58 protein-coding genes (2 of these 58 cut by a window edge) are annotated in these 57671 nt (G+C 40.9%); 9 read left to right on the top strand and 49 right to left on the bottom strand.

Annotation, left to right across the window (positions count from 1 at the left end):
- The 3 genes in view from folK to folP are tightly spaced (at most 4 nt apart) and all read right to left on the bottom strand, a layout consistent with a single transcriptional unit that may run on beyond the window.
- Positions 1-29, bottom strand: the beginning of a protein-coding gene (folK, locus tag CFS60_RS10485; protein ID WP_088810739.1) for a 2-amino-4-hydroxy-6-hydroxymethyldihydropteridine diphosphokinase. The gene continues 451 nt to the left of window position 1, outside the view; 29 of the gene's 480 nt are visible here — the first part of the coding sequence; its start codon is at positions 27-29; its stop codon lies off the left edge, out of view.
- Positions 30-398 carry a dihydroneopterin aldolase gene (folB, locus tag CFS60_RS10480; RefSeq protein ID WP_088810740.1) on the bottom strand — a complete coding sequence of 123 codons (369 nt, stop codon included), beginning with the start codon at positions 396-398 and terminating at the stop codon, positions 30-32.
- 4 nt (positions 399-402) lie between these two features.
- Positions 403-1188, bottom strand: a complete 786-nt coding sequence (gene folP / locus CFS60_RS10475) for a dihydropteroate synthase (RefSeq protein WP_088839224.1) — start codon at positions 1186-1188, stop codon at positions 403-405.
- Positions 1189-1625: 437 nt separating this feature from the next.
- Here folP and CFS60_RS14155 point away from each other — a divergent pair, with 437 nt between their 5' ends.
- Positions 1626-1724, top strand: coding sequence for a type I toxin-antitoxin system Fst family toxin (locus tag CFS60_RS14155; RefSeq protein ID WP_117584604.1), 99 nt, complete (start codon positions 1626-1628; stop codon positions 1722-1724).
- A gap of 572 nt (positions 1725-2296) precedes the next feature.
- Here the strand turns inward: CFS60_RS14155 and cysK are convergent.
- From cysK to CFS60_RS10440, 7 genes are all read right to left on the bottom strand, one after another.
- On the bottom strand, positions 2297-3223 hold the full coding sequence (cysK, locus tag CFS60_RS10470; RefSeq protein WP_088839220.1) for a cysteine synthase A: 927 nt from the start codon (positions 3221-3223) through the stop codon (positions 2297-2299).
- Between the two features lie 179 nt (positions 3224-3402).
- Positions 3403-4287 carry an Hsp33 family molecular chaperone HslO gene (gene hslO / locus CFS60_RS10465; protein WP_088810742.1) on the bottom strand — a complete coding sequence of 295 codons (885 nt, stop codon included), beginning with the start codon at positions 4285-4287 and terminating at the stop codon, positions 3403-3405.
- Complete coding sequence (locus tag CFS60_RS10460; RefSeq protein WP_088810743.1) at positions 4284-5060, bottom strand: type III pantothenate kinase; 777 nt, start codon at positions 5058-5060, stop codon at positions 4284-4286. The genes hslO and CFS60_RS10460 overlap by 4 nt, the downstream gene beginning before the upstream one ends.
- 64 nt (positions 5061-5124) lie before the next feature.
- Complete coding sequence (gene ftsH, locus CFS60_RS10455; RefSeq protein ID WP_088815902.1) at positions 5125-7185, bottom strand: ATP-dependent zinc metalloprotease FtsH; 2061 nt, start codon at positions 7183-7185, stop codon at positions 5125-5127.
- Positions 7186-7490: 305 nt separating this feature from the next.
- Positions 7491-9431 carry a hypoxanthine phosphoribosyltransferase gene (gene hpt / locus CFS60_RS10450; protein ID WP_088839223.1) on the bottom strand — a complete coding sequence of 647 codons (1941 nt, stop codon included), beginning with the start codon at positions 9429-9431 and terminating at the stop codon, positions 7491-7493.
- A 79-nt stretch (positions 9432-9510) separates the two neighbouring features.
- Positions 9511-9936, bottom strand: coding sequence for a S1 domain-containing RNA-binding protein (locus CFS60_RS10445; protein ID WP_088810745.1), 426 nt, complete (start codon positions 9934-9936; stop codon positions 9511-9513).
- Positions 9937-10020: 84 nt separating this feature from the next.
- On the bottom strand, positions 10021-10413 hold the full coding sequence (locus CFS60_RS10440) for a septum formation initiator family protein (protein WP_088810746.1): 393 nt from the start codon (positions 10411-10413) through the stop codon (positions 10021-10023).
- A 222-nt stretch (positions 10414-10635) separates the two neighbouring features.
- On the opposite strand from CFS60_RS10440, the gene CFS60_RS10435 reads away from it, so the two are divergent.
- Complete coding sequence (locus CFS60_RS10435) at positions 10636-11181, top strand: hypothetical protein (protein ID WP_088839219.1); 546 nt, start codon at positions 10636-10638, stop codon at positions 11179-11181.
- A 26-nt stretch (positions 11182-11207) separates the two neighbouring features.
- Entirely contained in the window at positions 11208-11780 is a 573-nt protein-coding gene (locus CFS60_RS10430) for a lipoprotein (RefSeq protein ID WP_088815903.1), read from the top strand.
- A 20-nt stretch (positions 11781-11800) separates the two neighbouring features.
- Here CFS60_RS10430 and CFS60_RS10425 read toward each other — a convergent pair whose 3' ends face one another.
- From CFS60_RS10425 to CFS60_RS10405, 5 genes are all read right to left on the bottom strand, one after another.
- A complete protein-coding gene (locus CFS60_RS10425; protein ID WP_088810749.1) occupies positions 11801-12064 on the bottom strand; it encodes an RNA-binding S4 domain-containing protein in 264 nt (87 codons plus the stop codon).
- Between the two features lie 14 nt (positions 12065-12078).
- Positions 12079-13671, bottom strand: coding sequence for a polysaccharide biosynthesis protein (locus tag CFS60_RS10420; RefSeq protein ID WP_088815904.1), 1593 nt, complete (start codon positions 13669-13671; stop codon positions 12079-12081).
- A gap of 30 nt (positions 13672-13701) precedes the next feature.
- Positions 13702-17241, bottom strand: a complete 3540-nt coding sequence (gene mfd, locus CFS60_RS10415; protein WP_088839218.1) for a transcription-repair coupling factor — start codon at positions 17239-17241, stop codon at positions 13702-13704.
- Between the two features lie 109 nt (positions 17242-17350).
- On the bottom strand, positions 17351-17905 hold the full coding sequence (gene pth, locus CFS60_RS10410) for an aminoacyl-tRNA hydrolase (RefSeq protein WP_088839217.1): 555 nt from the start codon (positions 17903-17905) through the stop codon (positions 17351-17353).
- A 379-nt stretch (positions 17906-18284) separates the two neighbouring features.
- Positions 18285-18911 carry a 50S ribosomal protein L25/general stress protein Ctc gene (locus CFS60_RS10405; protein WP_088810753.1) on the bottom strand — a complete coding sequence of 209 codons (627 nt, stop codon included), beginning with the start codon at positions 18909-18911 and terminating at the stop codon, positions 18285-18287.
- Between the two features lie 380 nt (positions 18912-19291).
- On the opposite strand from CFS60_RS10405, the gene CFS60_RS10400 reads away from it, so the two are divergent.
- Both CFS60_RS10400 and CFS60_RS10395 read left to right on the top strand, forming a co-directional pair.
- The gene (locus CFS60_RS10400; RefSeq protein WP_088810754.1) at positions 19292-20230 is read left to right on the top strand and encodes an L-lactate dehydrogenase; all 939 of its coding nucleotides are present in this window, start codon (positions 19292-19294) and stop codon (positions 20228-20230) included.
- Positions 20231-20332: 102 nt separating this feature from the next.
- Positions 20333-20665, top strand: coding sequence for a putative heavy metal-binding protein (locus CFS60_RS10395; RefSeq protein WP_088810755.1), 333 nt, complete (start codon positions 20333-20335; stop codon positions 20663-20665).
- Between the two features lie 101 nt (positions 20666-20766).
- On the opposite strand, the gene CFS60_RS10390 is transcribed toward CFS60_RS10395, so the two are convergent.
- The 22 genes from CFS60_RS10390 to CFS60_RS10280 form a co-directional block, all read right to left on the bottom strand.
- Complete coding sequence (locus CFS60_RS10390) at positions 20767-21087, bottom strand: PTS lactose/cellobiose transporter subunit IIA (protein WP_088810756.1); 321 nt, start codon at positions 21085-21087, stop codon at positions 20767-20769.
- 3 nt (positions 21088-21090) lie between these two features.
- Positions 21091-23289, bottom strand: a complete 2199-nt coding sequence (locus tag CFS60_RS10385) for a glycoside hydrolase family 3 N-terminal domain-containing protein (RefSeq protein WP_088839222.1) — start codon at positions 23287-23289, stop codon at positions 21091-21093.
- 69 nt (positions 23290-23358) lie between these two features.
- A complete protein-coding gene (locus CFS60_RS10380; protein ID WP_088810757.1) occupies positions 23359-23661 on the bottom strand; it encodes a PTS sugar transporter subunit IIB in 303 nt (100 codons plus the stop codon).
- 12 nt (positions 23662-23673) lie between these two features.
- Positions 23674-24969 carry a PTS sugar transporter subunit IIC gene (locus CFS60_RS10375; protein ID WP_088810758.1) on the bottom strand — a complete coding sequence of 432 codons (1296 nt, stop codon included), beginning with the start codon at positions 24967-24969 and terminating at the stop codon, positions 23674-23676.
- Between the two features lie 119 nt (positions 24970-25088).
- Positions 25089-27008: a transcription antiterminator gene (locus CFS60_RS10370; RefSeq protein ID WP_088839216.1), complete on the bottom strand. Its 1920-nt coding sequence runs from the start codon at positions 27006-27008 to the stop codon at positions 25089-25091.
- A gap of 67 nt (positions 27009-27075) precedes the next feature.
- Complete coding sequence (locus CFS60_RS10365) at positions 27076-28035, bottom strand: ribose-phosphate diphosphokinase (RefSeq protein ID WP_088810760.1); 960 nt, start codon at positions 28033-28035, stop codon at positions 27076-27078.
- 57 nt (positions 28036-28092) lie between these two features.
- On the bottom strand, positions 28093-29472 hold the full coding sequence (glmU, locus tag CFS60_RS10360; protein ID WP_088810761.1) for a bifunctional UDP-N-acetylglucosamine diphosphorylase/glucosamine-1-phosphate N-acetyltransferase GlmU: 1380 nt from the start codon (positions 29470-29472) through the stop codon (positions 28093-28095).
- 307 nt (positions 29473-29779) lie between these two features.
- On the bottom strand, positions 29780-30085 hold the full coding sequence (spoVG, locus tag CFS60_RS10355; RefSeq protein ID WP_088810762.1) for a septation regulator SpoVG: 306 nt from the start codon (positions 30083-30085) through the stop codon (positions 29780-29782).
- 120 nt (positions 30086-30205) lie between these two features.
- On the bottom strand, positions 30206-30499 hold the full coding sequence (spoVG, locus tag CFS60_RS10350) for a septation regulator SpoVG (RefSeq protein ID WP_088810763.1): 294 nt from the start codon (positions 30497-30499) through the stop codon (positions 30206-30208).
- Between the two features lie 620 nt (positions 30500-31119).
- Positions 31120-32316 (bottom strand): ABC transporter permease, encoded by a 1197-nt coding sequence (locus tag CFS60_RS10345; RefSeq protein ID WP_088810764.1) that lies wholly within the window; start codon positions 32314-32316, stop codon positions 31120-31122.
- A complete protein-coding gene (locus CFS60_RS10340; RefSeq protein ID WP_088810765.1) occupies positions 32313-32999 on the bottom strand; it encodes an ABC transporter ATP-binding protein in 687 nt (228 codons plus the stop codon). The genes CFS60_RS10345 and CFS60_RS10340 overlap by 4 nt, the downstream gene beginning before the upstream one ends.
- 26 nt (positions 33000-33025) lie before the next feature.
- Positions 33026-33697, bottom strand: coding sequence for an efflux RND transporter periplasmic adaptor subunit (locus CFS60_RS10335; protein ID WP_088810766.1), 672 nt, complete (start codon positions 33695-33697; stop codon positions 33026-33028).
- Between the two features lie 185 nt (positions 33698-33882).
- Positions 33883-34704: a pur operon repressor gene (gene purR / locus CFS60_RS10330; protein ID WP_088810767.1), complete on the bottom strand. Its 822-nt coding sequence runs from the start codon at positions 34702-34704 to the stop codon at positions 33883-33885.
- A gap of 108 nt (positions 34705-34812) precedes the next feature.
- Positions 34813-35550, bottom strand: a complete 738-nt coding sequence (chbG, locus tag CFS60_RS10325) for a chitin disaccharide deacetylase (RefSeq protein WP_088810768.1) — start codon at positions 35548-35550, stop codon at positions 34813-34815.
- A 17-nt stretch (positions 35551-35567) separates the two neighbouring features.
- Positions 35568-36428 (bottom strand): 4-(cytidine 5'-diphospho)-2-C-methyl-D-erythritol kinase, encoded by an 861-nt coding sequence (gene ispE, locus CFS60_RS10320; RefSeq protein ID WP_088839215.1) that lies wholly within the window; start codon positions 36426-36428, stop codon positions 35568-35570.
- Positions 36429-36875: 447 nt separating this feature from the next.
- Positions 36876-37133 (bottom strand): biofilm formation stimulator Veg, encoded by a 258-nt coding sequence (gene veg / locus CFS60_RS10310; RefSeq protein WP_088810770.1) that lies wholly within the window; start codon positions 37131-37133, stop codon positions 36876-36878.
- A gap of 117 nt (positions 37134-37250) precedes the next feature.
- Positions 37251-38138, bottom strand: a complete 888-nt coding sequence (rsmA, locus tag CFS60_RS10305; protein WP_088810771.1) for a 16S rRNA (adenine(1518)-N(6)/adenine(1519)-N(6))-dimethyltransferase RsmA — start codon at positions 38136-38138, stop codon at positions 37251-37253.
- Positions 38131-38703, bottom strand: a complete 573-nt coding sequence (rnmV, locus tag CFS60_RS10300) for a ribonuclease M5 (RefSeq protein ID WP_088839213.1) — start codon at positions 38701-38703, stop codon at positions 38131-38133. Before rnmV ends, rsmA begins: the two co-directional genes overlap by 8 nt.
- Before the next feature lie 94 nt (positions 38704-38797).
- On the bottom strand, positions 38798-40018 hold the full coding sequence (locus CFS60_RS10295) for a G5 and 3D domain-containing protein (RefSeq protein WP_088810773.1): 1221 nt from the start codon (positions 40016-40018) through the stop codon (positions 38798-38800).
- 291 nt (positions 40019-40309) lie between these two features.
- Positions 40310-41080, bottom strand: coding sequence for a TatD family hydrolase (locus CFS60_RS10290; RefSeq protein WP_088810774.1), 771 nt, complete (start codon positions 41078-41080; stop codon positions 40310-40312).
- A gap of 71 nt (positions 41081-41151) precedes the next feature.
- A complete protein-coding gene (locus CFS60_RS10285) occupies positions 41152-42765 on the bottom strand; it encodes an ABC transporter permease (protein WP_088825826.1) in 1614 nt (537 codons plus the stop codon).
- A gap of 24 nt (positions 42766-42789) precedes the next feature.
- A complete protein-coding gene (locus tag CFS60_RS10280) occupies positions 42790-43671 on the bottom strand; it encodes an ABC transporter ATP-binding protein (protein ID WP_088810776.1) in 882 nt (293 codons plus the stop codon).
- A gap of 299 nt (positions 43672-43970) precedes the next feature.
- Here CFS60_RS10280 and CFS60_RS10275 point away from each other — a divergent pair, with 299 nt between their 5' ends.
- Positions 43971-44570 carry a TetR/AcrR family transcriptional regulator gene (locus CFS60_RS10275; protein ID WP_088810777.1) on the top strand — a complete coding sequence of 200 codons (600 nt, stop codon included), beginning with the start codon at positions 43971-43973 and terminating at the stop codon, positions 44568-44570.
- A gap of 44 nt (positions 44571-44614) precedes the next feature.
- Here the strand turns inward: CFS60_RS10275 and metG are convergent, their stop codons facing one another.
- The 5 genes from metG to CFS60_RS10250 all read right to left on the bottom strand — a co-directional run bounded on the left by metG (position 44615) and on the right by CFS60_RS10250 (position 50009).
- Positions 44615-46609 (bottom strand): methionine--tRNA ligase, encoded by a 1995-nt coding sequence (metG, locus tag CFS60_RS10270; RefSeq protein WP_088810778.1) that lies wholly within the window; start codon positions 46607-46609, stop codon positions 44615-44617.
- Between the two features lie 63 nt (positions 46610-46672).
- Positions 46673-47530: a GRP family sugar transporter gene (locus CFS60_RS10265; protein ID WP_088815912.1), complete on the bottom strand. Its 858-nt coding sequence runs from the start codon at positions 47528-47530 to the stop codon at positions 46673-46675.
- A gap of 135 nt (positions 47531-47665) precedes the next feature.
- A complete protein-coding gene (locus CFS60_RS10260; RefSeq protein WP_088839212.1) occupies positions 47666-48766 on the bottom strand; it encodes a PepSY domain-containing protein in 1101 nt (366 codons plus the stop codon).
- Positions 48763-49638, bottom strand: a complete 876-nt coding sequence (locus tag CFS60_RS10255) for a M56 family metallopeptidase (RefSeq protein WP_088839211.1) — start codon at positions 49636-49638, stop codon at positions 48763-48765. Before CFS60_RS10255 ends, CFS60_RS10260 begins: the two co-directional genes overlap by 4 nt.
- A 5-nt stretch (positions 49639-49643) precedes the next feature.
- Complete coding sequence (locus tag CFS60_RS10250) at positions 49644-50009, bottom strand: BlaI/MecI/CopY family transcriptional regulator (RefSeq protein WP_088810781.1); 366 nt, start codon at positions 50007-50009, stop codon at positions 49644-49646.
- Between the two features lie 164 nt (positions 50010-50173).
- Between CFS60_RS10250 and CFS60_RS10245 the strand changes: the two genes are divergently transcribed.
- Positions 50174-50452 (top strand): AbrB/MazE/SpoVT family DNA-binding domain-containing protein, encoded by a 279-nt coding sequence (locus CFS60_RS10245; protein ID WP_088810782.1) that lies wholly within the window; start codon positions 50174-50176, stop codon positions 50450-50452.
- Between the two features lie 35 nt (positions 50453-50487).
- On the opposite strand, the gene CFS60_RS10240 is transcribed toward CFS60_RS10245, so the two are convergent.
- The 4 genes from CFS60_RS10240 to CFS60_RS10225 form a co-directional block, all read right to left on the bottom strand.
- Positions 50488-50871, bottom strand: coding sequence for a DUF956 family protein (locus CFS60_RS10240; RefSeq protein ID WP_088810783.1), 384 nt, complete (start codon positions 50869-50871; stop codon positions 50488-50490).
- A 98-nt stretch (positions 50872-50969) separates the two neighbouring features.
- A complete protein-coding gene (locus CFS60_RS10235) occupies positions 50970-51881 on the bottom strand; it encodes a PTS system mannose/fructose/sorbose family transporter subunit IID (protein ID WP_088810784.1) in 912 nt (303 codons plus the stop codon).
- 24 nt (positions 51882-51905) lie between these two features.
- Entirely contained in the window at positions 51906-52712 is an 807-nt protein-coding gene (locus CFS60_RS10230) for a PTS mannose/fructose/sorbose transporter subunit IIC (protein ID WP_088810785.1), read from the bottom strand.
- 30 nt (positions 52713-52742) lie between these two features.
- Positions 52743-53723, bottom strand: a complete 981-nt coding sequence (locus CFS60_RS10225) for a mannose/fructose/sorbose PTS transporter subunit IIA (protein ID WP_088810786.1) — start codon at positions 53721-53723, stop codon at positions 52743-52745.
- 513 nt (positions 53724-54236) lie between these two features.
- On the opposite strand from CFS60_RS10225, the gene CFS60_RS10220 reads away from it, so the two are divergent.
- On the top strand, positions 54237-55517 hold the full coding sequence (locus tag CFS60_RS10220) for a helix-turn-helix domain-containing protein (RefSeq protein WP_088810787.1): 1281 nt from the start codon (positions 54237-54239) through the stop codon (positions 55515-55517).
- A 10-nt stretch (positions 55518-55527) separates the two neighbouring features.
- Positions 55528-56334: a hypothetical protein gene (locus CFS60_RS10215; RefSeq protein WP_088810788.1), complete on the top strand. Its 807-nt coding sequence runs from the start codon at positions 55528-55530 to the stop codon at positions 56332-56334.
- Positions 56335-56432: 98 nt separating this feature from the next.
- Here CFS60_RS10215 and rsmI read toward each other — a convergent pair whose 3' ends face one another.
- The 3 genes in view from rsmI to CFS60_RS10200 are tightly spaced (each overlapping or abutting the next) and all read right to left on the bottom strand, a layout consistent with a single transcriptional unit that may run on beyond the window.
- A complete protein-coding gene (rsmI, locus tag CFS60_RS10210; protein WP_088810789.1) occupies positions 56433-57317 on the bottom strand; it encodes a 16S rRNA (cytidine(1402)-2'-O)-methyltransferase in 885 nt (294 codons plus the stop codon).
- Entirely contained in the window at positions 57295-57579 is a 285-nt protein-coding gene (locus CFS60_RS10205; RefSeq protein WP_088810790.1) for a GIY-YIG nuclease family protein, read from the bottom strand. Before CFS60_RS10205 ends, rsmI begins: the two co-directional genes overlap by 23 nt.
- Positions 57563-57671 carry the 3' portion of a tRNA1(Val) (adenine(37)-N6)-methyltransferase gene (locus CFS60_RS10200; protein ID WP_088810791.1) on the bottom strand. Its footprint extends 641 nt past the window's final position, so the window shows 109 of its 750 coding nt (coding positions 642-750); its start codon lies off the right edge, out of view — the gene reads right to left on this strand; the stop codon is at positions 57563-57565. Before CFS60_RS10200 ends, CFS60_RS10205 begins: the two co-directional genes overlap by 17 nt.

The raw sequence follows: 57671 nt of genomic DNA, 5'->3' as shown, positions 1-57671 counted from the left end.
GAACCGAGAGATAAAAATGCTTGCGCCATTTAGTCCACACTCCGCTCACGATAAATTTCAACCGCAACAGAATGATAATGGCCCGGAATTGGCGGATTCGGTTTAATGACTTTCACTGTGACGGCTTCAAGCTTTGCATAATCTCGCAAAACTTCCGTAGCAATTGTTTCCGCAAGTGCTTCAATCAATTTGAACTCGCGCGCCTCAGTAATTTCCTTCACCGTTTCGTAAACGTCCGCATAACTTACCGTATCCTCAACGCTATCCGTCCGCCCTGCTTCTTTCGTCGATAAATGAAGCACCAGAGACACTTGAAAAACTTGCCCCAACTGGTTTTCTTGCGGCAAAACACCATGATAACCATAGAAATTTAGTTCATTTAAGTAGATTTTATCCATTTTCTCACCCTTTTTCGTTTTTTAAAGCAATATGTCCCATAATAGCATCTGTCATTCTAACCATTCTTGCTATTTCAAGCACATCGTGAACACGAACAATACGACAGCCTTTCGCCAGACCGTACACGACGGTTGCTCCCGTGCCTTCAATACGATCGTTTGTTTCTAGGTTTAAAACTTGACCGATTGTTGACTTACGGCTCGTTCCAAGTAAAACTTCAAAGCCTAGCGCGACAATTTCGTCAATGCGGCGTAGGACTTCCAAATTTTGCTCAACCGATTTTGCAAATCCAAATCCCGGATCTAAAATAATATGTTCATCTTTAACGCCAGCCCGCCGACAAATTGCAACACTTTCTTCTAAGTCAGCCTTCACTTCTTCCATAAAATTTTCATAATCCCGGTCCATTCGGTTATGCATCAAACAAATCGGAATATCATATTTAGCAGCAATTGCCGCCATTTTAGAATCTTTTTTCGCGCCCCATTGATCATTTAACAGATCGGCACCAGCGAGCACTGCTGCTTCCGCCACCTCACTGCGCCATGTATCAATGGATAAATATGTATTTGGCAGCGCCTTGCGTAGAGCTTTAATAACAGGAATAACACGGTTTGTTTCCTCATGAATCGAAACCTCCGAATGTCCCGGGCGAGTGGAAACACCACCAACATCAATAATACTAGCACCATCTCGCACCATCTTTTCAGCATGTAAAACAGCTTCCTGCACGTCCATATATGCGCCACCATCTGAAAATGAATCTGGTGTAATATTTAAAATCCCCATCACTAGACTGGTTTGTGACTTTTCCCATTTTTTAACCAATAGCCTCACCTCTCTTCATTATTATAGCATCAAAATAGCTCATAGCAGCCTCTTTTGTTTTAAAGCACATAAAAAACCAACGTGGAAAAGGGAGTAAACCACGTTGGTCAAAAAGGGAGTTTTGGGATTTTCATTTAAAGGGGAGAAATGAAAATGTTTTGTTGTTGTTAGCTTATGACTATATAATAAACAGATTTCCCTAAAATCTACTGTGAGAAAAATGAAAGTTCATTAAGAAATTAATTTTTTTCTTCTCATTCTATTTTTTATTCCATAAAGATAGTAAAACTTCGCCAAATCTAGCTTTATCAGTGATTCTATAGCCACCTCTTGAATGAAAAGGTATAATAAAATGATTGTCTACCTTTGACGAATTTCGTTAGAGGGCAGGTGCACACATGGCAATTCTATATACCAGTTTAATTGCGCCGATTGTAGTTGGTTGCGTAATTACGCTTTTCAAACACATATTAGAAGGTCGGCGTAATGGAAATTAGACGACAACAAACTTCTGAACCCATAAAAAATACCCTAGCTCTGACCAGTTAGGGTATTTGGGTGTCACAATGACAATTCTTATACAACTATATTTTAACAGATTTCAAAATCTTTGCGAATATACGTTTTCTTTTAGACATAAAAAACCAGTGTGGAAAAGGGAGTAACCACACTGGCTAAAAAAGGGAGTTTTGGGATTTTCATTTAAAAGGGGAAAATGAAAATGTTTTGTTTGTTGTTAGCTTATAACTATATAATAAACAGATTTCCCTAAAATCTTCTGTGAGGAAAATGAAAGTTTGTTAAGAGTTTCATTTTCTTTTTTTCATTTTACGCAAACAAAAACCAATGCGGAAAAAAGGGAGTAAACCGCATTGGTCCAAAAGGGAGTTTTGGATTTTCATTCTAAAAAGGGAAAGAAATGAAAATGTTTTGTTTGTTGTTAGCTTATAAATGCATCATACGCGCAAAAAAAGTGTTTCTACTGTGTAGAAGATTAGAAAAAGATTAGAATTTTATTTCTATACATAAAAAGAGATGAGTGACGACACTCATCTCCTTCTATTATCTATTACTCATCAAAATTATATAACGCAGTGCTTAAATAGCGTTCACCGTTGCTCGCCACAACTGCAAGCACTTTTTTCCCTTCGCCAAGCTCCTTAGCAAGGTCTAAAGCAGCTTTAATTGTCGCTCCAGAAGAAATCCCAACTAAAATCCCTTCTTTTTTCGCAACTTCACGCGCGGTAACTAGAGCATCTTCACTAGCCACTTTAAGGACACCATCATATACTTTTGTATCCAGTGTATCTGGAACAAATCCAGCCCCAATGCCTTGGATTTTATGCGGCGAAGGAACACCACCACTTAATACAGGCGATTCTTCTGGTTCTAAAGCATAGATTTTAATATCCGGATAATTTTTTCGTAACACGTGTCCTGCACCAGTAACAGTACCACCAGTTCCTACGCCGGAAATGAACGCGTCAAGCCCATCTTTACCGAAAGCTTCGACAATCTCTGGACCAGTCGTTTTTTCATGAACCTGTGGGTTTGCAGGGTTGTGAAATTGTTGCGGGATAAAATAACCATGTTCTTTAGCAAGTTCATCTGCTTTTTGAATGGCCCCTTTCATACCGTCTGCACCTTTTGTGAGCACAAGTTCTGCACCGTATGCTTGAAGAAGTTTACGTCTTTCAAGGCTCATTGTATCTGGCATAACGAAAATTGCATGGTACCCTTTTGCAGCTGCTACCATCGCAAGACCAATTCCTGTGTTTCCACTTGTCGGCTCAATGATTGTATCACCAGGCTTCAAGACACCTTCTTTTTCAGCTGCTTCAATCATAGCATTTGCAATGCGATCTTTCACGCTCCCACCTGGATTTTGAAATTCTAACTTCACATAAACGTCCGCACTACCTTTTTCCGGTAAGCGATTTAACTTTACAATAGGGGTATTTCCAATTAATTCTGTAATTGAATTCGCAATTTTCATTTCAACACTCCTCCAAATAGCTTTTCTTTTACTTTACCTAATTCCGAGTTGTTTTGTCAATTTTAAAAATCGATTGGGAATCTTTATCGTTTGAAACAGCTTTCTAATGTATTTTTATGGTAAGAATGGTGGCGACGAGTGATTAAATAAAAAATCATCCGCATAACGCGGATGATTTTTTATTTCGCTTCTTCATATAAACTTTCCAACTCTTCTTCCGAAAAATGGTAATGGTTTCGGCAAAAATGGCATTCCGTTTCCGCCCCGTGTTCTTCATCAATCATTGCACGAATTTCGTCTTTGCCTAATGAAATAATCGCTGTTTTAAAGCGCTCTTTTGAACAGTTGCATTCAAAACGGACAGGAATCGTTTCTAAAATTTTTACTTTTTCAGCACCACCCGCAAGAAGCGCGATGATACTTTCTGGTGTTTCCCCGCTATCAATCATGCGCGAAACAGTTGGGCATTTCGCCAAATTCTTTTCGATTTCGGTAATTAGCGCGTCATCAGCACCTGGCAGAAGTTGCAGCATAAAACCGCCGGCCGCTTTGATTGTCGTATCGGGATTAACAAGGACGCCTACACCTACAGATGAGTTGATTTGTTCGGAGTTTGCCAAATAATACGTGAAGTCCTCAGCAATTTCCCCTGATACAATTGGAATTTGGCCAGTAAAATTTTCGCCAAAACCTAAGTCTTTTACAATAGAAAGCGTTCCTTCTGTCCCAACGCCGCGGCGCACATCTAGTTTCCCGGCTTCATTTAAATCCGCAAAATTGACGTGCGGATTAGTGACGTAACCGCGGACCCCACCTTGCGTATTACTATCCGCAATAATTGCGCCGATTGGGCCATTTCCTTCAATTTTTGCTGTGATTTTCTGATTTTCTTTTTGCATCGCACCTAAAAAGAGCGTCGCTGTCATCGTACGGCCAAGCGCAGCGGAAGCTACCGGCCACGTATCATGGCGCCTTTGCCCTTCGCTAACTGTTTCTGTTGTAATCGCTGCATAAATTCGCACGCGACCATCATATGCTAAAGCTTTCACTAAATAATCGTTCATTTCTTTTCTCCTTTATTTCGCTTATATAATACGTACAATCCTTTTAATGTTAAAAAGGGATCCACCACATCGACAAGTGTCGATTTCTCAGTAATCAGACGCGCCAAACCACCAGTCGCGACAACAATTGGGTTTGTTCCGGCTTCTTTTTTCATCACCGAAATAATCCCTTCACATTGGCCGATGAAGCCATAAAAAATGCCGGCCTGCATAGAGGTCACTGTCGTCTTGCCAATTACGTTTTGCGAAGCTTTTATATCCACCCGAGGTAGTTTTGCGGCGTGATTGTACAGTGCTTCCGTCGCCGTCATGATGCCTGGTGCAATTGCTCCGCCTTGATAGGTGCCTTTTTCGTCAATGTAGCAAAATGTTGTGGCTGTGCCAAAATCAACAATAATAATCGGGCTTTTGTATTCTTCAAGAGCCGCGACCGCATTCACAATTCTGTCGGCACCCAGTTCCCGCGGATTTTCCACTTTTAAATTCAAACCCGTTTTAATCCCTGGCCCGACAACGAGCGGTTCAACTTGGAAATAGCGTGTGCTCATCGTTTGAACAGCATGCATAACGGGTGGCACTACCGAACAAATCACAACGTCCGTCACTTGTTCTGGTAATATTTTTTCATGGTTTAAAAAGCTTAATACGAGCATCCCTAATTCATCTGCCGTCCTCGCCTTATCTGTCGCAATCCGAAAAGTCCGCTTCAACTCCTCACCGTCATAAACCCCAAACGTGCAATTTGTATTTCCTACGTCGATGACTAAAATCATTGCTTTCACACCTCGTTTTTGTTCTAAGAAAGGACTAAGCACGTATGCTTAGTCCTTTCTATTATTATTCGTTGTCTTTTTTATCTTGTGGTTTTTCTTCTGCACTTTCAGCTTCTTCTGATGTCGTTTCTTGCGTTTTCTCTTCAGTTGCTTCTTCGTGCTTCAATTCCGCTTTTTCTTCATCAAAAGATTTTGGTTCTTCATCATCTTTTTCGGAAGGATATTCTTCAACCGTTAATGTATCCGCATCTGGAGGCATTACACCGTCATCAAATAGCGAACGAATTTGGCGAGCATCTAGCGTTTCCACTTCAAGAAGTGTTTCCGCGATTAGAACATGTTGCTCTTTATGTTCTAAAAGAATATTTTTGGCGCGATCGTAACAGTAGCGAATAAGGCTTTGAACTTCTGTGTCAATTTCATAAGCAATCTTATCAGAGAATCCTTTATCGCTCCCGAAGTCGCGACCCATGAACACTTGACCGTTTCCTGATGTGAATTGAAGCGGTCCAATTTTATCACTCATACCCCATTCTGTTACCATGCGGCGTGCAATTTCTGTTGCGCGTTCAAAGTCATTACTTGCGCCTGTTGTAACTTCACCGAACGTAATTTCTTCAGCAACACGTCCACCAAGCAAGCCCGTAATTCGGTCAAGAAGTTCTGCTTTCGTCATTAAGAAGCGGTCTTCTTTCGGAAGCATGACAGCGTAACCGCCGGCTTGTCCACGTGGAACAATGGTTACTTTATGAACTGTTTCGGCTTCATCAAGCACCATACCGACAACTGTATGTCCACTTTCGTGGTAAGCAACTGTGCGGCGTTCTTTTTTAGAAATAACGCGATTTTTCTTAGCAGGACCAGCAATAACGCGGTCGCTCGCTTCGTCTAAATCACTCATATCAATTTGCTTTTTATCAGCACGAGCAGCAACTAATGCCGCTTCATTTAGTAAGTTTTCTAGGTCTGCCCCGGAGAAACCAGGCGTACGTTGCGCAATCGCTTTTAAATCAACACTTTTGGCTAAAGGTTTGTTTCTAGCGTGTACGCGTAATACTGCTTCACGGCCTTTTACGTCTGGGCGGTCAACCATAATTTGACGGTCGAAACGGCCTGGACGAAGAAGGGCTGGGTCAAGTACATCTGCACGGTTCGTTGCTGCGATAATGATAATACCTTCATTACCACCGAAACCATCCATTTCAACGAGCAATTGGTTAAGCGTTTGTTCACGTTCATCGTGACCACCGCCCATGCCAGCACCACGCTGACGACCTACAGCATCAATTTCATCGATAAAGATAATACATGGCGCATTTTTCTTCGCATTTTCGAACAAATCACGAACACGGCTCGCACCGACACCAACAAACATTTCTACAAAGTCAGAACCACTGATTGAGAAGAATGGCACACCCGCTTCTCCTGCTACAGCACGGGCAAGTAACGTTTTACCTGTTCCCGGTGGTCCGACTAAAAGCACACCTTTTGGAATACGTGCACCTAAATCAGCAAATTTACGCGGATCTTTCAAGAACTCAACCACTTCAACAAGTTCTTGTTTCTCCTCATCTGCTCCTGCAACATCTGTAAATCGCACTTTCTTCTTATCGTCATTGTAAAGTTTTGCTTTGCTCTTACCAAAGCTCATCACTTTACCACCGCCGCCACCTTGTGACTGGCTCATTAAGAAGAAGAACAGGATAATGATAATTAGGAACGGAATAATGGAAGAAAGGAAGGTAACCCATCCATTATTTTGTTTAGCTGGGACAACTTCCCATTTAGTTTTATTGCTATCTGCTTCTTTTTGCATATCCGTTAATAGCGTATCACTACTAAGCGCATAAGTTGTGAAGGCCGTATCACTTTTATTTTGGCCTAATACTTTCTTATCATCCTCTGATGATTTATCTGAAGATTTAAATTCACCTTCAATTGTATAAACACTGCGATCAGGTTGGATAGTAAATGATTTTACATCCCCGTCCTCCAGTTTCGTCATAAACTCTGAATAACTAATATCCTTGGCTGCCTCTTTATTATTGTTAAAGGAAGCTACAATTCCAATGATGACTAGGAATATTATGACATAAAATATTGCATTTCTAAAAAATCTGTTCATTCCGTACCTCCTCCCACGTAAGAGCCTGGATTATACTTTTAAAATTGGCTTCAAGGAAACAACAAACTTTTCCCTATTTTTCCGAAAAAACACATCCGAAATTCAATTTCTCTCACGAAGATTCATTTATTAGTAAAGTCATTCCCCAATAGGTATTATGAGCTAAAAAACTAAGATTAATAATAGCATAACGCTGGCGTGTTGCCTACTAATTTGCATATTTCGCAAAATTTCTACTTACTTTATCAACCTTTTTACTTATACTTTACATTTTAGCAAAAAAGCGTGGCAAAAGTGAAATTTTATCACTCCGAATAAATTTCCGGTTTTAAAACACCAATATACGGTAAGTTACGATATCTTTCAGCAAAATCAAGTCCGTACCCAACGACAAATTCATTTGGGACAATAAACCCAACATAGTCGGCATCAATATCAACATTTCGGCCTTCTGGTTTATCGAGTAACGTTACGAGCTTCACCGATTTTGCTTTTCGATACTTAATCAAGTCTACTAAATAACTAAGTGTACGTCCGCTATCAATAATATCTTCTACAATTAAAACATCTCGTCCTTCAACAGATGTATTTAAATCTTTAATGATTTTGACTTCACCAGACGAAACCATGCCATTTCCGTAACTTGAAACGTCCATGAAATCCATTTCTAAGTAGGTGTCGACTCGTTTAATTAAATCTGTCATAAACGGCGTTGCACCTTTTAACACGCCAATAACTAGCGGATTACGTCCCTCATATTCTGTCGTTAACTCAACACCAAGCTCACGAATCTTCTTTTGAATTTCCTCTTCACTAATTAGCACCTTTTGAATATCGTTATGCATGCTTTTCTTTCCTCCTAAATTCTTGCTATACCTCATAATAAATTGCTTTTTTTCGCGACTTGGTTTTACAACATAACAGGATTCCTTAACACCTGGCACCCACAAAACTTTCCCATTATCATCTGTTACAACAGGAATCGTATCTCGTAAGAATTTAGGGATTTTAGCATCGATAAAAATGTCTTTTAATTTTTTCGTCCCGCCAGTCCCTTTGAGTGTCATTCTGTCACCCGGAAGGCGATTACGAATAACAAGGGGTAAGGAAACGGCCTCAGCATCTATAATAATGCCATTTAGGCCTGCTGTTTGAACGACAGAGCTTTTTTGTCGCATTTTAAAAACAGAACCGTCTAACATTTCAATCCGATCATTCGGAGCTATCTGATAATAAAATTCCTTCTTTACCTCTTCTTTATAGAAAAATGCTTCTAGTTGGTCATATGTACGCCTAAAGATGACGTTTTTTGGCAAATTGAGTGTGGCAGAAGGATTATTTCCATGAATAACACCATAAATTGCTTCTATATGACGCTTTGAAATATCTTGAATATCATTATTATACAGATATTTTAATAGTAAATGAATTATGCGCCGTTGTAAAGGATTCGCCATATTTTCTACTGCATTTCGCTCTATTTTAACAAAGCCCTCTTCTTTTACAGCAATTTTCTCAAATTCGGACAGTGCCATTTCATCTAAAAAGTGAAAATCCTCCCACGTTTCATCCGAAAAATTTTTAAAATGCTCAGCAATGCCAACGTTTTCCTTTTCAAGTAGCGGAACAATATGTTTTCTAAAACGATTCCGCGTAAAATTATCCATTTCATTAGATGCATCGACAACAAATGGAAGCTTATGTTCCGACGTATAGGCTAAAATATCTTTTTTCGAAACGGAAAGAAACGGACGAATAACATGACCTTCACCTAGCATACGCATCGGACGGATTCCAGAAAACCCCGTACCCGAACTTCCGCGAACAAGACGCATCAAAATCGTTTCAATTTGATCATCAGCATGGTGCGCAAGCGCAATTTTCTGAATCCCCGACTCCAGCATCGACTCCTCAAAAAAACGATACCTCACAAGACGCGCCGTCTCTTCAATCCCTCTTTTTTCAGAAACCGCCAAGCTCTGAACGTCTACTTTCTTTTGGATAAAAGCAAGATTGTGCCTCTCCGCAAAGCTGCGAACGAAATCCGCTTCCTCGTCTGACTCAGCGCGAAGCAAATGATTCACGTGGAGAACAACTAGATTGTTTGCGCCTTGGCGATTCATTAGGAAATGCAGCAACGCCAAAGAATCCGGACCACCTGAAACTGCGACAAGCAACTTTTCATTTGGCCGGATTAGGTCATATTTCACTATTTCATTTTCAACACGTCTTAAAAAATCATCCATGAAAAAAGACCTTTCTTCCATCTTTATATGAGAAAACAAGGATGGGCTTCACCCATCCTAATTTATTTCTATAATCGGTTTAGCCGCGACGAGCGCCACGACCACCACGTTTTGATTCTGTTTGACGTTTAATTGTCGATAGACGATCTTCACTATCTTTTAAAAATTGAGCCATGATATCTTCAAAATTCTCCGCTGGCTTCGCACTTCTTACCGGCTTCTTATTGAATTTAGGCTTCTTATCGTAATTGCGTTCTGGACGCTCTGGACGATCTACAGCTTTACGAATTGAAAGACCAATTTTCCCGTCATCAGAAACATTCATAATTTTAACGGTAACTTCATCCCCAACAGTCAAAATATCATTAATATCTTTCACATAATTATCTGCAACCTCACTAATATGGACCAGACCTGTTTTGCCACCTTCAAGCTCCACAAACGCTCCAAAATTAGTAATCCCAGTAACTTTCCCTTGCAACTTGTTGCCTACTTCGATCGACATAAAAAAAAGCTTCCTCCTTAAAAATCACTCTTTACAACATTTATTATAACGTTATTTAAAGCCATGTCAAAATAGTTTGCTCTACTAATTTGACGATGTTTTTTTCTCATCATCTCCAGTTGGCGTATTAAAAATAATCTCGCCTTCCTTCGAAAGATAATACTCGCTTCTAGCTAGTTTCGCAATATAATCATCATCATGCAATTTATTGATTTGACTCTTCAAAGCTTTTTCTTCCTTTTTTGAATCAGCGAGCTTTTGCTCTGTTTTTACTTTTTCAGTTTTTTTCTCTTGTAACAATAATGCTTGTTTTGTATAAGTGAAAAATAACGCACCGAAAACAATGACTAAAACAACTACAAGGCCTGTAAGCCTTCTAGCTAAGGCAACGCGACGACGATTTTTAATTTTCTTCAACGTTTGCGTGTCTTTAATATAGCGATTCTGCATACGCGTCACATTTTTTTCATTCTTCATCTATCGCACCTCCTAGTCAAGTAAAAAGATTCTCCTATCTAAAATAATAACAATTTTTTTTCTGTTTGTCTATTGGTATCCGTGAAATCGACTATTTTTTTACAAAAATAAAAACCGTTGAAAAAACAATGACTACGTAGGCTTAAAATTCTTTTCCCATTGGTTAATTTTTTATGTTAAACTAAAACGATAATTGTCAAAACATAAAAAGGAGTATACAACATGAAAAAAATGATTTTTAGCTTGTTAATTGTTTTACCTTTAACTTTACTCGGAGGTTGCGGTAACGTAGTTGATGATGCACACGCTGGCAAGTGGTCGCTAAAAAATTTCACTCTGCTTATCGATGGTAAAGAAAGGAAAGGAAGTATTACACCCGTTGGCCATATAAAAATTTCCGCTAATGGTAAAGTCGAAGAAAAAACCATCAATGGTGATGTCAAATCAAAAGCTGACTATAAGCTTGAGCCTGTGGACGAAAAAGGAAAATATCGGTTAACGGGCGATTATAAAAAAAGTATTACCCTACCTTACAAAACGGATTTAGATAAAGAATTTGCGAAAAGTACACTTGCCGATTTGAAATCATCAGAAGAGCTTAGCGATGTTTCGGGGAAAGAAAAAAATGGCGAGTACCGTATCGAATATACCCAAAAATTTTCTACGGGCATCCGAATTAATTTAAAATTTAAAAACAAGACCCTTGTCCAAACTCAATTCAATAAAAATTACGGAAATGCAAAAAGTACCTCCATTTTCACAAAATAACTTTACTAACTTAGGAGAATTACTATATGAAAAAATTTATTTTTAGCACTCTATTTATTTTAATCCTTGCACTTCTCAGTGGTTGTGGGAGCAAAATCGACAAACAGTATGTAGGGACTTGGAATATTGAAGAATCGACCGTAACTCTTGACGACGAGGAGCCTATGACTTATGATGCGAAAGGTAGCCATGTCAAAACACATATCGAAATTTCTTCCAACGGGGAAGTGAAGCATACGGTTAAGAATATGGTTGAAACAACTATCACGAAGTATCAGACGAAACCTCGCCAAGATAAAGAGGGATATGAGTTAACAGGCGAAGTAAAAGTACTTAAAATCTATTCATATAAAACCGCTTCCGATAGAGGGAGCATCCCTACTCATTTAAATAGTCTTAAAAAAAATAAAAATATAAGTCAAATAACAGAAACCGAAAAAAATGATAAATATTATATCGAGTTTACAAAAGAAAACATTTCAGCGACGTTCAAATTATTAGACGATACACTTATATATGAGCAAGAAGATGAAGACTTTTCTTCAATAACAAACGTCCGCTCATCTTTTACAAAACAAAAAGAAGCCCAAACCAATTAACGACTTGGTTTGGGCTTTTTTTATTCAGCATCATTTCGCGTTTCGCTTATAATCGTATACATTTCTGCAGCTGCTTCTTTTCTGGCATTTTCTTCTAAACGGTCGATTTTCGCTGTCACCGTTTTTGGACCAAAGCGAATAACAAGCTCGTCACCTACTTTTACATTTGTACCTGGTTTGGCAACAACTCCGTTAATTGCAATTCGCCCTTTTTCAGCTACTTCTTTTGCAACTGTACGGCGTTTTATTAATCTAGAAACTTTTAAAAATTTATCTAAACGCATTTTTTTACACCTCTTTATTTATTTTTTACTACCTTTTGACTGAGCCATAATAATCTGGCGCCAAATGGTAGGTATGTGAAATCACGAGCAGTGAGCAGTTTGTAGCGGAGCGCGAAGATTAAAAATACGCCGCCGCCAAGTGCTACACTTAGGACTGCTTGTACGGCGCTGCCTGTTCTTGTTACGGCGGGCGCAAGCCACTCCCACAACACTGGGAACACACACATCACAAGAAGGGCGCCGCATAAATTGAAGATGGTCTGCCGTTCGAAAAATGGCACGTCGGCATTCTGCTTTAGTGCAAAATAACAAACCACTAAAATAACAAAGAGACCGCTACACGTGGCTAAAGACGCGCCGAGCGTGGCGTAACGGGGGACAAGAAATGCGTTCGCTGCACATTTTGTTATTGCCCCAATTAAAACGGCCACTGCGGGAACGGAAATCTTGCCGAAGCCTTGCAAAATGCTGCTTGTCATAATGATAAGCGAGCTCAAAAAGACGGCGGGCATAAAAAGCTGCAAGACTAGCGTGCCGTCGCTCGTTTCAAAGAGCATCTGGTTTAGCGGGCGCATGATGACGATAAGTCCGACTGTTTCTGCGGCGGATAAAATGAGTGTGAGTTTCATGCCGAGAAGCACGGAGCGTTCCAATTTTTTGCGTTCGCCGCTCACTCGTGCCGCGGTGATCATTGGTACAAGCGCAAGCGCAAGGCCGGTTGAAAGGACTAGACCGAGCTGTAAAATGGGCTGCCCTCTATCGTATACCCCTTTAAGCGATTTAGCTACTAAATCTGGAATGCCACCTTCAATCATTAGGCGATAGACTTGAAAGGAATCGAGCAGTTGGAAAATAATTAGCATGGCGCTAACTGTACAAATGGCTAGACTTTGAATGAGAAACGCCTTAGCAATTCCTCGCTTTTCAGTTTTGCTCGGGAAGCTTCCCCAAACTTTTAAGCCACCTTCGGAAAGTCTTTTCTTATGAAAATGCCTTAATATTAAGACGGCAGCAAGTCCGCCGAAAAAGGCGCCGCTCATGGCCATACTGCCTGCTGTGTAGAGACTTTGGCCGCTTTTGACTGCGAGCCATGCGCCGACGATGATGATGCCGACGCGAATGAGCTGTTCGATGGTTTGTGAAACGGCGGTTGGTATCATGTCATCTTGGCCTTGGAAATAGCCGCGCAAAAAAGCGAGTTGCGGTGTGAGCAGGAAAACAAAACTTACGGTTTGAATGAGCGGTGCAAGTTGCAAGTCGCCCATCATATTTGCAATGCTGTACGCGAAGGCAAATAGAAATAGAAACAGTAAGATGCTCACTACTCGGAGTGTCCGGTAAATGGATTGCAAAATAATTTGTTGGCGCCTCGTGTTTCCTTCAGCTTCGGCCATCATTTTCGAAATGACAACTGGGAAGCCGCCTAGCGCAAAAGTCATCGCAATCCCGTAAAACGGATAAACTTGTTGAAAAATATAAAAACCGACATCGCCGACCATGTTTTGGAACGGTACACGATAAATGGCGCTTAGAATTTTGGAAATTAGCGAGGCAATTGTGAGCCACATTGCGCCGCGCATTAAGTTTTTAATCGAGCGTTCTGACATACTATGCCGCCTTTCTGCTACATTTCCCCTTTAGTTTTCAACCTCACTCGGCTCTTTTAAAGCGGTTTTCAAGTTTTCGATGATGGCTTTCACCGCATACAGCCATTCCTGCAAACTCTTGTTTTGCACATTCATCGTGAGTTTTAGGCAAGTCCCTTCCATGCCAACACCAACATTTCTCCCGTATTCCGAAATCACTTCCATCACTTTGTCGCCGCGAATATTTCCCGTTCCTTTTTCCGAGAAGAGAATCGTGATTTTTTTCGCTTCTTCCTTGATTAGCTCTACACCAACAAGAAGCGCATGCACACGAAGTTCTGTCACCGTAAATAAGTACTCCACTTCTTCTGGATATTCCCCAAAACGATCCATCATATCGCTTTTCAGCGATTCAAGTTCTTCCACATCTAGGACATTTCGGAAGCGTTTATACATTTCGATTTTCTGTCTGCTGTCCGTAATATAATATTCTGGAATGTAAGCATCAACTTGAATGTCGATTTCAACTGGTGCAACGGGTTCTTGTTCTTCCTTCGGCCGGCGCGCTTCAATCGCTTCTTTAAGCATTTGCGAATAAAGGTCAAATCCGACTGAATCAATAAAGCCATGTTGCTGCGCTCCTAGTATATTACCCGCGCCGCGGATAGACAAATCGCGCATCGCAATTTTAAATCCAGAGCCTAGTTCAGTAAATTCCTTAATCGCTTGAAGTCGTTTTTCAGCTTCCTCACGTAGAATTTTATCCTTTTGATACATAAAGTAAGCATAGGCGATGCGGTTCCAACGCCCAACCCGACCACGTAATTGGTAGAGCTGCGAGAGCCCCATATGATCGGCGTTTTGAACAAACAGCGTATTCACGTTTGGAATATCCACGCCCGTTTCAATAATCGTCGTCGTCACTAACACGTCATACTCCCCTTCAAGGAAGCTTAAGATGACCGATTCTAACTCGGATTCTGTCATTTGACCGTGCGCTACAGCCACACGTGCATCTGGAACGAGCATGGAAATTTCATCTGCTTTTTGCAAAATCGATTCGACTCGATTATATAAATAATACACTTGTCCCTCACGTGCTAGTTCCCGCTCAATTGCCTCGCGAACTAAAACGTTATTTTGTTCTGTAACATACGTTTGCACAGGAAATCTATTTGCCGGTGGCGTTTCAATGACAGACAAATCACGCACGCCGAGCATGGACATGTGTAACGTCCGCGGAATCGGCGTCGCCGTCAAGGTTAAAACATCAATTTTAGACCGGATTTGTTTGATTTTTTCCTTGTGCGTCACACCAAAGCGTTGTTCCTCGTCGACAATTAGGAAGCCGAGGTCGCGATATTTTACGTCTTTCGAAAGAAGGCGATGCGTCCCGACGACAATGTCCACCGTTCCAGACGCCAAACCGGAAATTGTTTCGTTTTGTTGTTTCCGCGTTCTAAAACGGCTTAATAGCCCAATATTAATTGGAAAACCTTGGAAGCGTTCTTTCATCGTTTCAAAATGTTGCTGCGCCAAAATGGTCGTCGGTACTAAAAATGCGACTTGCTTGCCGTCCATGACCGCCTTAAACGCCGCACGAAGCGCAACTTCCGTTTTCCCGTAACCAACATCTCCAACGAGAAGCCGGTCCATCGGGCGAATGCGTTCCATGTCATGCTTAATTTCCCGAATCGAACGAATTTGGTCTTCAGTTGGTTGATACGGGAATGAATCCTCAAATTCGCGCTGCATATCGCTATCCGGACTAAACGCAAAGCCTTTCTCCGCCTCACGTTCTGCGTAAAGCTTAATCAAATCATCCGCAATATCTTGCACAGACGCCTTCACTTTTGTTTTGACGCGCTTCCACTCTGAACCGCCAAGCTTATTTAATTTCGGTGCTTTCCCCTCAGCCCCTACATATTTTTGGACTAAATCGAGCTGTTCCACAGGGATAAATAATTTGTCTTCACCTTGGTAAACCAGTAGCAAATAATCCTTATGAACGCCGCTAATTTCAAGGGTTTCCATGCCGACGTAGCGTGCGATACCGTGGTTGACGTGAACGACATAATCGCCAACTTTAAGTTCCGAATAACTTTGAATTCGTTCAGCATTTGAAAGTTTCTGGCGTTTTTTAACTTTTTTCGTCTTTTTATTAAAAAGTTCCGTTTCGCTAATGATGACCACTTTTGCAAGCGGTAATTCAAAGCCGTTTTGGAAGGTACCGATGACAAATTGGACAGCGCCGTATTTTGGCACATCTTCTTCGCGCGTTAAAATGACACTTTCCATGTCATAATCTGCCAAAGTCTGTTGCATTTTAGTTGCCCGTTCTATGGAAGGCGCCAAAATGACGACCGCATAATTATTTTTGTGCCAACTATCTAATTCCGTTTTTAAAACAGACATTTGTCCGTGAAATTGTTGCATTTGTTTATAAACTAAATTGGTTGTTTGCGAAACGCGCATGGCGCTATGTGCTTTTTGGAATAACGTCAAATAAATTTTCGGCGTCCGCACGCTTTCCATAAGCTCTTTAAAATGGTGGCCCAATTTGACATCGCGCACGGTTTCTAGCCGGCTGAGCGTTTCCGTATGCCATTCTGCTTCTTCTTTTTCTAAACGTTCGTCGGTTTCTTGAATGCGTCCATACTCGTCTAAAACGAAAAGCATATCTTGTGCGGCATAGTCAAGGAGCGAGGCGGGATCTGGGTAGGCTAGTCCAATATATTTAAAGAACATATCCGGCTTTATTCCCGAACGAAGCAGTTCCAAATCCGTTTCGATATTTTCCATTAAGCCTTGCTTGTCTTCTTCGTTTTTCATGTTTTTTAACGTTGCAGCAAGACCTTTTTCAAGGCGCGTCACAATATCTGGGAAATAAGCTTGCTCAAGCAAAATTTCCGTTGCGGGCAAGATGCGAAATTCAGCAAGTTTCTGATGCGAACACTGCGTTTCAACATCGAAATAGCGAAGCGAATCAATTTCTGTATCAAAAAGTTCAATGCGCACGGGGAATTCTTCTGTGATTGGATAGACATCGATAATGCCACCGCGAATGCTGAATTCTCCGGGCGTATTGACCATACCACTCATTGTATAGCCCATTGTCACGAGGCTTTCTTTTAGCTGTTCGGGATCAATTTCCTCACCTTGAACAATTTGCAGGTTGTATTTTTTCCATAACGAAACGGGCGGAAGTATTTTTCGAAGCCCTGCTACAGGGACAACTAAAATTCCCGGTTTTTCCGAAAGAAGAAAGTCGAGTGCTTCTACGCGCTGACCGCGAAGTTCGGGGCTTGATACGCTTAGTTCGGAGGAAATGAGTTCGTCTGCCGGGTATAAAAATAGGCGGTCGAAGTCGATTAATGTGAGCAAATCATCGTACAATTTTTGCGCGTGATACAAATTATGTGTGACGAGCAACGTTTGTTTTTGTGTCGCTCCTTCAAGTACGCTCGCAAAAAGTGCGCGCGATGAGCCCGATAATCCTGTTACGAGTTGTGATTCTTTTTTATCGTTAACCGCACTAATGATTTGGCGGATTTCTTTTTGTTCAAAAATTAATTGTTTTAAACCTTTCAAAGTCAACCTCTCCTCTTCCATCTTCAATTGCTTATTTGTCAGAAAATTCCTTCTTCCCAACACGAGCAACTAAGCACGCATAAGTTAGACTTTTACTAGCTCAGCACGCTTAGTTATAGCGATTCATTACATCTAGAAACGGCATTTTAGTCGCATCTTCAATGGCATCTGCGCTTTTTTTTATGGCCGCAATTATATCTGGTTGTTCTATTTTTTGAAAATCCCCGAGCACGTAATGAATGATTTCACCTTTTGGCGGTCGGTCAATCCCTACACGAATTCGGTTAAAATCTTGTGTTTTTAAATGTTGAATCAACGAACGCATCCCGTTATGTCCACCTGCACTGCCTTTTTGCCGCAGCCTGATTTTCCCAACTGGCAAATCCAAATCATCATATACAACGATTAAATCTTCTATATCAATTTGATAATAATCCATAAGCGGACGAACACACTCGCCAGATACATTCATAAACGTCAGCGGTTTTACGAGCAACACTTTCTCGCCGTTTATTACGAGCTGACTCACCATGCCATTAAATTTCGAACTTTTCCAAGGCGCTCTAAAACGATAGCTAAGTTCATCAACTACCATGAACCCAACATTGTGCCTAGTTCGTTCATATTTTTTTCCTGGATTTCCCAGTCCAACAATCATCTTCATCCATTTATTCTCCTATGCACACGAAAACCACTTCATAAATGAACTGGTTTCACTAGAAAGTTATTGCCTAAATTATAACATGCGATTTAGAGTTTTGAAAGTTTTTCATATAGCAGAATGTAAATATCAGTTAACTAAAAAAGGGCAGATAGACATTGCAATGCCTGATATTAACTTCTATAAAATAAAAAACTCAACAATTAAGTTGAGCAGCCTTTAAGCAAGAATTCATCTGGTGATTCTATACTTTCTTCTATTGATGAGCTTTACCCCATTTAAATTACTTATTCGCTGTTTGCATTCTAAACCCTTACTTCATTTCCGTAAACAAAAATGAAGCGCAAGGTTTTCAAAACAAAAACCTTGCGCTTTTTCTTATTTATTCAACTGGCTCTTCTGCTGACCCGTGAGCTGCTTCTGGTTCGGCAACTTCTTCACCGGCTGTTGTTTCAACTTCGGTACGTGGTGCAGCAACAGTTACTACAGCTTCTTCCACGTCTGTTTTAATTTCAAAATCGGTATTTTTAGGAATATCACCCACTGCAAGTGAGTCACCAATCGCTAATTTTGTAATATCTACTTCAATTGCTTCTGGAAGCTTATCTGGCGTTGCGGCAACCGTCACTTCATAAAGGACTTGTTGCAAGACGCCGCCTTCTTTAACCCCAGAAGATTCTCCTACTAAATCAATACGCACATCTGCTTCAACTTCTTCGCTCATGTTCACGGCTAAGAAATCGACATGGATTAGTTCGTCTTTTAGTGGATCTATTTGGTATTCGTGTAAAAGAACATTTAATTTTTTTCCATCAATAGTTACTGAGAATACTGCATTACGCCCATGTTCTCGAATCGTTTTAATTAACTCAAGGGAATCAACTGAAATCGTAATATTCTCAGATTGATAACCGTAAATAATACCTGGAATACGACCTGCCACACGGATTTCTGTCACTTGCGAATGTTGTTTCGTATCTCTTTTTTGAACTTCTAAATTAGTTGCCATAAAAAATTCACTCCACTCATTCATTTTGTATTCTACAATAACTATCTTTACCCTAGTAGTAAAAGTTAAAACAATTAGAAAGTCGCCTTAAACCAAGTTTTTCGGCAAACAAGGTTTATTTTCTTTCATAAAAGGTAAACAGAAACTAGCGTGAAATTTAGTTATCATACTTCAATTTTAGCGCAATCCGATGTATTTCTCAAAAAATTACTGCGTTAATTATAGAAATATTTGGAATGGAAGAGCTTTCAAACTGTATTACAGCGTTTTCATAAATTTATTAGTACAAATTTCCAAATTAAGGACGTTCAGGGTTTCACAATGTGTAATAAAGTGTTATACTGTATTAGTAAAAAGTTTGCTAAGGAGGAAATTTAATTATGAAAGACCACCAAAAAATAATTTTAGTCGGTGATGGAGCTGTTGGTTCAAGTTACGCATTTGCTTGTGTAAATTTAAATATCGGCCAAGAATTCGGTATTATCGATATCGATAAGGACAGAACTATCGGAGATGCTATCGATTTAAGTCATGCTGTTCCTTTTTCCGCACCTAAAAAAATCTATTCCGCTAATTATAGCGATTGCCACGATGCAGATTTAGTAGTTGTCACAGCTGGTACAGCTCAAAAACCAGGCGAAACACGTCTTGATCTTGTTAATCGTAATATAAAAATTATGAAAGGGATTGTCGATGAAGTTATGGCAAGTGGCTTTGACGGGATTTTCTTAATTGCCTCAAATCCAGTTGATATCCTTACTTATGCGACTTGGAAATTCTCTGGACTTCCTAAAGAACGCGTCATCGGTTCTGGCACAAGTCTTGATACTGCTCGTTTCCGTATGTCTATTGCTGATTATTTAAAAGTAGATGCGCGTAATGTACACGGGTACATTTTAGGCGAACATGGTGACACAGAGTTCCCAGCGTGGAGCCACACAACTGTCGGCGGACTTCCTATCACAGAATGGATTTCAGAAAATGAACAAGGTGCGATGGATACGATTTTCATCAGCGTGCGTGATGCAGCCTATGAAATTATCAATAAAAAAGGCGCAACTTTCTATGGTATTGCAGCAGCTCTAGCACGTATTTCCAAAGCGATTTTAAACAACGAAAACGCAATTTTGCCACTTTCTGTCTATTTAGATGGCCACTACGGCTTAAACGATATCTACATTGGTGCTCCAGCGGTCGTTAACCGCCAAGGCGTGCGCCACATTGTTGAAATGAAACTAAATGACGTAGAAAAAGAACAAATGCGCAACTCAGCTGAAACACTTAAAAAAGTTTTAAGTGACGCAATGAAAGAAATTTAATTGAACAACACCCACGTAAAGAAGCTAGGAATCACTTTCCTAGCTTCTTTGATTTTCTTTTTAAAACGAGGTACACTAAAGAAAAATAAAGGAGGCTGACATATGATTACAACAACATCTCCAAATATTGAAGGGCAAAAAATCGTTGAGTATAAGAAAATTGTATTCGGTGAAGTCATTACAGGCGTGAATTTCGTCAAAGATATCGGTGCTGGTTTGCGGAATTTCTTCGGCGGTCGTTCGCAAGGCTATGAGGACGAATTAATTGCGGCGCGTGAAGAAGCGATTCGCGAAATGGAAAACCGCGCTGAACAACTTGGAGCGAATGCGATTATCGGCGTAGACATCGATTATGAGGTACTCGGCGCTGACAATGGTATGCTGATGGTCACAGCATCTGGCACTGCGGTTGTGATTGAAGTTCAAGATTATTAAGCGTAAAAACAAGCATACATCTAATGAAAACCATTATCCAAGATGGCATTATCACTAGATGTATGCTTCTTTATTTTTACAGAATAAAATCTAACTATAGCTTAAACTTTTTCTGATTTGAGTTCTTCCCATATTGCAATCATTTCATACGCAACATCGCGCAATGAGTATGTGGTCATAAATTGGTCTTCTGCATGCATAAAAAGAATGGAAACAGGCACTTCGTCGCCTTCAGATTCTTTTTGAATGAGTTCAACATGCTTCTTGTGCCCATCACTTAAATAGCGATTCGCCTCATCGATTTTCCCGTAGGCGATTTTAAACTTCCCCTGCCTCGCTAGCTGCATGGCTTCAATAATACAACTTCTAGCTGCGCCGACTGAACTAATAATTTCAAACGACGCTAATTCCATCCCTTCCATGAGTTAAGCCTCCTCAATCTCTATCACTGTTTCTAAAAAAGTTTCCCGGCCGTTTCCAATGAAAATATCGACTTTCCCGGGTTCAAGTTGGTATTTTTTCTGACTAGACCAAACTTCAAGTTCTTTTTTTCCAATTTTAAAGCACATCGTTTGATGTTCATTAGCTTTTAGTTCCATTTTGCAAAAGGCTTTCAATTCGCGTTTGCGCCTTGTGATACTACCAGTCCTGCCATGCACGTATAGTTGGATGACTTCTTTTCCAGTGCGCGCTGAAACGTTTGCTACGCCTACTTTCAAAATAAAAGTCTCGCCTTGTTCAAGTTTTTCTACAGAAAGAATTGATTTTTCAGTGGTTAACGACTGATATTCAAACGTGCTGTAGCTTTTTCCGTAGCCGAATGGGTATAGTGCGGCGCCGCTTTCGTCAAAGTAGTTTTCTTGGTAGACGACGTCCTTTTGGTTGTAGTACACGGGCAGTTGTCCCGTTTGGCGCGGAATGCTAACAGGCAGTTTTGCCGACGGATTGTTGTGTCCGAATAGCGTTTCCGCGATTGCTACGCCGCCTTGCGCGCCCGGATAAAACGACATAAGTAGCGCGTCTGTAGTTTCCGCGATTTCAGCGATTGCATTTGGTCGACCGGCAATGATAACAACGGTGAGCGGAATGTGTAGTTCGCGCATCTTTCGGTACAGCTCCATCTGACATTCCGGGAGTTCCAGGCTTGCCACATCGACGTTTTCGCCAGCGTCCATGTTCGGCCCCTTTGAGCTAACCGCGCCGTTTTTCAGAAATTCCATATCGAAATTTCGCGCGCTTGAACCGCCCAGCACAAGCACAATGTGGTCGGCATTCGCCGCCGCTTCTTGCGCGCGGTTTAAACTCTCTGGAAGTCGTTCGCGAATTTCAGCACCTTTTTCATGCGTAATCACCACATCATCAGGCGCCACCTGCCGCATGCCAGCTAGAACGGTCACACCGCGCCCAGCTTTTTGCGGCGCCGTATAATCGCCAAGCTGATTGTAAAGCGCATCCGCGTTCGGGCCGACGACCGCAATATTTTTTACTTTTTTTGAAAAAGGCAGCGTTTGATTTCGGTTTTCCAGCAAGCAAACACTTTCTCTGGCTGCCTCCAAATTTATCTCCCGAAAATCAACTTCCGGAACTGCCTCATCTACGTAAGGATTGTCAAACAGGCCAAGTTCAAATTTCAGGGTGAGAACCCGCCGCACAGCTCGGTCGATTATTTTTTCTTCCAAAAGACCATGTTGAAAAGCCGATTCAATGTGCGGGTAAACTTCGTCCCACAAACTTAAATCCACCCCGGCTGAAAGCGCCATTTTAGCGGCCGCCTCTTCAGTGCCACCAAGCATCAAAAGTCGGTCGAGTGCGCAGCCATCTGCCATAACGACACCCGAAAACCCAATTTCCGTTCGCAAAATATCCGTCAAGAGCGCCTCGTTCGCATGACAAGGGATGCCGTCGATTTCATTGTACGCTGCCATGACGCCCTTTGCCGCTTTCCCAGCAACCATCGGCGGTAAAAATATCTCTCTAAGTTCGCGCTCCCCAATTGAAACCGGCCCCGAATTGTGCCCGCCAACCGGCTCACCTTGCGCCGCAAAGTGTTTCAGCACGACAGCAATTCGCTGATTTTCCTGCATGCCCGAAACAAGCGCCTCCGTCATCTCACCCGCCAAATACGGATCCTCGCCAAAACACTCCTCCGAACGCCCCCATCTCGGGTCACGTAAAACATCAAGCGCTGAGGCTAAAGCTAGATGGACGCCTTTCGAGGCAATTTCCTCCGCCACGGCTCTCGCCGTCCGTTTTTGAAGCCCCTTATTAAATGAAGCCCCTTTCGCGAGATTGACCGGATACGACTCACTTTCGACCGCCTGGTGCCCATGTGGCACTTCTTCTGAAAGAAGCATTGGAATACCAAGACGCGTGTTTTCCATTACATATTTTTGAAGTAAATTTGCGGCCTTCGCAGACTGTGCGCGGGGAATCCCCGTTGATTCGTCCATTTTCGACCACGGATCTGCCCGAAATAAGCCATACAACGCGCCTATGCCACCAAATCTTTCAACTTCGTCTTTAAACTTATCCGTCAATTCAAGTTCAGCGTTTTCATTCCAAGCGAAAGTTTCCCAGCCATATAAGCGCTGATTTAGTTGTCCGCATTTTTCTCGTAATGTCATTTTTTGCAAAAGTTCTTCCACTCGTTCAGAAATCGGTTGTGTCGCCACATGAAACACTCCTTTCTGGCATTATTTTGCTAACAGTCCAAGTCCTTGTTCTAGAACTTTTTCACCATTCATTCGACCGTAGTCGACAATTGCGATGACGTCCACTGGTTTGTCACCCACGGTTTCAGCAACTTTGTCTTTCATATAGCTTACTTGCGGGCCAAGCAAAATCGCATCTGCATGGCGCCAATTTTTTTCAAAATCCGTTTCCGAAATCGCCCAAATCTCAATTTCAATACCTTGCTCAGCAGCACTTTTTTGCATTTTTTTAACTAAAACGCTCGTAGACATTCCAGCGTTACACATTAACATCAATTTTTTCATCAAAATCAGCTCCTACGCTTTTAAATTATCATTTGCTTTTAGGAATGGTAGGTATAGCAAGATACAGACACCTATTAGGAAGACTTGAAAAACAGCCGCTCGCCAGTCGCCACCTGTTGCTAAAAAGCCAGATATGACTGGTGGTGTCGTCCACGGTACGAGTACAACGACTTTGGAAATCATGCCGATACTTGTTGCGATGTAAGCAAGTAATAGACAAAGCGGAGTTGATAAGATAAACGGAATCATCAAACTCAGGTTGTACACTATCGGCAGACCGAAAACAACTGGTTCATTAATGTTGAATATTCCCGGCGCAGCGGATAATCCGGCAATTTCGCGGTAATCTTTTCGTTTGCTCCAAATGAAGATGGCGATAAGCAGCGCAATTGTGTTACCACCGCCACCCATGACGCCGAAAATATCACGGAAAGTTGTATTGATGATATGCGGAATTGTTGTGCCGTCTGCAAATGCCGTCATATTTTCTTGCATATTCGCGAGTAAAACGGGGTCCATAATGGGGCCTAGTATACCGCTTCCTGCAATCCCAATGGAATATAACATTTGCGAAATCAGCATTAAGGTAAGGAAACCAGGTACGCTTGTCACTAAGAACGTTAGTGGTTGTTGAATGACAGCGCTAATAATGGAATATAAATCTAAGCTAAAGATTAAGTTAACGATGAACGAAATAAATGCGAATAATAATACTGTAAGCATTGTTGGAATTAAAACGTTAAACGATTTAATAACTGCTGGTGGTACGCTTTCCCCCGAAATGCGAATTTTCATTTTCTCGCTCTTTGAAAGTCGAATAAAAACTTCTGTCGAGAGTAGCGCCGTGACAATCCCGACAAACATGCCTGCAGAACCTGTAAGCGCTGTCGGAATAACGCCAGAAACTTCAACGGCTTCTTTTGCGCCAACTGGTACAACCGAAGTCATGAGTGGAATAAAAATAACGATAAGAGCAATGGTTTGTAGCGCTGGCGCAAATGGATTTTCAAATTTCCGATTTTGTGCCAAAAAGTATGAAACTGAAGCTCCGATAAGTAACGTAATGATGCCTAGCGTCCCGTTCACGATACTCGTCCCAAGCTCTTGCCATTTGGTTAAGGTGGCGGAACTAATAATATTGGACATAAAACCGTCTGGCTTAATGATGACATTATTAATTAAAACCATAAAACCGGATAACATAATAAATGGAAGAATTGTGGCAAAAGCATCTCGCATTGATTTCAAGTGTATTTGATTGCCTAATTTTTGTGATAGCCATGTTAATTTTTCAATGAATTTTTTCATGTGCATTCCCTCCTATAACTTAAATATAGCGCTTTCTTTATTGGAAATAAATGCAGTCTTTTTCCGCAACCTCTGGCAAGTAGCGGAAATCAAAAAAACATGAGAGCCATTTTTCACCCTCATGTTTCCAGTCGCGCTAAAATTTGGATAAACTCATTGAAGTTCGTCGCTTTTTTTATTTCCTTCGCGAGCTTTGGCGTTTCAACGACTTGGCTTATCATTTCGTATACTTGCGAAAGGTGTTCTTGTTCCTTATTTTTAATCGCCAGCATGAAAATAATTTGTGCCACATCGCCATCTTCATTCCACACAACGGGCTCTCTAGCGATACAAACGGCAATTTTAGTTTCGCTTACTTCGGCAAATATGGGATGCGGTACGGCTAGGCCATTTCCTAAGTATGTTGCCACGATATCTTCGCGTTCTTTGACGGACTCTAGGAAGGCTTTCTGGTCGCTGCTCGTCTCTTCGAATTTTTGCGCGAGCAATGTTAGGACCTGATCTTTACTGTACTTTTCTTCCAAAATTTCAAAGTAGTTCGCGGAAAAGAACTGCTCGAAGTTATTTTTGCTAGTTATACTCGGGAGGCGCTTTTGAATGTTGCGGATATCTATTTCGGATAAAAACGGCGTCACCTGAACGTATTCGCCTAATGCGTCGCCAAGCGGAACGGTCGAGATGACAAAGTCGGCTTGCCAGTTGCCGGTCTTATATTCGTACAGTGAGTAGCTGCCAATTATGTCAATTTCTTCGGCAAATATTTTTTGGATTTTCGATTCTAATAATTTCGCTGTGCCTATGCCGGACGCGCAAACGAGTAAAACGCGTTTTTTTCGTTCTTTCGAAGCATCGCTTAACGCGTATAGGAAATGAATCGCTAAATAGCCGACTTCTGATTCGCTGATGGGCTGGTCCAATTCGAGTGCTAAAACTTCTCGGGCGACAAGTCCTAACTCAAAAGCGAGCGGGTAATTCGTTTTAATATTTTCAAGATACGGATTATGAATATTCATATTAAACTTAATCCGGTTCACTGCGGGCTTTAAGTGCAAAGCTAAATTCGCTATAAATTGCTGATGCGCTGAAAAATCATACCCGTATTGGCGTTTGATTTCCTCAAGCATTTTATTCACGATGATGATTTCTCGGTAACCATTATAACTTTGCAAAACGTGCTTCGAACATACATGTAGCAAAATATAGGTCAGTTCGCTTTCTGGGAACTTGATGGATTCAAGCGTTTCAATTTCGCGAATGATTTTTTGCGAAGCGCGCAGTTCTTGAATATTAAATTCCAAATCTTGAAGGTCTCCTTGGTGAACATATTGCGCACCTTTAATACGGCGCACAGCAATTGCGACGTGGATAATCAAATTTTTAATCGCCATATCGGTCATTTGCACTTTATATTGTTCAAGGCTCGCCAAAATAATCGTCTGGATTTTCCGCAGATCAATTTCACCAAAGAAAGTCTGTTCCTCCTCGCTCACAAGTAGGCTTACAGAATCACTTAACAGATATTTCGAGAAACAAAACCGAATATTCACCTCGGAACCCTCAATTTTTACCCCGTAGCTGGCTCTTTTCGAAAGCGTTAAATGATGTTCCGCAAGCTTCCGCTTCACGTCCAAAATGTCGGAATTAATGGTCGACTTGCTGACGTACAACTCTTCGGCGAGCGTATCAAGCTTTGTAAAGCCGTTTTGGAGAAGCAAATAGCGAATGATGTAGGCGACTCGATCTTCGGCGAGCGTCGGAATGACGTGCAAATTAAAACGTTCCTCTTTAAACGGCGCAAGCCAACCAAGGAAAGCGGTTTCATCTTGAAGTTCAAGTCGATACCCTTTTCCGCGCACAGCCTCGATTTTGTTTCCATCAACTAAAAAAATGGCGTTTATCGTTTTAACGTCACTCCGAATTGTTCGCGAGTTCACCTGCAGGCTAGAAGCGAGTTCTTCTCCGCTCATAAAATCCATTTTTGCGTATAGTTGTTGAAGCAATTTTTGCCACCGCGGAATTAAAACTTGCTTTTCTGTCATAAAAAAACACTCCTGATAACAGTAGAGCAGAATCTAAAGATTAGACTCTGCTCATTCTCACTGCATTTTATTCAAAAAGCGAGCTTACAGATTCGTTTTCATGAACACGAACGATTGCTTCGCCTAAAAGAGCTGCAACAGATAACTGCTCCATTTTATCAATCCATTTATCTTTTGCAAGATCGATAGAATTTGTTACGACTAATTTCTCGATTGGTGAATCTTGAATTCGGTCCATTGCTGGGCCAGATAAAACAGGGTGCGTACAACTTGCAAATACGCGTGTTGCTCCGTTTTCACGAAGTGCGTTTGCAGCAAGTGTAATTGTACCTGCTGTATCAATAATGTCATCAATTAGAATACATACTTTGCCATCTACTTTTCCGACGATGTTCATTACTTCGGCAACGTTCGGGCGAGGACGGCGTTTATCAATAATTGCGATTGGCGCTTTTAGGCGATCTGCCATTTTACGCGCACGTGTTACACCTCCGTGGTCAGGAGAAACAACAACAATATCATCGCCTGTCAAGCCTTGCTCACTAAAATAGTTGCTAAGTAAGCGCACGGCATTTAAATGGTCGATTGGAATATCGAAGAAACCTTGGATTTGCGGTGCATGCATATCTAGCGTAATCATTCGTGTTGCACCCGCTGTTTCAATTAAATTGGCAACTAATTTCGCCGTAATTGGTTCACGGCTTCTTGCTTTACGATCTTGGCGCGCGTAGCCATAGTACGGCATTACAATATTAATTGTAGCTGCTGAAGCTCGTTTTAGCGCATCAATCATGATCAAAAGTTCCATTAAATTCTGGTTAACTGGGTAGCTTGTCGACTGAACAACATACACATGGCAACCACGAATACTTTCTTCAATGTTAATTTGAATTTCGCCATCACTAAAATGAGTTACACTCGATTTACCTAGCTCAATTCCTACTTCCTTCGCAATTTCTTCCGCTAGTGCACGGTTTGAATTCAACGAGAAAATTTTCAACTTTGGATCAAAATAATCGTTTGACATAATCAGCCTCCACAAATTTTTATATAAATGATATTTCTTCAAAAAAGGTTGAAAAAATTATTTATTAAACTTATCTACGATTTTTTTAGCGTAGCCTTCTTTATTTACTTGGCGTGCACGTCCGACTGCAAGTGAACCATCTGGCACATCACTAGTCAGTGTTGAACCCGCCGCAATATAAGCATCATCGCCGACTGTAATTGGCGCAATCAAATTGGAGTTGCAACCTACAAATACATTGTCGCCAATTTTCGTTTTAAATTTATTGAAGCCATCGTAGTTGACGGAAATCGAACCACAGCCTACATTAACGTTCTTGCCGATTTCGGCATCACCCATATAAATGAAGTGCGGTAATTTCGTATTTTCCCCAACAGTTGCTTTTTTAGTTTCTACGTAGTTGCCAATTTTGACGTTGTTATGCACGTCTGTTTCTGGGCGCAAATGCGCGTACGGCCCGATTTGAACATCATCGCCAACTTTGCTATCTTCAATGGCAGAAGAGCGAATAACGGTGCGATTTCCTATTGTTGCATTGTCAAAGTCGCAACCGCTCGAGATTAAGCAATCTTCGCCGATTTTTGTTTTCCCACGCAGCATAACATTCGCTTCAATGACTGTGTCTTGACCAATTTCAACATCTACATCAATATAAGTGCTGGAAGGATCAACGAGTGTTACGCCTGCACGCATGTGTCGTTCATTGATGCGATTTCTCATCAATCTACTTGCCTCTGCCAAAGCGACGCGGTCGTTTACACCGAGTGACTCTTCAAAGTTTTCCATACGATAAGCGGCCACCACTTCATCTGCATCTTTTAGAATCTTAATCACATCTGGCAAGTAGTATTCACCTTGCGCATTGTGGTTGGAAACTTTAGAAAGCGCATCAAAAAGCGAGCGATTATCAAAACAATATGTTCCTGTATTAATTTCTTGGACGCGTTGTTCTTTTTCAGTAGCGTCTTTATGTTCTACAATGCGTTCAACAATTCCTAAATCATCACGCAAAATGCGACCATAACCAGTTGGATCTTCTAATCGCGTTGTTAAGATTGTCGCTTTCGCACGTTTCTCCGAATGATACTTGATAAGCGCCCCCATTGTCGAACTTTCAATAAGCGGTGTATCCCCGCACACAACGATGGTTACACCGTCAAGATCGGCAAGTAAATCCTTTGCTTGCAAAACGGCATGTGCTGTTCCTAATTGTTCTTCTTGCTTAACAAATTCACTTTTATCCTTTAAATGTTCACGAACATCTTCTGCTCCGTGCCCAACAATTGTAACTATTTTTTTCATATCTAGTTGCGCAATTTGATCCACAACATGTTCAACCATCGGCTTTCCACAAACTGGGTGCAACACTTTATAAAGCTTAGATTTCATACGTGTGCCTTGTCCCGCTGCAAGCACGACTGCATATTGATTCGTCATATAAAAAGACCTCCAATTACCACTATTCTTCCATATTGAATGATACCGTAAAACCTACTTTTTTTCAAGGTTACACGCGACGCAAAAAAACCTTACCATTTTTCTGGTAAAGTAGTATTTCTAAAAAAGGGGAGATTTGTCCCTTAAATGAGTTGTTTTTAAGTAAACTTATCAGTTGTGCTACCTTTGTAAAATCACTCACTTTATAAAGCCCCTTTTCAAAAAGTTGTCTAAAACTAGTATAGCATAGTTTTACGAATCAAAAAAGAGCTACTCTTAACGAGTAGCTCGGGTGATTAAATTCATTTTATTCAGCAGAAACTGATTCGGTTTCTTCTGATACTTCGCTCGCTTCTTCTTCACCAACGCGTTCATATTCAGCTAGAACAACGTCTTGAATTTTTCCACGCGTATCAGAGTTGATTGGGTGGGCAATGTCACGGAATTCTCCGTCAACACCACGTTTACTTGGCATTGCGACAAAAAGTCCATTGTTTCCGTCAATAACACGAATATCATGTACGACGAACTCCTCATCTAAAGTGATTGAGGCAATTGCTCTCATTCTTCCATCAGTTTCAACTCGACGTAATCTCACATCTGTTACTTGCATTTCCGTCACTCCTTATCCCATTTGCCCCTTTACAACAAGGATGGTTCGCTTGCGGTATCAGATTCAGGTATCCCTCTCTGTCCGTTTCACTCACTAGCTCCTAATTTCCAGGGATTTTTGTTATTCTGCATCAGCAGAAGTTGTTTCAGATACAGCTGGCTCATCAGCCACTTCATACGCAGCGAGTACAGCTTCCTGTATTTTCGCACGTGTATCTGAATTGATTGGATGCGCGACATCCCGGAACTCTCCATCTGGAGTTCGCTTACTTGGCATTGCGACAAAAAGCCCATCGTTGCCATCGATGACACGAATATCGTGAACAACAAATTCACCATCAATCGTGATTGAAGAAATTGCTCTCATTCTTCCATCTGTTTCAACACGTCGTAATCTCACATCTGTAATTTCCATTTTCTTCACCACCTTAATTCTAGTTGTCATACTTTTTCCGAAGCCTTAAAGTCTCACGGAAAGCTAACCAAGAAAATCGAGATTTCACTTCTTCACCAGGCACCTCTATTTTCCCTATACATATAATAATAAAAAAATGAAAATTTGACAACTTTGTGAATTCGATTCAAAAATTCAAGCTATCTCACTAATCGTTATTGACAAATCGAATTGTTTTAAAAAAGTTTTAATTAAGTATACCAAAATCGTTGCGACACACTAATTTAACCGCGTTTCCGATTTCTTAAATATTCTAAAAGTAAAACTCACCATCAATTCGTGCACAATTTAAAACCAAAAATATTTCTATAAAAATTCATAAATAAAATAATTTTTCATTCAAACCCCCTACAAAATGAAACCTTGAAACCATTGATAACAAAGGGATATACACTAATACCCACTTTTCCACTTAGTATTTAAGACCTCATTTACTTTCATTGTGTAACAAACATATTAAAAATAGATGACAAGACAGCATTTCGTATATTTTTATACTTTTTCGATAGGTATTTTTACAACTTTCAAAAAAACACCTGACCGATAATCGTTTTAGATTACCGGCCAAGTGTTTTTTTAATTTATTCTGATCTGAGCGCATCAATAGGTCGAAGTTTAGCAGCCTTATTTGCTGGCGCGATACCAAAGATAACGCCTATGCAAAGCGAGAATACGAAAGAGAATATAATTGTGCCAGCCGTTACACCGGAAGGAATATTCGCCACGCTGCCAAAAATGACTGCGCCACTGACGCCAATTATTATCCCGATAACACCGCCCACTACACTAATAACAACAGATTCGATTAAGAACTGTGTTAAAATAGCGCGCTTTTTCGCTCCTAAAGCTTTTCTTATTCCAATTTCACGCGTTCGTTCACTAACGGAAACGAGCATAATGTTCATAATACCGATTCCACCCACTACTAACGAAATGGCGGCGATAGCACCTAAAGCGGTAGTAAGTGTGTTACTAATCGTATTAAAGGCATTTAAAATCTCTTGTTGATTAATAACTTGATACTTCGGTCCTAATTGCGAGGAGGTATCCTCTGCATTATCGTTCAGCTGGATAGAAAGTCGTGATTCAAGTGTGTTCACAACGAAATCAACGGAATCCGCGGAATCTGTTTCCACATAAATCGTGCGTACATTCGTATCTTTCAACATTCGTTGTGCGGCCATGATAGGAATGAAAACTTGATCATCACTTGAGCCCATCATAGATGCACCTTTTTCTTTTAAGACGCCGACCACTTTATATGGCAGGCCATTTAAACGGATTGTTTTCCCAACTGGGTCAGAAAAGCCGAATAAATCGCTAGCCACGCTTGGGCCTAACACTGCTACTTTTTGGCCGTATTCAACATCAATCGGCAGTAAAAAGCGGCCACTTTCAAGTTCTAAACTACGTGCGCCCTTATATTGGTCATTTGTACCGATAACTTTTATATTTTTATTTTGGTAATCATAAGCGGCATTAACTTGACCAGATAGTTCAGGTGATACGCTTTTAACCCCATCGATGCTTTGATATTTCATCGCATCATCATAGGAAATTTTATCGTTCGGGTTCATGGAATTGTTCATGACCGTAACTAAGTTCGAGCCGAGGTCACCCATTTGGCTGTTAACCTCTTGCGTGACGCCTTTTCCAAGCGAAACGAGCAGAATCACTGATGCAACCCCAATAATAATACCTAGCATGGTTAAAAAGGAGCGTAGCTTGCTCGTTTTAAGTTGCTTGAATGCCATTTTCATACTTTGGAGGATTGTCATTTGCTTACCTCCTCTTTATACAGACGGCCGTCTTGAATGCGAATGCTTTTCGTGCCGTATTTTGCGAGTTCTAAATCATGGGTAATCATAACAATGGTGTTTCCGGCTGCGTTTAAGGATTGCAAGATGCCCATGACTTCCTTGCCCGTTTTGGAATCAAGCGCGCCGGTAGGTTCGTCTGCGAGTAGAATCGACGGTTCGGTTGCTAAAGCGCGCGCAATTGCTACCCGTTGTTGTTGTCCGCCAGACAATTGCGTTGGCAGGTTGCGTTTTTTGTCAGCAAGGCCGACTCGGTTTAAGCAGTCCATCGCCATTTTTTCCCGCGTAGAAGATCCGTAACCGCCATAAACAAGTGGCAACTCGACATTCTCAAGCGCGGAAAGCTTTGTCAGTAAATTAAATTGCTGAAAAATAAACCCGATTTTTTTATTGCGTATTTCAGAAAGTTTATTATCGTTTAAACGATAAACATCAACTCCGTCGAGCTCGTAGCTGCCGGAATCCGGCACGTCTAGACAACCAATCATATTCATAAGTGTTGATTTCCCAGAACCAGACGGCCCTACGATGGTGACAAAATCACCTTCATCAACGGATAAAGTCACATCATCAAGCGCTTTAAAGGTTTCGCCACCAAGTGTATAACTTTTGGTGATATTTTTCATCTCAATAAGTGGATGCATGTCTTGTTCCCTCCTTTTCCGCTTGATTAAAAGCCGCCTTCTGTTGTCGTGGATTTTTGGGAAGGTAAGATAACCGTATCACCTTTTTTCAGGCCTTTCGTAATTTCGATATTATCTTCGTTATGCAATCCTGTTTCAACAAATTGTTTTTCTTTTTTCGTGCGTCCTTCTTTTTCTTTCTTCGGTACCATCACATAATAACGGTTATCGTCATCTTTTTGAACGGCCTCAATTGGCACGTAGAGTGCATCTTTCTTCTCGTTCACTAAAATCGAAGCGTCTGCAGTCATTCCTGATTTCAACCCATCCGTATTCTCTAAAGAAATCGTAACGGGGAAGGAGGATACGCCGTTTTGGGCTTGCCCCTGATCAGCAATCGTTTTAACTTTTCCTTTGAAAGTTTTGTCAGGAAGTGCGGTAACGCTCACCGTAACAGCCTGATCTACTTTAATATTCGGGATATCGAGTTCATCCATTTGCGCCTGAAACTCTAGTTCATCATAATCAGGGAACTGTTTATTTTGCGGCACAATCGCACCTGTCCCGGTTGCATTAATTTTCATGTCACCTTGCTTCACTTTTGTTGTTACAAAGTCGCTCGTATCAGCCGATTTCTTTTCGCCACCTTTATTTAAAAACCAAATTACGCCACCACCAATCACTACGATGACAATAATTGCGATAATCCATTTTTTCAATTTTTTTCCTCCTCTTCAAACTATGTAATTCTACAATATTCATACATTCTACCACAAAATCACACAAACAACGTACAGCCCCAGACTGATTTCTTTCTGGAAAAAACGTGCGCTTTATGAAGCATTCAAGTTAAAATGTGCGGGCACAAAAAAAGAAGTCCTGCTATAAGACTTCTCTAGTTCATCTATTTAACCGTGAAATAATTGCCTTCCACGACTTCAATTTGTTTTTCTTTTACATTGACATTTTTAATTTTAACAAGCGATACGTAGTCATCAATTAGGCGTTCTTCTGCGTATTCTGATTCAACTAGAACAGCGATACCAACCAATTTCGCATTGAATTCTTCAAGCAAGTTTTTCATTCCGTTAACCGTTCCGCCTGCTTTCATGAAATCATCTACGACTAAAACGTTTGAGCCTTCTGCAAGACTGCGCTTTGACAATTCCATTTTTTCAATTCGTTTTGTTGAGCCGGATACATAATTGATGCTTACCGTTGAGCCTTCCGTCACCTTGCTATCACGGCGTACGATAACGAACGGTACGCTTAAATGTTCGGCAACAGCCTGCGCAATTGGAATACCTTTTGTCGCAACAGTCATAATCGCATCGATCGGTTGGTCATTAAATTTAGTCGCCAAAATTTTACCAATTGCTTTTAGCGTTACTGGTTCACCTAAAAGATCCGATAAATATAAATAGCCGCCTGGCAAAAGGCGATTCGGCTCAGCAATGCGGTTACATAACGTTTGAACAAAATCAAGCACATCTGCATTTCCAGCAATAGAAATATAACGTACGCCGCCTGCCGCTCCTGGAACGGTTTCAAGCGTACCAATTCCGCGGTCTTCAAACGTCTTTTTAATAATAACTAAGTCCTCGCTAATAGACGATTTCGCCGAGCTGTAACGTTCAGCAAACATCGTAAGTGGAACTAACTTGCGCGGATGCGATAATAGAAACTCTGTCATATCGATTAAACGTTCACTACGCCGAATTTTCATAATCTCTCTCCCTTTTAACTCCGTATATTAAATCAAAAATCAAAATCTTTGTACGTATTTTTCTTTATTATAAAAGACTTCGCAATTCTTGACAACTTAAAAGAGCTATTACAAATCCCTAAAACTAGCTAGCGTAACATTCTCTTGCGCTAAATAATTTTGCAGTTCTTTTGATGTAAGTAGCGTCACTTCTTTCATGCGAATGTCCGAATACGATGATAGTCCTAATAATTCCTCATCCATAAACGCTGGGTGCGTCATGATTTCAACGACTTGGTCGGTATGTTTGTAAGCTTCAACAATTTTGCGAATGGTGGTCATGGTGACTCCTTCGCCGTAGAAATCATTTAAAAATAGGTCTGGAGTTTTCAATCGTTTGTAGTCCACGTCTGGCAGGCTTCTTCGCACGCTAACCCCATATTTTTCTGCCAAACGATGCTCTACTTCGTAAATATGCGGTTCAAGCAGGTGATGCACGTCAAAGTGCGTGAACGGGATGCCCGCCGCCTTGATTTTTTCGATTTGCGCCGTGAATTCGCGTTCCACTTCTTCTAGGCTAAAATCCGGTGCGTTTTGTGTCAGCTCACCGATGTTCCGATAAAACTTGCCCTCATAATTTACGAGCGTCTTCAAATCCTTCAAAACCGGACTTCCGAACGTAAGCGCAAGATGTACCCCGATATCAAGCCCCGGGTTTTCCTTCGCCATTTGAACCGCGAGATCAAATGCGTGGCCGTTTGCAAGCATTGTTGTCGAACGCACAACACCATTCTTATAGGCGTCTAACGTGCCGTACACAGCCCCTTTTGTCATTCCGAAATCATCAGCATTAAAAATGAGTTTCATCGTTATCCTCCTCTATTTTATTCGTCATATGACCATGGTCTAACCATGTATACTTCATCGCAAAAGCCTCTTAATCCGTTGTACACTCGTTTCGCGCGTGAATGCTGCTTCACAATCGCAAACACTGTTGGTCCGCTACCGCTCATCATTGCTGCATCAGCACCGAATTCAAGCATTTTTTCTTTCAATTGCTTCACTTGACTATTTTTTTCTAACGTAACACTTTCTAGCACATTTCCCATGGCCGCACAAATGCCATCTAAATCGCTCGTCGCAATCGCTGCGAGCATTTTTTTCGTATCGGGATGCGCCACTTCCTGCACCCGTAGTTCCTTGTAAACAGACGGGGTTGAAACGCCAATATTCGGTTTTGCCAAAATAATCCAGCACCCGGGCATGCGCTTAAGCCGCTCAATTAGCTCACCGCGCCCTGTGGCAAGCGCTGTCCCGCCGTAAAGACAAAACGCAATGTCCGAGCCAATCTCGGCACTTAAATCGGCTAATTTTTCTAAAGAAAGCCCTAAGTTCCAAAGTTTGTTTAACCCTTTCAAGGTAGCTGCCGCATCTGTGCTCCCCCCTGCTAGTCCTGCAGAAACTGGGATCTGCTTATCGAGAGTAATTCTAACTCCCTGTTCCACTTGATACCTATCTTTTAAAAGCTGTGCCGCTTGATACACTAAGTTACGCTTGTCGTCAGGAATAAAGTGCGCTTTTACGTCTAATTCAATTCGGTTCTCGGAAAGAAGTTCTAGCTGCAAACTGTCCGATAAATCAATCGTCGTCATAACCATTTCCACTTCGTGATAACCATCTTCGCGTTTATATAGGGCATCGAGTGATAAATTGATTTTTGCTGGCGCCTTTATCGTTATTTTCATTTTTTCGGCCTCCGTACATCCTTCTAAAATCTCTCCGTTTATTTTATCATATGCGCGGAAAAATATGTAGTTTGAATTGTGAGATGGCTGTGCGATTGGGTAAATTGAGGAGGGGGGGGAAGGAAATGAGGAGGGTTTATGCTTGGGATTAGGGGCTATGGAAGCTAATTTGATTATTAAGGGGGCTTTTGGGCTCGGATGAATACGTTCATACTTGGACTCTATGGAAGCAAGGTGCGCTTCCTAAGAGAGCTTTTCGGCTCGAACTCGGAGCTTTGCTCCAAGTTCATACTTGGACTCTAAGGAAGCAAACTACGCTTCCTAAGAGAGCTTTTCGGCTCGAACTCGGAGCTTCGCTCCAAGTTCATACTTGGACTCTAAGGAAGCAAACTACGCTTCCTAAGAGTCCAAGCAAAAAGCCGAACCACTGGTTCGGCTTGCTCTTCATTATAATGCGACTTCTGTCTTGTCGTCTGTGAACTCAAGTTCGACTGCGTCTGTTAGAATGTCTGTGTAGCTGTAGGACACTCTTTCAAAGTTGTTTTCATCTTGATTTAGTTCAACAATGAAAACGGATGGATAGGTTTCTGCTAAAACACCGCAACGTTCAATCGTTTTTTTACGGCCTCCGTTTGCTTTCAATGTTAAAGCTTTACCTAGTCTCTCGTCTAGGCTTTTTTTAATGCTTGCAATGGTTTTTGGCATTATTTTCCACCTCACTAAATAAAATTATAGCATAAAGCAAGAGGAAAATCAATAACAGAATATTTTATCAATGAAATGGTACAATGTCAACAACAATATATCTTTTCTTATAAAAAATTAATCATTTTTTATGAAAAGTTGTAATTCATTACTTATTTTAGCAAATTCAGCAATGCTGAATGTTTCTCCGCGTCTTGATAAATCGATATTTATTTCCGAAAATCGCGCTTCTAATTCAGCTTTTCGTTCCTTTAATTTTGGAAATTTGGACGCTAAATTATTCCAAAGCGTTTTACGTCTTTGAGCAAAAGCCGCGCGAGTCACTTCAAAAAAGAAAATTTCATCGTTCACTTCAGCAGCCGGCTTTTCGCGCTTCACCAAATGAATAACTGCTGAATCCACATTCGGTTGCGGCATGAAGACCGTTTTCGGCACAATGAAGGCCAGTTCCGCTTCCATGTAAAACTGAATTGCAATCGATAAACTGCCGTAGCTTTTTGTTCCTGGATTCGCGCTAATGCGTTCCGCGACCTCTTTTTGTAGCATGAACGTCATTGATTTGGCAGGAACTTTTTCATGCAAAAGCTGCAATATAATTGGCGTGGTCACATAATACGGGAGATTCGCAACAATTCTGAGTGGCGCATCTGGATTTTCAAACTGCTCACGCATTACGTTAAGCACATCCGCTTTTAAAATATCAGAGTGAACAATTTTAATATTTTCATACGGCGAAAGCGTATCCGCAAGAATAGGTAGTAGCCTTTGATCAATTTCAAAAGCAACTACTTGTTTCGCAGAACGCGCCAAATGTTCCGTCAGAGCCCCAATGCCCGGGCCAATTTCGATGACATTTGTTTCACTCGTAACATCAGCCGTCCCAACAATTCGCCGCAAAATATTCGGGTCAATCAAGAAATTTTGCCCGAGACTTTTCTTGAACAAAAAACCGTATTTTTTTAAAATTTCAGTCGTCCGAATAGGCGTTGCAATATCTTTACTCATTCTTTTCCTCCTGTAAAACGGCTTCTAGTGCTTCATCGAATTCCAGTTCTGTGATGCCGAACATTTTTAGACGCACCTCAAGTTGTTTGCCGTTCGTATAACCAATTCGCAAAATGTCCCCTAATTTCGTGCGACGCTGTTTCGCACCGGCGCCAAATAAGAGCCCTGAGGCGATAATTTTTTCGCGTGGCACTAGCGTTTCAGCCGCAATTTCCGCACGCGAGTGATAGCTTAAAAGCGCGTTTTGAATAACTTCAACACTGGCGTGCTCCACGCCAAGTCCCCGGCCATATTTCGGCAGTGCATCCTTGCGCGCAATAAACGCGTGTTTGCATCCCGGAACATACGCCTCAATGGTTTTTCTAATTTTTTCTCCCGGAAAATCAGGATCTGTAAAAATAATGACACCGCGTTTTTCTTTGGCGTGTTTAATCTCCTCTAAAATGCTTTGATTAATTGCTGAACCGCCTGTTTCAATGGTGTCGGCAATGACTGCCCGACCAAGCGCCGCCGTGTCGTCCCGGCCTTCCACAACGATAATTTCTTGAATAATTGGTTTCTCCATTTTTAACGTCCTTTTTCAAATCAATAAAGTTATCATACCACAGCCCACAAAAAAAGCGAAGCCTATTTCGCTAGGCTTCGCTCGATATACTTAATTATAAAACACGTACAGTAACAGTTCTGCGTCCCCAGTTTACACAAGAGCCATGGTCTGGGAAATAAACGTCAACGATATTCCCTTTAATTGCTCCACCTGTGTCCCCAGCAATCGCAACGCCGTATCCTTCAACCCAAACTTTTGAGCCTAGTGGAATGACGCTTGGATCAACCGCAACAACTTTTAAGCCCGGGTTCGCACTTAAATTAATACCTGTCGCAGTTCTTCCGCCACCTGTATAAGCTGTTGATTGCATTGTGAAAGTTTTACCGCCACTTGGAGCAGACGCCTGAGAAGAACGATTCACGTTCGACGCTTTCGACTTGCTTGAATGACTTACAGAAACCGTTTGGACGGCTTTTGTTCCACGTGCAACAACTTGATTTTCACTTTTTGTAACAACTGATTCACTGATGCGTTTACGTGCTTTTTCTTTACCATTTTCTAAAACAACTTCATATTTTACTTTTTTAGAGCCTTGTTTACCGGCAGAAACAACCTTTGTTTCACCTTTTTCAAGACTAGCATCGTTTTGATATACTGTATCAAAATTAATTTTTTCGGTCTTTTCTTCTGCCTTTTTATCTACGTATGTAACCAAAATTGCCATATTTTCTTTTAAAGCTGTATGTTTAGCTGGCGAAACGCGGTCATCTTTTTGAAGCTTAATGTTCTTCTCTTCTAAAAGGTCACCAACATTTGCTTTTGTGGACCAAACTTGTTCTTTTTGAGCACCATTTTGTAATACCAAATTAATCGCACGGTCGATTTTTATGTTTAAACCGTCTTTCAATTTCGTATCAAGTGCCACATTAACAACATCATGAGGACGAGTTGTGATATTTTCATCCTTAAGCAACTCTTCTACAGTCGCCTTTGTACTCCACACTTTTGTTTCATTACCGTTATCAGTAATATTCACTTGATTAGCGTTAGAAAACTTAATTTCCATGCCATCTTTAATTTTTGTATTTTTAGATGGTGACACTTCATCGTGTGCACCTAATTTAATTCCTGATTCATCTAAAGCTTCACCAACTGTAGCTGCATGTGTCTTTGCTTCAATTTTTTCACCTGCATTTAAAATGGTGATATCGTTTTTTGTTCCTTCGAAAACGAAATAAAAAACCAGTGCTACTACAATAACAAATCCTGCAATCAAAATAGGTAATTTCCATTTTGATGGTTGGTCTACGTTACTGCTGTTTTCCATGGTCATATATTTCTCCCCTTTCTACTCGCTAGTGATTATATACAAGGGAGGAAAGAACTGTCAATTTTACCAATTCTTTGTTCACATTTTCTCAATATATCATCAAAAACATTGATATAAAGCCACTTGAAAATGTTCATTTTGACAAAATTAGACTTTATGTCAATTAGATGTCAAAAAACTACGACTCAAGACTTAGGCATAAAATCAGGGGGTTTGGACTAATCCATCCCCCTTGTATCCAACAAACTTAAGAATGCATTACAGACAGCCGCTTTTATTACAGGAATGTAACAATTAAAAGTCTATTCGAAATAGCTTTTGGGCGTTATTCGTTGTTGCCGTAGCAATGTCTTCATATTTCATTTCTTTCAATTCGGCGATTTTTTCGGCAACCAACTTGACGTAAGCGGGTTCATTTCTTTTGCCTCGATTGGGGTGTGGAGCGAGATAAGGCGCATCAGTTTCGATTAAAATCCGATCAATTGGTATAGCTTCCGCCGCAATTTTTGGCAACTTCGCATTTTTAAAAGTGACTGTCCCACCGAAAGAAATATAAAAATTCATCGCAAGGCACGCCTCCATGACCTCCACCGTTTCACCGAAGCAATGCATAATGCCGCCGACTTCTTCTGCTTTTTCTTCTTTTAAAATTTGGATAATGTCATCCGTTGCTTCGCGGTTATGAATGACGATGGGCATCTTGACTTCCCTCGCCAACCGAATTTGTTTGCGAAAAACCTCAAATTGAACTTCCTTCGGCGACGTGTCCCAATGATAATCAAGCCCCATTTCGCCTAGCGCCACCATCTTAGGATGCTTCGTAAGTTCCCGCAGCCAATCTAAATCCGCATCTGTGAAATCAATTGCATCTGTAGGGTGCCACCCTAAAATCAAATAAATAAACTCATATTTATCCGCCAGTTCAAGCGCGCGTTCAATTGTTTTGCGATTAAAACCGACAACCGCCATCTTCGTAACATCATTTTCCTTCGCACGTTTAATCACTTCTTCTAAATCATCATTAAACGCGTCATCATTTAAATGTACATGCGTATCAAAAAGCATTTTTACTCCTCCAAAATTCATCTTTCTTCTATTATAATATAAAAAAAGAAGGTGAGCTAGCTCACCTTCTTTTAGGCACCTTCAATTAAATCGCGTTTCTTATAGCCGAAGTAGCCAAGGATAATTAACGCGCAACCGATGATTGTTATGGTCACAAACGTTGGGGCGTCGAAACTTTCCATAGGCATTTGTGGGATAAAACTTTGAATCGCCGTCTTTAAAAACCAGTCTGGCAAGTCTAAAATTCCGCTGAAATAGTTGAGCGCAAATGAATAGCCAAGGTAAACATAGACCAGTTTGCCAAGTTTAGGCGCAAAGCCGAATACAAATGCAGCAAGACCGATGAAAAATAGTACGGCAGGCAAGAAATTAAAGCCGCTTGCTAAAAAGTCACCCATATCCATTGTTGAATTATTTTTCATCACAGAAATGGCTGTACCCCCTAGGCTGCTAACGGCGAGTAAAATTCCGGCTACCGCCGACAAGATGGCCAGCGAAACCGATGTCCAGTACAATTTACTGCGGGTTACCTTCGTCGAATAAAGTTGACTTAAGCGAAGCCGGCTTTCTTCCACAAAAAGTTTATTAATAATCGCAATCGGCAGAATCGCAACGAGGCTCACTAACACCATCATAATCGTTGCCGTGAACGATTCTTCAATCGAAACGCCCGTTTGCGTAAACATTTGTTTCAACACGTCGTTACTTTCAAGGAACGACTGCATATCGCCGTAAATCGAGCCGTACGCTGCGCCCATAACAGCAAATGCAATCAGCCAGCCGATAATCACGCCTTTATTAATTTTGAAAAATAATCCTGGTACAGAAAGCAAAGATTTTTTCGCCGTAGCGCGTCCTTCCCGCTCTGGCAAATAACCTGCACCCATATCGCGCTTTTGTTCAAGCGCAAACGCGATGACAATCATCACCACACTGAAAATCAAAGCATATAAAAGCGGCAAAACATTATTTTCGGTAAAAGGGTAGGTTAAGTATGTCCACCCCATTGGATTTAGCATGGACAAATCGACATTGGCGACATCCGTTCCAGCACGCAAAATATACAACAGACCTACAATTCCAAGCGAAGCGCCTGTCGCGCTTGATGAATTCGGCATAATTTGCGCCATCACCAAGGCGATAACTGCCCCGATTAAGCCAGCCGCAGCAATTGATGCCCCAAATAGCATCGAACCGCCCAGCGTAATACTTGTTGCGCCAAAACTTGCCATCATGATGGCGATAAACGCGCCTAGTAGGACATTGATTACAATCGTTTCCAGAATGACCGCAAGCGAATTGGATTGACGACCAACTTGGAACGAGCGCACAAGTTCAGTTAAACCTAAATCTTCTTCTTTTCTCGTGTGCCCAACAACGTGCAGCGCCGAAACGATCATTGCAAATAAGCCACAGAAAAGGAGCATTTCATTCGAGTACATCGCACCAAGCGTATAATCGGCCGCACTGGAAACAGGTGTTGGTCCGACCATCGAGATCATCGCCGGATTTTGCATCGTTTCATACATACCAATTAAGCCTGATCCTTTTGCGATTTCTTCAAACGCTGGAACGTAAGCCCCAGAAAAAGCGCCTAGACCTACTACCCAAAATATAATTTTCTTATAATCGCGTTTGGCATATTGTAGAAATAAAATATGCCAGCGAGCAAATTTTTCTTTCATTAGATTCCCCTCCAGTCCCATCGCCTAACCTTCATAGTGACGCATGAATAGATCTTCAAGCGTAGGAGGTACAGATTCAAATTTTTTGACACCGAGCTTAGAAGCCGCTAATAAAATCGTATTAATATGTTGGTTGTCGGCAGAAAATGTGGCTTTATTTTCGTGTTGCGCAAAATCATGTACGCCTTCCACATTCGCAAGTTCGCCTGCGTCGCCTTCTGTTACAACCGTAATCGTTGAACGCGTTAAATGACGTAATTCATCAAGCGTACCAGTTTCCACAATATTCCCTTGCCGAATAATTACGACTTTATCAGCTAAACGTTCTACCTCGCTCAAAATATGAGAGGAAAGCAGAATCGCTTTTCCTGCATGCTTAATTTTTTCCACTTCATCTTGGAAAACCGACTCCATGAGCGGATCCAGTCCAGAAGTTGGCTCATCAAAAATATACAAATCGGACTCAACCGAAAGCGCAGCAATCAAGCCAACTTTTTGACGATTTCCCTTCGAATAGCTCTTCGCTTTTTTCTTAGGGTCAAGTTCAAAACGTTTGATTAAATGATCACGTTTCGCTTTATCGCCGCCGCCGTGAAGTTTCATAAACAAATCAATAATCTCTCCGCCCGTCAAGCTGCCCCAAAGCGCTACATCGCCTGGTACGTATGAAATACGCTTATGAATTTCAAGACTATCCTTCCAAACATCTAAATCAAAAACGGTAACATCACCTGCATCCCGTTTAATGATTCCAAGTATTGTGCGAATTGTTGTCGACTTCCCAGCACCATTTGGTCCGATAAAACCAACGACCTCACCAGCACCAACAGTAAATGTAACATCTTCTAACGCTTGGAATTTTCCGAATTTTTTTTGCAATCCTCGCACTTTCATAATTTCAGTCATAACACTAGACTCCTTTTTTGACGCGTTTTATTAATGTTCTCATTCCCTTTTAAACTAGAGTTTAAAACTTTTTAATTAAGAACTATAAATTATAATATCGTTCTTAACTAAAGATATTTAACTTTATTTAAAACTAAATAAGATTTATGAGTCCTATAATAGACCCATTTCAAGGATAAGTCAATAATTTTATGAACTATTTTTTTATTGAAGTTTCTACAAGGTTTATATATAATAGAAGAGAAAATAATTATGAACTTTAAAATAGACTTTAGACTTTTGAGAAAGTAGGGATTATCATGAATGGTTTCGAAAAACGCACGGAAGAAAAGAAAAAAAGCGTTTTGGAAGCGGCTTTCAAATTAATGAATACAGAAGCTGGCGTTAAAAACTTAACTGTCGATGACATCGTAAAATCAGCAAACGTCGGCAAAACGACCATTTTTAAATATTTTGGTAGCAAGGAAAATATCATCCACGAGGTGTTCTATAAGTTTTTAAACGAAATGGGCGAATCGGCAAAGGCGATTATGGCGGAGAATAAACCATTCGAAGAAACCATCATTGCAATGAGTCAAAATAAAATCCGTTTTTTAGACAAAGTAAATAAGCAATTTTATTTGGATTTAATGGTGTATTTCACTGAAAAAGAGGACGACGGCATGACGCGCATTATGGAGGAGTACACGAAGCAAAGTTTTAATATGATGCTGGATTTATTTCACCGTGGGCGGAAAGAGGGAAAAGTGGACTTGAAATATTCAGATGAGTTCTTAATTCTTTATTTTCAGGCACTCGTCGAAGGCATTTCGAGCCCAGCAATTTATGAGCGTATTTTGCCTTATACGGAGGAATGGACGGAGCTTCTTGTGAAAGGGATTGCGCCGCCGAATAAATGATAAAAAAAACCCCGAGTTCAGTTTGAACTCGGGGGTTTTACTGTTTACTTCACTTTCGCGCCGTTTGGTAGGCCGCTTGGGGCTTCAATGACGCTTAGTTTGCCGCCTGACTCGCCGGATAAGATCATGCCTTCGCTCATTAGGCCGCGGAGTTTAACTGGCTTAAGGTTGGCTACGACAATGACTTTTTTACCGATTAAGTCTTCTGGTGCATAAAACTGGGCAATGCCGGATAGTACTTGGCGGAGTTCGCCTTCGCCTAAATCAAGCTTAAAGCACAACAATTTGTCGGCTTTTTTTACTTTTTCCACTTGTTTCACTTCAGCCACGCGTAAATCGAGTTTGTCGAAGTCTTCGATGCCGATTTCTGGGGTTTCAAACGGTGTGATTTCGGCTTCTCTTTCTTCAGCGGCGGTGACTGGTTGCGTCGCTTTCATTTGTTCTTGGATATATGTTACTTCTTCCGCTGCATCTAGGCGTGGGAAGATTGGCGTGCCTTTTGCGACTACTTTTGTGCCGGCTGGAATGTGGCCAAAGCCAACAAGTGAGTCGAAATCCTGGTTTTTGTCTAAGCCGAGTTGTTCTAAGATGGATTCAGGCGCTTTTGTTAAAAATGGTTTTAATAATACGGCAATGATGCGCAAGCTTTCCGCAAGATGCACCATGACGCTGCCTAGTTCCGCCCGTTTTGATTCGTCTTTCGCTAAAACCCAAGGCGCGGTTTCATCGATATATTTATTCGTTCGTGACACATAAGACCAAAGTTCGCGCAGCGCAACTGAAAACTGCATGTGGTCCATGTTTGCCTCATATTCTTTGACGACCGCGTCCTTGAATGCAAGAAGCGGTTCATCAAACTCGGTAATTTTCCCAGAATAGCTAGGAATTTCGCCATCAAAATATTTGTTAATCATAGCAATCGTGCGGTTTAAAAGGTTCCCCAAGTCGTTCGCGAGGTCGTAATTGATGCGGTCGACAAAATCTTCCGGGGTGAATAAACCGTCTGAGCCGAACGGGACTTCACGGAGCAAATAATAGCGCACGGCATCTAGTCCGTAGCGGTCAATGAGCATATATGGATCCACGACATTTCCTTTTGATTTGGACATTTTGCCGTCTTTCATCAAAATCCAGCCATGCCCGAAAATCATTTTTGGAAGCGGTAAATCGAGCGCCATCAAAATGATTGGCCAGTAAATTGTATGGAAACGCACGATTTCTTTTCCGACAATATGCACGTCAGCTGGCCAGTATTTCTGGAATTTCGCGTCATCATTCGAGCCGTACCCGAGTGCCGTAATATAATTGGAAAGCGCGTCAATCCAAACGTATACCACGTGTTTCGGATTCCCTGGTACTTTAATTCCCCAATCGAACGTCGTGCGAGAAACAGCTAAGTCTTCAAGGCCTGGTTCGATAAAATTTTTAAGCATTTCATTTTTACGTGATTCTGGCAAAATGAATTCAGGATGCGAATTGTAGTAGTCCACTAAACGGTCCGCGTATTTGCTCATGCGGAAGAAATAGGATTCTTCTTTAACGAGCTCCACTTCATTCCCGCTTGGGGCTTTTCCGCCAATGACTTTGCCGTTTTCATCACGGTAAACTTCTTCAAGCTGGGTTTCTGTGAAATATTCTTCATCAGATACGGAATACCAACCTTCATATTCGCCTAAATAGATGTCGCCTTGATCTACTAATTTTTGGAAGATTTTCTCCACGCCCATTTTGTGGCGCGATTCAGTGGTGCGAATAAAATCCGTATTGGTAATTTCTAGTTTTTCCCACAGCCCTTTAAAACCGCTGGCGATTTCATCCACATAGGCTTGTTCTGAAATCCCTTGTTCTTCGGCTTTCGCTTGGATTTTTTGCCCGTGTTCGTCTGTGCCTGTTAAGTAAAAAACGTCAAATCCTTTTAAGCGTTTATAACGCGCCATCGCATCTCCTGCAACGGTTGTGTACGCATGCCCGATGTGCGCTTTTCCACTTGGATAATAAATGGGCGTTGTAATATAAAATGTATTTTTTTCTTTCGGCAACCCTTTCCCCTCCTAAAATTCTAAACGATTCCGTTATATTATAGCACATTCAGATGCAGATTTTTAGATACCTTTTGTGACACCAATTAGAACGCCGCCGATTACAACGAGTATTACGCCGACAATGACGAACGCCATTTCTTTTTTCGTTTTCTTTTCTCCTAAAAGTAAAATGCCGCCTAGTGTCGAGATTACGACGCCAAGTTGTGATAGAGAGAATCCAGTTGCGACGCCAACAAGCCCGTTTGCATAGAGCATTGCTAGATTTCCGCCCGCCCAAATCATGCCCGGAATCATAATAAGCCATGTCCGCTTCGTGAAGCGCTTTTCTTTCCCATTGTATGTCATCACAAAAGCAGACACCACCATACCAGCAGCCTGCGGTAAAATTGCATCAAAACCATTAATATGGAACCCTTGAATGATAACCACATAACCGATGTAGCCAAGCGATGAAATTGTCAGAAGCATTAAACCGCGACTAACCGATTTATCCGCGTCCGTTTGATGCTCGGCATAAGAAGTCAGATAAATTCCGCCAACAATTAGAACGAGCGCCGAAAAACCTAGAACGAGACGTAGCGTCGTGTCCCACTCATGAAATAAAAGTACGCCGCAAAGCGTTGTACCTACAAGTTGCATGCCTGTTGAGATCGGCATCGCCTTTGAAACACCAATAACTTTAAAAGACTGCAACTGAAACATTTGACCAACAGACCATAAACACCCTGTAAAAAAACTTACGACAAGCGTTTGAACGGTGTAGTCAGGTTGTCTGAATACAAATACAATTAACGCAAAGACGAACGCACCAAGTGTGACTCCCATTGTTTGTTGGCGTGCTGTTCCCCCGACCTTCGTAATGACAAGCGGCATAATCCCCCATAAAACCGCTGGAATTAATGCAATCAAAATGTTCAAACTTTTGCTCCCCCTTTTAACCCGAATTTTGTACTTCTTCTTATTATAACGGATACTTATTTCGAATGATAGCACGCAACAAAAAAACCAGAGATTCTTCTCGGAAGAATTTCTGGTTTTTGTCCTATTTAACGATTAGTCATCGTCGCCGTCTACGGTCTCTTGATCAAAGTTATAAATTTTAGAGTCTGCCGCACCAACTGTTACATCATATTCCATGTTTCCTTTAACAATTTCAAATTCATATTCTTTACGGCCATTCTCGTAGTCTACCTCACTCGTGATTACACGCCCGCCGCCCGTTCTGCCGAGCGCGATTTGTTGGGCTTTAGAAAGAGAAATTTCTGCCGTTTGGCTTGGCGTTCCATTTGACTTCGTTTGCGCCTGACTGCCACTGCCTGAAGTGCGGATAGTTTCTTTTTCGAACTTGTAAACTTTCGAATCAGCTGCACCGATTTCAACTTCATATTCCGTGTTGCCATTAACAATTTTAAAATCGTACTCTTTACGTCCATCATCGTAATCCGTATAAGCATTAACTACTCGGCCACCGCCCGTTTTAGCAAGCGCGATTTGTTGGGCTTGTGCAAGCGAAATGCCAGTTGTTCCTGATGTAGATTTATTTGTCGTATTGTTTTCTGAACCTGTTTTGGGACTTGCTTGTCCAGACGTGTTAACCGTTTCTTTTTCATACTTGTAAATTTTAGAATCAAGCGCGCCAACTTCAACATCATGTTTGACATTGCCATTTAAAATCTCAATTTCATAAACTTTTTTATTGTTTTCATCAGCTACTTTAGAAGATGTAACTTTGCCGCCACCAGCTTTCTTGAGGGCAATTTGTTCAGCCTCTGCTGCTGTAATTTCTTTTTTATTTGTTGAAGTCGTCCCAGAATTGATTTGCTTTTCTTCATAACTATAAATGCGTGAATCGGCTGCACCGATGTCTATACTATATTTCGTATTTCCTTTAACAATTTCAATTTCATAAACTTTTCTACCATTTTCAGTATCAAGGTTATACTTCACGACTTTACCGCCGCCAGTTTCCTTAAGCGCAATTTTTTTAGCCTGACTCGCCGTAATATCCGCGGCTGCTTCCGCATGTGAATCACTTCCGTTTAACCAAATGCTTCCTGAAACTGCAATTCCACTAATGGTAAGAACCGATACTAATAGTGCTACTCCTACTTTTTTCTTACTCGTATCCATAATCGTTGTTAGTCTTTTTTTCATTGTTTTTTTCCTCCATAAAAGTTCGTTGATAGTTTAGTATTCAGTGTTTTTCCTCTTCCAATAACGCCAATAATCGTTTCACCATATTCTATTCTGCCGGAGCGATCAAGCCCGCGGACTACTTTTTCATCACACGATTCTTCGCAATCATTTTGAAGTGCTTTCGCCATAAAATAAATCACCGGATTAAACCAATAAATCGCATTTATCATAAGCATCGCGTATCTCACCCAAAGATCTTTTCGTTTAAAATGGACGAGCTCATGTCGGAAAATAAAAGCGAGTTCATCTTCCGAAATTGTTTTATTTGGTATTAAAATCGTTGGGCGCAGCAAATGAATGAACATGGGACTAATTTCCATTTTGCACGTATAAACTGCGACTTTTTTATGTAACAGATTCAAACGTTCTTTTTCTTGTTCTAAAACAGTAAGTATTGCTGCATCTCTTACGGGACTGCTCCATCTTTTAACCAATCTGGAAAATTTAATGTGGCTCCAGAGTGTGTAGGCTAGAAATAGCAGCGCACCAGTTAACCAGATAACAAATAAAATCATTGAAATATCCAGTACGCTATTTCGTTCCGCATCGCTTTGAACTGCAACCGTATTATCCGCGGAAGTTTCTGATTCTAACACAGAAGCTTCTTGAGCAGTTTCAATACGTTCAAGCGGCGGATTATTATTCGTCAGTGAAAAATCGAATGTTGGTCGAAAAGGGATGAGAAGTCCTATTAAAATGATTATCCAAATAACATAACGCCACTTTGCTGCATATTTTTTTGCGAAAAAATAATTAAAGGCAATAAAAGCGAGAATTATAAAGGACATGGCAAGTGAAATCTCAAAAAGCTGTGATAAAAATTTTTCCATGCTGTTTATCCTTCCTTGTTTAGCCAGTCTTTTAATTCATTAATATCATCATGTGTCAAATCTTTTCCATCATATAATGTATTAACTAACTGTGTGATAGAGTTATTGTAGTGTTTCTTCATAAAATTTTTCGTTTCGACTTGTAAATATTCTTCTTCCGAAACGATTGGCGAAAAGCGACGTTCACGCCCATTTTTGCTGCTTTCTAAAAACTCCTTTTCCACTAAACGCGTTAATAAAGTTAACACGGTTTGGGGCTTCCAGTCCTTGTCGTCGGCTAGTTCAGCGATGATTTCGTTCGTTGAAACCGCCCCTGCTAGTTTCCATACAGCTTGCATAACTTCAAATTCAGAATCTGGCAATTTTTTCATGTGTGCACCTCTTTCTACAATTGTCGTTTTTCTTTATAATACATTTGTCGTTTTGGAAAATCAAGTATTTTTATTCAAATTAAAATTGCCCCACCAGGTATACTTTTACTTAAAGAGGGGTAAAGTCTAGAAGAATATTTTGAATAAAAGGAAGGTGTAATCCAATGAAGTCCACTGGAATTGTTCGAAAAATTGATGATTTAGGGCGTGTTGTTATTCCAATTGAAATTAGGCGCACACTTAATATAAATGTCCATGATCCGATGGAGATTTTTATTGATGATAATGCCATCATTTTCAAAAAGTATATTGCTGGACTTGAATGCGATGTAACGGGGACGATTTCTTCGGAGAATAAGCATTTTTTGGACGGCAAGCTAACGTTAAGTAAAGACGGGGCGAATCAATTGATTGCAGAAATTAAACGTCAGTTTGATACATGAAAAAGGAGCTTGGGTATCCAAGCTCCTTTTTCAAATTACTTTTTCTTAAACTTACGAAATATGTTTTTAGAAGCACTTTTTACAACATCAAAGAAGCTGATAGAGGGCGTCATATTGGCCGGATCGACGTATACGCGTATTGCTCGTAAGGCGTCTTTTGGCTTTTTAGAAGAAAAAGTGTACGTGCCATTTTGCTTCGTTTTAATAGCATAGCGGGGAATCCACTTCCCTTTTAGCATAACTGAAACAATGACTTGGTCGACTTCTTCCCACGGAATTTGAATAAACTTGCGCACGTCTCTTGAATTAAAAAATTCAAAACCCTTATCGCCTATCATGATTTTTCCGTAATCCGTGAGCCCCGTAAAAGCAGTAGCATCTATTGTTAAATCTACCTTCGTATTTATCGACTGAACCAAATATATCCGCTCCATTTCTTTTTACTTTGACATTCATTATACCAAAAAATTAAGGAGAAAGTGGTTGGCGGGAACCAACCACTTTAACTGTTTCCTTTTTAGAAGAGTCCGATAACGTGTCCAACCACACCTACTACGAATAAGCCAAGAATGATAATAATTGGACTGATTTTTTTCTTAAGCAACCACATACATAAGAATGTAAGTGCTAAGGCAGCAAGTCCTGGAATTAAACTATCTAAGTTATTTTGTAACGTCGTAACTTTTATTTCAGAAAGTGCTAAGCCGGCATTTTGTTGTTCAAGAGCTGTTTTAATCCCTTGAGCGCCTGCTGGCAGGTGGTTCCAATCAATATAAGCTCCTTCATCAAGTTTAACTTTAGAGATGATTGGCGCGAACTGAATGTTTACCCACCTTTGTACCAGGGCGGCGAGCACGAACATACCGAGTATCGAAGCACCTTTTGTAATGTCTTGAAGAAGTCCACCAGAAAGGTCATCAGTAATTTTAGAACCTGCTTTGTAAGCAAACTCTTGTGTGTACCACATGAAGCCCCAACGAATAATATTCCAAGCAACGAAAAAGATAATTGGGCCAAGAATGTTTCCGCTAAGAGCAAGAGAAGCACCTAAAGCGCCTAACATTGGACGTAGTGTGAACCAGAATACCGGATCCCCAACGCCAGCAAGCGGTCCCATCATACCAACTTTTACCCCTTGAATTGCAACATCATCAACTTCTGCTCCGTTTGCGCGTTCTTCTTCTAGCGCAAGCGTTACACCGAGAATTGGTGAGGCAATGTAGGGGTGCGTGTTAAAGAATTCCAAGTGACGTTTCATCGCTTCAGAACGGTCATCTTTAGATTTATATAATTTTTTAATCGCTGGAAGCATTGAGAATACCCAGCCACCATTTTGCATACGTTCATAGTTCCAAGAACCTTGAATAAACGTAGAGCGCCATGCTACTTTCAGGCGGTCTCGTTTCGTTAATTCAACTTTTTCTGCCATTTTTATTCTCCTCCTTTTTTAGGCTTAATAGTCGTTTAATATATCCCCGAGCGGATCACTTGAGTTACCTTTTCCACCGCCGTTAGAGTTTCCACCGCTCATTTTAGAAAGTTGTAAGTAAATAAGCGCTAATGCAACACCTAATGCACCTAGTGCGATTAATGTTAACTCGGAAATTGCTGCTACAACAAAACCAATAACGAAGAAAGGCCATACTTCTTTTGTCGCCATCATGTTGATTACAAGTGCATAACCAACGGCTACTACCATTCCCCCACCGATTGCCATACCATCTGTTAACCATGCTGGCATTGATTCTAGGAAATTTTGTACAGTGGCTGCTGGGATAAATAATAGCGCCGCTGCTGGAATTGCGATACGTAAACCTTGCATACAGATTGCTGAAATGTGTAACCATTCAACTTCTCGCATATGCCCTTTTTCAGCTGCTCTATCCATCATATGAACGATTGGAACGGCTAAAGTACGAACGATCATTGTTAAGAAAAGACCTGCTACTGCAAGTGGAATTGCAATTGCGATTGCGGACGGAATACCTGCTACACCTTGTCCACCTAAAACTAAAATAATTGCTGATGCTACTGACGCCAGTGCCGCATCCGGTGCAACCGCTGCTCCGATATTTGCCCATCCAAGTGCGATCATTTGAAGCGTACCACCGAGGATGATACAGGCAGTTAAGTTCCCTGTTACTAAACCAATTAATGTACATGCTACTAAAGGTTGATGGAATTGAAATTCATCCAGAATCCCTTCAATACCCGCTATAAATGCAACGATTATTACTAAAATCATTGATATAATAGTCATAATGTACCTCCTATTTTTGAATTTATTCGCTTACCCTTTTAATTCTGCTTTTGCTTTTTTGATGATGTCCTCCATGTTCGCGCTAGAATCGTTTGGAACTTTACGAACATCGAATTTAATACCTTTTTCTTTTAGCTTATCGAAAGCTGCCACATCTTCTGGTCCCATTGAAAGTACTTTGCTTACTACCACTTTGCCGACAGAATGTGCCATAGAGCCAACATTTACTTCCTTAATGTCTACGCCACCTTCAACAGCTCTTAACACATCTTCTGGATTTTCAAATAATAAAAGTGCTTTTGTATTCCCAAAACGTGTATCTTTTGAGATTTCAATCATTTTGTCAACTGGAATAACATTTGCTTTAACGCCTGGTGGTGCTGCTTGTTCAATTAACTTCTTACGCAAATCATCTTTCGAAACAGCATCCGATACAACAATGATGCGATTCGGTTGCGTTGATTTTGTCCAAGCTGTTGCCACTTGTCCGTGTAACAAACGAGAGTCAACACGTGCTAAAACAAATTTTATTTTCCCATCTCCAACAACAGTTCCCGGTGCCATCGGGCCTGCTGCTTGTTCCGCTGCTACAGGTGCAGCTTCTGCTGGTTCTAGTTCTTCCGGTTTCACTCGAATTCCTTCTTTGCCGCTCCCAATAATATGCGCCGCAATTTCTTGCGCAGATTCCATAGTGAAGCGTGATGCAAAGGCTTCGATGAGCATTGGTAAGTTAAGACCGGCTACAATTGCCCACGAATCAGCATGCGCTTCAAACAAGTTGTTCGCTTGATTAAACGGAGTGCCTCCCCAAAGATCAACTAAAATCAATACTTGATCTTGGTTATCAAACGTTGCAATCGCAGCTTCCATCTTTGCTCTTACATCGTCAGGGCCTTCATTTGGCATCAGCGTAATCGCTTGAACATTTTCTTGCTCTCCAAAAATCATCGTACCAGATTGCAAGACGCCAGAAGCAAACTCTCCATGGGTTGCAAGGATAATTCCTACCATTCTTTTACCTCCTAAGTGAAATATTTTGTTTAAAATAGACAGTCAAATGTCTAGGCAGATTTAATGTGTGATTCCGTTTTTGTCTATCTTAAAAATCTAAATGCACTCCCTTTTTAACGAAGAGCATCCATTTAATGTATTGCAAGTTTCGTGCCAAATATAGTGTATCAAAGCGGATGGCATTGTATACCGCTCATCCGTCGAATTTTAAAAATTAAATTTCTCGAAGTGTATTATAGATTAATACGCTATTTCCTGATAAATATTAGTGTATTATTTAACGAAAACCAGCCCTAACCTTGCATTTATATTTGAAAAAATTCTGCTTTTGCAGCAGAATCTCGTCATATTTTGTCTTAATTAGTTAATTGTTACAATACAAAATTTAAAGAAATACGCTTCATAGCTTCTATCAAGAAATATTTTTGTATTGCTTTCAGCAACTATATTTGTGTTTTTTAATATGTTAAAGTATACATATCGCTAGCAAATGACTCAACAAGGAGGAGGACAATGCTCAAAGAAAGAATTAATTTTTTACTCGACAAAAAAGGGATGTCACGAAAAGAACTTGTAAGCGGACTAATCACTTTACCCCATTTTTCAAATATTTTAAAAGGGCGTTATATCCTCGCTGAAGATTTAGCATCTAAATTCGCTGAAAAACTTGAGGTACCCGCAGATTATCTGCTTAAAGCCGAAGATATATCTAACCATATATTGCAAGGCGCAAATGATATCGTAAACCAGATGATTGTTTTCATTGATATTGATGAAACATATGTCACCACACTTCCGAACTGTTCCAACCCACTTGTGATTGAATTAACTTCTAAACTTATGGCAGCTTGTTATTATCAATCAATCGGGGATAACAAAAATTATGCTTTTTTACATAAAAACTATTTAAACTTTTATTTAAAAGAGTTTTCGGACGACGATATCAAAGACCTTCCAAGCCCGTTAAAAAAAGCTTTTTACTTTTATAAAATCCAAGTTTTTAGGTCGAAAAATGATTTTGAACTCGCCTATAGCTATTGTAAGTTGCTGCTCCCACTTCTTACGGAAGATGTCGAGCCTTGGCTTGCCGTAAAAAAAATAGAAGTTGAAATTCTGCTTACACTGAGAAAATTCGAGGTGGCAAAGAAGAGTTTAGATGAGGCAATGCAAAAAATTCAACTAAAGAACTTAAATTATCATCTCCCAAGCTTTTATGTTTTACAAAGCAACTATTATTTTTATTTAGGTTTTTCCGAGGAAGCACTGATTAGTCTATCGAAAGCCGAAGAAAATGTAGCTCATTTGGATTTAACAATAAAAGGAACTTATCTCATTACCATTTTTAACAATCGCATCGTCATGCTTATTAAAACAGGAAAGTTGGTTGAGGCTGAGTCAGAAAGCGAACGTTTTAATACGTTTTTACAACACTCTTCAGAAGTCGAAGAAACATTTTTTACATTAATAAAAATCTACAGGGCCGATATCGCCTTATTAGGAAAACAATTCGATAGGCTTGCTATACTGATTGAAGAACTCGAAAAACTTCCTAAAAATAGCGACCAAGGTTATGCATTACGATTTTACAAAGCGATGCTTGCTATTTCAAACGGTGACTATCAACTCGCGGAAGAAGAAGCAGAATCCTGCATAATGTATTTTGAAGAGAACCCGATTATCGAGCGACTAGTCCCGCTATATGAAACCCTTGGCATTTGCGCCGAGAAAAAAAGGCAATATAAAAAGTCTTCAGATATGTATAAAAAAATTGTCTATTTACTAAAAGAAGGTTAGGAGAATAAAAATGAAAAAATTATCTCGTTTATTATCAACACTTGGATCTCTGTCAATTGTCGGAACAATGATTTATATATTCTTTTTGAGTAACGATGACTTAAGCGTCACCGTTGAAAGTTCTCTATTCAAAATTGGAATTTACGGCGGTATTGCATTAATCGTTTGTTCCACACTACTTTCCCTTTTCGGACTCAAAAGCGCAAAGGTGAAAAACGGGGAAGCCGCATTAGGCATCATTCGTAACTTCACCCAAACAGGAACTTACGTGAACGAACAGCCACAAGTCGAAATCCAATTAGATGTCGTCAAACGCTCTGGCGAAAATTTCCAAGGACAGGTGACAACCATTGTTCCCCTGACACAATTAGCAGCCTTACAAATTGGCGCTCCAATCCAAGTTGTAACAAATGATGCGCGAAAAGTCGGACTCCCTAAAAATGGCGACCCAACGCTTTCACAAGATGAAACACAACATTTATTTGAAGAATTCGGGATAAAACAAGGATTCATGGATGCGGAAGCCGTTAAAATTGGTAGAGAGGGTGTCAAAAGTTATGCTACAGTAACTGGAATGCGACCTCTAAACAGCATGTCTGACGCCAAAGTAACCGTTTCTCTAGACCTGGAAGTAGCGCTAAAAGATCACACAACAAAGCTCGTTACTGTTGAAAAAACGGTGTTTAATGAAGCACTCGACCAAATCCAACCGGGAAGGGTCATTGAAGTCATTTATCTGGAAAATAATGTTGAAAAACTTGTGATTCAAACAAAAAGTTCGGCAGAAAAAACGTTTCACGCCATACTCAATGAATGATAAACACAAAACAAATCCCCAGCAAATCAAGAGTTGCTGGGGATTTTTCCGTTGCTGCTTGACAGCAAGTTTTCTAATCTCTTTTGAAATTGTCCATATCAATCACTCTTTTGATCCAGCTCATGATACGCCCCGTAAACTTCACGTTTTGGGAGTTCGCGTTCTTTCATGACTATTTTAATTGCTTCTTTTGAGGATAGATCATTTTGTGCCATCACACTTTCAACGTGCGCTTTAATGGTTAGGTTGGTCCACCAGGCGGCGGTTGTTGACGTGGGATTTTCGTTTCCTTCGATAATTAGACAAAATTCGCCACGGACGTTCTCGTTTTCAGCCCAAGTGAGTGCTTCCGAAATTGTGCCGCGGAGAAATTCTTCGTAGCGTTTCGTGAGTTCGCGACAGAGCGTGATTTTGCGCGATTCACCCGTGATTTTCGCCATCGCTTTGAGCGTTTCTTTGAGGCGATGTGGGGATTCGTATAAAATCCATGTTTCGCGGCGTTCGGATAGTTCAAGGAGTGCTTCTTTTCGCTCTTTATTTTGTCGCGGCAAGAAACCATAGAAATAAAACGGCTGCGGGGCAAGGCCTGACGCGATGAGTGCGGTTAAAGCGGCGTTTGCTCCGGGGAGTGGAATGACTGTCAAATTTTCGGCAAGGCACGCCGCAACAAGTTCGTGGCCGGGATCGGAAATGGACGGCATTCCGGCGTCACTTACGAGCGCGATTTTCATGCCGCCTGCAATTTGTTTGACCAGTTCATTTTGGCGACCAAGCTCACTGTATTGATGGTAGCTCACCATTTTTGTGTGGATATCAAAATGGTTAAGCAGTTTAATCGTGTTTCGCGTATCCTCCGCAGCAATTAAATCGGCGTCACTAAGCATGCGAATCGCACGGAAAGTCATATCCTCCAAGTTGCCAATTGGTGTCGGGACCAAATAAAGCGCGCCGGCCTCTCGTTCAAAACTCTTCTGTGATTTCACCCGTTTCCCCCTCCTTCAAATAAATTTCCTTCTGCTTCCGCGACAACTTTTTAAACGCAGCTTCCGCTTTGGTGGCCTCGCTTCTGGTTAAAAATTTCTCCGTGTGAATAACCTTGACGGGACGCCTCGTTTTGGTGTATTTACAGCGAATGCCGGCATTATGTTCGGCTTCGCGGCGCAAAACATCAGTCGTATAGCCGCCGTAGAATGTGTCGTCGTTACATTTTAATACGTAAAAAAAATGTTCACTTGCCTTCGCCATATAGAATCTCCTTTAAAAGTGGGGTGTAGTCGCCGTTTTGTTCGTGCACAAAAATGGGTGGCAAGTAGCGCACGCCTGATTTCGCATCCTTT

Origin of the sequence: Listeria sp. ILCC792 (genome assembly GCF_900186135.1) — a bacterium.
GTDB classification, from domain to species: domain Bacteria; phylum Bacillota; class Bacilli; order Lactobacillales; family Listeriaceae; genus Listeria; species Listeria goaensis.
This window is presented reverse-complemented; position numbering and strand designations above follow the sequence as displayed.

What these genes read in the sequence shown, in the direction of transcription:
- folB (WP_088810740.1), bottom strand. Translation starts at nt 398, where the DNA reads ATGGATAAAATCTACTTAAATGAACTAAATTTCTATGGTTATCATGGT.
- folP (WP_088839224.1), bottom strand. Translation starts at nt 1,188, where the DNA reads ATGGGGATTTTAAATATTACACCAGATTCATTTTCAGATGGTGGCGCA.
- CFS60_RS14155 (WP_117584604.1), top strand. Translation starts at nt 1,626, where the DNA reads ATGGCAATTCTATATACCAGTTTAATTGCGCCGATTGTAGTTGGTTGC.
- cysK (WP_088839220.1), bottom strand. Translation starts at nt 3,223, where the DNA reads ATGAAAATTGCGAATTCAATTACAGAATTAATTGGAAATACCCCTATT.
- hslO (WP_088810742.1), bottom strand. Translation starts at nt 4,287, where the DNA reads ATGAACGATTATTTAGTGAAAGCTTTAGCATATGATGGTCGCGTGCGA.
- CFS60_RS10460 (WP_088810743.1), bottom strand. Translation starts at nt 5,060, where the DNA reads ATGATTTTAGTCATCGACGTAGGAAATACAAATTGCACGTTTGGGGTT.
- ftsH (WP_088815902.1), bottom strand. Translation starts at nt 7,185, where the DNA reads ATGAACAGATTTTTTAGAAATGCAATATTTTATGTCATAATATTCCTA.
- hpt (WP_088839223.1), bottom strand. Translation starts at nt 9,431, where the DNA reads ATGGATGATTTTTTAAGACGTGTTGAAAATGAAATAGTGAAATATGAC.
- CFS60_RS10445 (WP_088810745.1), bottom strand. Translation starts at nt 9,936, where the DNA reads ATGTCGATCGAAGTAGGCAACAAGTTGCAAGGGAAAGTTACTGGGATT.
- CFS60_RS10440 (WP_088810746.1), bottom strand. Translation starts at nt 10,413, where the DNA reads ATGAAGAATGAAAAAAATGTGACGCGTATGCAGAATCGCTATATTAAA.
- CFS60_RS10435 (WP_088839219.1), top strand. Translation starts at nt 10,636, where the DNA reads ATGAAAAAAATGATTTTTAGCTTGTTAATTGTTTTACCTTTAACTTTA.
- CFS60_RS10430 (WP_088815903.1), top strand. Translation starts at nt 11,208, where the DNA reads ATGAAAAAATTTATTTTTAGCACTCTATTTATTTTAATCCTTGCACTT.
- CFS60_RS10425 (WP_088810749.1), bottom strand. Translation starts at nt 12,064, where the DNA reads ATGCGTTTAGATAAATTTTTAAAAGTTTCTAGATTAATAAAACGCCGT.
- CFS60_RS10420 (WP_088815904.1), bottom strand. Translation starts at nt 13,671, where the DNA reads ATGTCAGAACGCTCGATTAAAAACTTAATGCGCGGCGCAATGTGGCTC.
- pth (WP_088839217.1), bottom strand. Translation starts at nt 17,905, where the DNA reads ATGAAGATGATTGTTGGACTGGGAAATCCAGGAAAAAAATATGAACGA.
- CFS60_RS10405 (WP_088810753.1), bottom strand. Translation starts at nt 18,911, where the DNA reads ATGGCAACTAATTTAGAAGTTCAAAAAAGAGATACGAAACAACATTCG.
- CFS60_RS10400 (WP_088810754.1), top strand. Translation starts at nt 19,292, where the DNA reads ATGAAAGACCACCAAAAAATAATTTTAGTCGGTGATGGAGCTGTTGGT.
- CFS60_RS10395 (WP_088810755.1), top strand. Translation starts at nt 20,333, where the DNA reads ATGATTACAACAACATCTCCAAATATTGAAGGGCAAAAAATCGTTGAG.
- CFS60_RS10390 (WP_088810756.1), bottom strand. Translation starts at nt 21,087, where the DNA reads ATGGAAGGGATGGAATTAGCGTCGTTTGAAATTATTAGTTCAGTCGGC.
- CFS60_RS10385 (WP_088839222.1), bottom strand. Translation starts at nt 23,289, where the DNA reads ATGACATTACGAGAAAAATGCGGACAACTAAATCAGCGCTTATATGGC.
- CFS60_RS10380 (WP_088810757.1), bottom strand. Translation starts at nt 23,661, where the DNA reads ATGAAAAAATTGATGTTAATGTGTAACGCTGGAATGTCTACGAGCGTT.
- CFS60_RS10375 (WP_088810758.1), bottom strand. Translation starts at nt 24,969, where the DNA reads ATGAAAAAATTCATTGAAAAATTAACATGGCTATCACAAAAATTAGGC.
- CFS60_RS10370 (WP_088839216.1), bottom strand. Translation starts at nt 27,008, where the DNA reads ATGACAGAAAAGCAAGTTTTAATTCCGCGGTGGCAAAAATTGCTTCAA.
- CFS60_RS10365 (WP_088810760.1), bottom strand. Translation starts at nt 28,035, where the DNA reads ATGTCAAACGATTATTTTGATCCAAAGTTGAAAATTTTCTCGTTGAAT.
- glmU (WP_088810761.1), bottom strand. Translation starts at nt 29,472, where the DNA reads ATGACGAATCAATATGCAGTCGTGCTTGCAGCGGGACAAGGCACACGT.
- spoVG (WP_088810762.1), bottom strand. Translation starts at nt 30,085, where the DNA reads ATGCAAGTAACAGATGTGAGATTACGTCGAGTTGAAACTGATGGAAGA.
- spoVG (WP_088810763.1), bottom strand. Translation starts at nt 30,499, where the DNA reads ATGGAAATTACAGATGTGAGATTACGACGTGTTGAAACAGATGGAAGA.
- CFS60_RS10345 (WP_088810764.1), bottom strand. Translation starts at nt 32,316, where the DNA reads ATGACAATCCTCCAAAGTATGAAAATGGCATTCAAGCAACTTAAAACG.
- CFS60_RS10340 (WP_088810765.1), bottom strand. Translation starts at nt 32,999, where the DNA reads ATGCATCCACTTATTGAGATGAAAAATATCACCAAAAGTTATACACTT.
- purR (WP_088810767.1), bottom strand. Translation starts at nt 34,704, where the DNA reads ATGAAAATTCGGCGTAGTGAACGTTTAATCGATATGACAGAGTTTCTA.
- chbG (WP_088810768.1), bottom strand. Translation starts at nt 35,550, where the DNA reads ATGAAACTCATTTTTAATGCTGATGATTTCGGAATGACAAAAGGGGCT.
- ispE (WP_088839215.1), bottom strand. Translation starts at nt 36,428, where the DNA reads ATGAAAATAACGATAAAGGCGCCAGCAAAAATCAATTTATCACTCGAT.
- veg (WP_088810770.1), bottom strand. Translation starts at nt 37,133, where the DNA reads ATGCCAAAAACCATTGCAAGCATTAAAAAAAGCCTAGACGAGAGACTA.
- rsmA (WP_088810771.1), bottom strand. Translation starts at nt 38,138, where the DNA reads ATGAGTAAAGATATTGCAACGCCTATTCGGACGACTGAAATTTTAAAA.
- rnmV (WP_088839213.1), bottom strand. Translation starts at nt 38,703, where the DNA reads ATGGAGAAACCAATTATTCAAGAAATTATCGTTGTGGAAGGCCGGGAC.
- CFS60_RS10295 (WP_088810773.1), bottom strand. Translation starts at nt 40,018, where the DNA reads ATGACCATGGAAAACAGCAGTAACGTAGACCAACCATCAAAATGGAAA.
- CFS60_RS10290 (WP_088810774.1), bottom strand. Translation starts at nt 41,080, where the DNA reads ATGCTTTTTGATACGCATGTACATTTAAATGATGACGCGTTTAATGAT.
- CFS60_RS10285 (WP_088825826.1), bottom strand. Translation starts at nt 42,765, where the DNA reads ATGAAAGAAAAATTTGCTCGCTGGCATATTTTATTTCTACAATATGCC.
- CFS60_RS10280 (WP_088810776.1), bottom strand. Translation starts at nt 43,671, where the DNA reads ATGACTGAAATTATGAAAGTGCGAGGATTGCAAAAAAAATTCGGAAAA.
- CFS60_RS10275 (WP_088810777.1), top strand. Translation starts at nt 43,971, where the DNA reads ATGAATGGTTTCGAAAAACGCACGGAAGAAAAGAAAAAAAGCGTTTTG.
- CFS60_RS10260 (WP_088839212.1), bottom strand. Translation starts at nt 48,766, where the DNA reads ATGAAAAAAAGACTAACAACGATTATGGATACGAGTAAGAAAAAAGTA.
- CFS60_RS10255 (WP_088839211.1), bottom strand. Translation starts at nt 49,638, where the DNA reads ATGGAAAAATTTTTATCACAGCTTTTTGAGATTTCACTTGCCATGTCC.
- CFS60_RS10250 (WP_088810781.1), bottom strand. Translation starts at nt 50,009, where the DNA reads ATGAAAAAATTGCCAGATTCTGAATTTGAAGTTATGCAAGCTGTATGG.
- CFS60_RS10245 (WP_088810782.1), top strand. Translation starts at nt 50,174, where the DNA reads ATGAAGTCCACTGGAATTGTTCGAAAAATTGATGATTTAGGGCGTGTT.
- CFS60_RS10235 (WP_088810784.1), bottom strand. Translation starts at nt 51,881, where the DNA reads ATGGCAGAAAAAGTTGAATTAACGAAACGAGACCGCCTGAAAGTAGCA.
- CFS60_RS10230 (WP_088810785.1), bottom strand. Translation starts at nt 52,712, where the DNA reads ATGACTATTATATCAATGATTTTAGTAATAATCGTTGCATTTATAGCG.
- CFS60_RS10225 (WP_088810786.1), bottom strand. Translation starts at nt 53,723, where the DNA reads ATGGTAGGAATTATCCTTGCAACCCATGGAGAGTTTGCTTCTGGCGTC.
- CFS60_RS10220 (WP_088810787.1), top strand. Translation starts at nt 54,237, where the DNA reads ATGCTCAAAGAAAGAATTAATTTTTTACTCGACAAAAAAGGGATGTCA.
- CFS60_RS10215 (WP_088810788.1), top strand. Translation starts at nt 55,528, where the DNA reads ATGAAAAAATTATCTCGTTTATTATCAACACTTGGATCTCTGTCAATT.
- CFS60_RS10205 (WP_088810790.1), bottom strand. Translation starts at nt 57,579, where the DNA reads ATGGCGAAGGCAAGTGAACATTTTTTTTACGTATTAAAATGTAACGAC.